The sequence below is a fragment of the Pseudomonas sp. NPDC087342 genome (assembly GCF_044744265.1).
GTDB lineage: Bacteria > Pseudomonadota > Gammaproteobacteria > Pseudomonadales > Pseudomonadaceae > Aquipseudomonas > Aquipseudomonas nunensis.
Window position 1 is genome coordinate 174,626 of sequence record NZ_JBIUXZ010000001.1, and the last position, 57,487, is coordinate 232,112.

51 protein-coding genes are annotated in these 57,487 nt (G+C 59.0%); 19 read left to right on the forward strand and 32 right to left on the reverse strand.

Going from position 1 to position 57,487, the window contains the following annotated elements; genetic code table 11:
- Positions 1–172: 172 nt before the first annotated feature.
- From ACIOYV_RS00835 to ACIOYV_RS00850, 4 genes are read right to left on the reverse strand one after another with little or no spacing between them, the layout of a single operon-like run.
- Positions 173–1,621, reverse strand: coding sequence for a curlin (locus ACIOYV_RS00835; protein WP_401319982.1), 1,449 nt, complete (start codon positions 1,619–1,621; stop codon positions 173–175).
- A gap of 28 nt (positions 1,622–1,649) precedes the next feature.
- The gene (locus ACIOYV_RS00840) at positions 1,650–2,111 is read right to left on the reverse strand and encodes a curlin (protein WP_265039325.1); all 462 of its coding nucleotides are present in this window, start codon (positions 2,109–2,111) and stop codon (positions 1,650–1,652) included.
- A gap of 60 nt (positions 2,112–2,171) precedes the next feature.
- Complete coding sequence (locus ACIOYV_RS00845) at positions 2,172–4,418, reverse strand: Ig-like domain-containing protein (RefSeq protein ID WP_401319985.1); 2,247 nt, start codon at positions 4,416–4,418, stop codon at positions 2,172–2,174.
- 35 nt (positions 4,419–4,453) lie between these two features.
- Complete coding sequence (locus ACIOYV_RS00850) at positions 4,454–5,800, reverse strand: hypothetical protein (protein WP_401319988.1); 1,347 nt, start codon at positions 5,798–5,800, stop codon at positions 4,454–4,456.
- A 722-nt stretch (positions 5,801–6,522) separates the two neighbouring features.
- On the opposite strand from ACIOYV_RS00850, the gene ACIOYV_RS00855 reads away from it, so the two are divergent.
- From ACIOYV_RS00855 to ACIOYV_RS00885, 7 genes are all read left to right on the forward strand, one after another.
- Complete coding sequence (locus tag ACIOYV_RS00855) at positions 6,523–6,891, forward strand: DUF6124 family protein (RefSeq protein ID WP_401319990.1); 369 nt, start codon at positions 6,523–6,525, stop codon at positions 6,889–6,891.
- 458 nt (positions 6,892–7,349) lie between these two features.
- Complete coding sequence (locus ACIOYV_RS00860; RefSeq protein ID WP_401319991.1) at positions 7,350–8,798, forward strand: sensor histidine kinase; 1,449 nt, start codon at positions 7,350–7,352, stop codon at positions 8,796–8,798.
- 184 nt (positions 8,799–8,982) lie between these two features.
- Positions 8,983–11,793: a multicopper oxidase domain-containing protein gene (locus ACIOYV_RS00865; RefSeq protein ID WP_401319994.1), complete on the forward strand. Its 2,811-nt coding sequence runs from the start codon at positions 8,983–8,985 to the stop codon at positions 11,791–11,793.
- A gap of 17 nt (positions 11,794–11,810) precedes the next feature.
- Positions 11,811–12,836 (forward strand): SCO family protein, encoded by a 1,026-nt coding sequence (locus tag ACIOYV_RS00870; RefSeq protein WP_401319996.1) that lies wholly within the window; start codon positions 11,811–11,813, stop codon positions 12,834–12,836.
- 99 nt (positions 12,837–12,935) lie between these two features.
- The gene (locus ACIOYV_RS00875) at positions 12,936–14,426 is read left to right on the forward strand and encodes a sensor histidine kinase (protein WP_401319998.1); all 1,491 of its coding nucleotides are present in this window, start codon (positions 12,936–12,938) and stop codon (positions 14,424–14,426) included.
- Positions 14,395–15,819 carry a sigma-54-dependent transcriptional regulator gene (locus ACIOYV_RS00880; RefSeq protein ID WP_401320000.1) on the forward strand — a complete coding sequence of 475 codons (1,425 nt, stop codon included), beginning with the start codon at positions 14,395–14,397 and terminating at the stop codon, positions 15,817–15,819. Before ACIOYV_RS00875 ends, ACIOYV_RS00880 begins: the two co-directional genes overlap by 32 nt.
- A gap of 119 nt (positions 15,820–15,938) precedes the next feature.
- Positions 15,939–16,481: a hypothetical protein gene (locus ACIOYV_RS00885; RefSeq protein WP_401320003.1), complete on the forward strand. Its 543-nt coding sequence runs from the start codon at positions 15,939–15,941 to the stop codon at positions 16,479–16,481.
- Between the two features lie 3 nt (positions 16,482–16,484).
- On the opposite strand, the gene ACIOYV_RS00890 is transcribed toward ACIOYV_RS00885, so the two are convergent.
- On the reverse strand, positions 16,485–16,871 hold the full coding sequence (locus ACIOYV_RS00890; protein WP_401320006.1) for a hypothetical protein: 387 nt from the start codon (positions 16,869–16,871) through the stop codon (positions 16,485–16,487).
- Positions 16,872–17,047: 176 nt separating this feature from the next.
- On the opposite strand from ACIOYV_RS00890, the gene ACIOYV_RS00895 reads away from it, so the two are divergent.
- A complete protein-coding gene (locus ACIOYV_RS00895; RefSeq protein ID WP_401320009.1) occupies positions 17,048–17,860 on the forward strand; it encodes a class I SAM-dependent methyltransferase in 813 nt (270 codons plus the stop codon).
- A gap of 14 nt (positions 17,861–17,874) precedes the next feature.
- On the opposite strand, the gene ACIOYV_RS00900 is transcribed toward ACIOYV_RS00895, so the two are convergent.
- The 19 genes from ACIOYV_RS00900 to ACIOYV_RS00990 form a co-directional block, all read right to left on the reverse strand.
- Complete coding sequence (locus tag ACIOYV_RS00900) at positions 17,875–18,183, reverse strand: addiction module antidote protein (RefSeq protein WP_163914020.1); 309 nt, start codon at positions 18,181–18,183, stop codon at positions 17,875–17,877.
- 2 nt (positions 18,184–18,185) lie between these two features.
- A complete protein-coding gene (locus ACIOYV_RS00905) occupies positions 18,186–18,479 on the reverse strand; it encodes a type II toxin-antitoxin system RelE/ParE family toxin (protein WP_163914022.1) in 294 nt (97 codons plus the stop codon).
- A gap of 708 nt (positions 18,480–19,187) precedes the next feature.
- Entirely contained in the window at positions 19,188–19,886 is a 699-nt protein-coding gene (locus ACIOYV_RS00910) for an N-acetyltransferase (protein WP_401320012.1), read from the reverse strand.
- A 114-nt stretch (positions 19,887–20,000) separates the two neighbouring features.
- On the reverse strand, positions 20,001–20,792 hold the full coding sequence (locus ACIOYV_RS00915) for a ChbG/HpnK family deacetylase (protein ID WP_163914026.1): 792 nt from the start codon (positions 20,790–20,792) through the stop codon (positions 20,001–20,003).
- Positions 20,764–21,969, reverse strand: coding sequence for a GNAT family N-acetyltransferase (locus tag ACIOYV_RS00920; protein ID WP_401320016.1), 1,206 nt, complete (start codon positions 21,967–21,969; stop codon positions 20,764–20,766). The genes ACIOYV_RS00915 and ACIOYV_RS00920 overlap by 29 nt, the downstream gene beginning before the upstream one ends.
- A gap of 4 nt (positions 21,970–21,973) precedes the next feature.
- Positions 21,974–22,663, reverse strand: coding sequence for an N-acetyltransferase (locus tag ACIOYV_RS00925; RefSeq protein WP_401320019.1), 690 nt, complete (start codon positions 22,661–22,663; stop codon positions 21,974–21,976).
- Between the two features lie 86 nt (positions 22,664–22,749).
- On the reverse strand, positions 22,750–24,669 hold the full coding sequence (locus tag ACIOYV_RS00930; RefSeq protein WP_401320022.1) for a hypothetical protein: 1,920 nt from the start codon (positions 24,667–24,669) through the stop codon (positions 22,750–22,752).
- Positions 24,666–25,970 carry a lipopolysaccharide biosynthesis protein gene (locus ACIOYV_RS00935; RefSeq protein WP_401320025.1) on the reverse strand — a complete coding sequence of 435 codons (1,305 nt, stop codon included), beginning with the start codon at positions 25,968–25,970 and terminating at the stop codon, positions 24,666–24,668. Before ACIOYV_RS00935 ends, ACIOYV_RS00930 begins: the two co-directional genes overlap by 4 nt.
- Positions 25,967–26,968 carry a polysaccharide deacetylase family protein gene (locus tag ACIOYV_RS00940; RefSeq protein WP_401320027.1) on the reverse strand — a complete coding sequence of 334 codons (1,002 nt, stop codon included), beginning with the start codon at positions 26,966–26,968 and terminating at the stop codon, positions 25,967–25,969. The genes ACIOYV_RS00935 and ACIOYV_RS00940 overlap by 4 nt, the downstream gene beginning before the upstream one ends.
- Positions 26,969–26,980: 12 nt before the next feature.
- Entirely contained in the window at positions 26,981–28,117 is a 1,137-nt protein-coding gene (locus tag ACIOYV_RS00945) for a glycosyltransferase (protein ID WP_401320029.1), read from the reverse strand.
- Positions 28,110–29,078: a glycosyltransferase family 2 protein gene (locus ACIOYV_RS00950; RefSeq protein ID WP_401320030.1), complete on the reverse strand. Its 969-nt coding sequence runs from the start codon at positions 29,076–29,078 to the stop codon at positions 28,110–28,112. Before ACIOYV_RS00950 ends, ACIOYV_RS00945 begins: the two co-directional genes overlap by 8 nt.
- Entirely contained in the window at positions 29,075–30,442 is a 1,368-nt protein-coding gene (locus ACIOYV_RS00955; RefSeq protein WP_401320032.1) for an O-antigen ligase family protein, read from the reverse strand. Before ACIOYV_RS00955 ends, ACIOYV_RS00950 begins: the two co-directional genes overlap by 4 nt.
- A complete protein-coding gene (locus ACIOYV_RS00960; protein WP_401320034.1) occupies positions 30,439–31,533 on the reverse strand; it encodes a glycosyltransferase family 4 protein in 1,095 nt (364 codons plus the stop codon). The genes ACIOYV_RS00955 and ACIOYV_RS00960 overlap by 4 nt, the downstream gene beginning before the upstream one ends.
- Positions 31,530–33,122 carry a Wzz/FepE/Etk N-terminal domain-containing protein gene (locus ACIOYV_RS00965; protein WP_163914047.1) on the reverse strand — a complete coding sequence of 531 codons (1,593 nt, stop codon included), beginning with the start codon at positions 33,120–33,122 and terminating at the stop codon, positions 31,530–31,532. The genes ACIOYV_RS00960 and ACIOYV_RS00965 overlap by 4 nt, the downstream gene beginning before the upstream one ends.
- A 17-nt stretch (positions 33,123–33,139) precedes the next feature.
- Positions 33,140–34,162: a polysaccharide biosynthesis/export family protein gene (locus ACIOYV_RS00970; protein WP_163914049.1), complete on the reverse strand. Its 1,023-nt coding sequence runs from the start codon at positions 34,160–34,162 to the stop codon at positions 33,140–33,142.
- A 22-nt stretch (positions 34,163–34,184) separates the two neighbouring features.
- Positions 34,185–34,832, reverse strand: a complete 648-nt coding sequence (locus ACIOYV_RS00975; RefSeq protein ID WP_054614238.1) for a CpsD/CapB family tyrosine-protein kinase — start codon at positions 34,830–34,832, stop codon at positions 34,185–34,187.
- A complete protein-coding gene (locus ACIOYV_RS00980; protein ID WP_054051004.1) occupies positions 34,833–35,579 on the reverse strand; it encodes a sugar transferase in 747 nt (248 codons plus the stop codon). It abuts the gene before it with no gap.
- A 20-nt stretch (positions 35,580–35,599) separates the two neighbouring features.
- On the reverse strand, positions 35,600–36,646 hold the full coding sequence (locus ACIOYV_RS00985) for an NAD-dependent epimerase (RefSeq protein WP_401320039.1): 1,047 nt from the start codon (positions 36,644–36,646) through the stop codon (positions 35,600–35,602).
- Entirely contained in the window at positions 36,643–37,995 is a 1,353-nt protein-coding gene (locus ACIOYV_RS00990) for a UDP-glucose dehydrogenase family protein (RefSeq protein ID WP_401320041.1), read from the reverse strand. The genes ACIOYV_RS00985 and ACIOYV_RS00990 overlap by 4 nt, the downstream gene beginning before the upstream one ends.
- 389 nt (positions 37,996–38,384) lie before the next feature.
- Between ACIOYV_RS00990 and ACIOYV_RS00995 the strand changes: the two genes are divergently transcribed.
- On the forward strand, positions 38,385–40,082 hold the full coding sequence (locus ACIOYV_RS00995; protein WP_401320043.1) for a sulfatase-like hydrolase/transferase: 1,698 nt from the start codon (positions 38,385–38,387) through the stop codon (positions 40,080–40,082).
- A gap of 119 nt (positions 40,083–40,201) precedes the next feature.
- Here ACIOYV_RS00995 and ACIOYV_RS01000 read toward each other — a convergent pair whose 3' ends face one another.
- Positions 40,202–41,107, reverse strand: a complete 906-nt coding sequence (locus ACIOYV_RS01000; protein ID WP_401320050.1) for a YncE family protein — start codon at positions 41,105–41,107, stop codon at positions 40,202–40,204.
- A gap of 173 nt (positions 41,108–41,280) precedes the next feature.
- Between ACIOYV_RS01000 and ACIOYV_RS01005 the strand changes: the two genes are divergently transcribed.
- The 7 genes from ACIOYV_RS01005 (at position 41,281) to ACIOYV_RS01035 (ending at position 47,776) form a co-directional block, all read left to right on the forward strand.
- Complete coding sequence (locus ACIOYV_RS01005) at positions 41,281–41,949, forward strand: ABC transporter ATP-binding protein (protein WP_401320053.1); 669 nt, start codon at positions 41,281–41,283, stop codon at positions 41,947–41,949.
- A gap of 1 nt (position 41,950) precedes the next feature.
- Positions 41,951–44,422, forward strand: coding sequence for an FtsX-like permease family protein (locus ACIOYV_RS01010; protein ID WP_401320055.1), 2,472 nt, complete (start codon positions 41,951–41,953; stop codon positions 44,420–44,422).
- Positions 44,412–45,464: a lipocalin-like domain-containing protein gene (locus ACIOYV_RS01015; protein ID WP_401320058.1), complete on the forward strand. Its 1,053-nt coding sequence runs from the start codon at positions 44,412–44,414 to the stop codon at positions 45,462–45,464. Before ACIOYV_RS01010 ends, ACIOYV_RS01015 begins: the two co-directional genes overlap by 11 nt.
- Before the next feature lie 62 nt (positions 45,465–45,526).
- Complete coding sequence (locus ACIOYV_RS01020) at positions 45,527–45,769, forward strand: hypothetical protein (RefSeq protein WP_054051018.1); 243 nt, start codon at positions 45,527–45,529, stop codon at positions 45,767–45,769.
- A gap of 10 nt (positions 45,770–45,779) precedes the next feature.
- The gene (locus tag ACIOYV_RS01025; protein WP_401320061.1) at positions 45,780–45,947 is read left to right on the forward strand and encodes a hypothetical protein; all 168 of its coding nucleotides are present in this window, start codon (positions 45,780–45,782) and stop codon (positions 45,945–45,947) included.
- Between the two features lie 86 nt (positions 45,948–46,033).
- Positions 46,034–46,618 (forward strand): hypothetical protein, encoded by a 585-nt coding sequence (locus tag ACIOYV_RS01030; protein ID WP_401320064.1) that lies wholly within the window; start codon positions 46,034–46,036, stop codon positions 46,616–46,618.
- Between the two features lie 330 nt (positions 46,619–46,948).
- Positions 46,949–47,776: a VanW family protein gene (locus tag ACIOYV_RS01035; protein WP_401322538.1), complete on the forward strand. Its 828-nt coding sequence runs from the start codon at positions 46,949–46,951 to the stop codon at positions 47,774–47,776.
- A gap of 52 nt (positions 47,777–47,828) precedes the next feature.
- Here ACIOYV_RS01035 and ACIOYV_RS01040 read toward each other — a convergent pair whose 3' ends face one another.
- A complete protein-coding gene (locus ACIOYV_RS01040) occupies positions 47,829–48,854 on the reverse strand; it encodes a hypothetical protein (protein WP_054051024.1) in 1,026 nt (341 codons plus the stop codon).
- A gap of 309 nt (positions 48,855–49,163) precedes the next feature.
- Positions 49,164–49,691, reverse strand: a complete 528-nt coding sequence (locus ACIOYV_RS01045; RefSeq protein WP_401320066.1) for a CPCC family cysteine-rich protein — start codon at positions 49,689–49,691, stop codon at positions 49,164–49,166.
- Between the two features lie 401 nt (positions 49,692–50,092).
- On the opposite strand from ACIOYV_RS01045, the gene ACIOYV_RS01050 reads away from it, so the two are divergent.
- Both ACIOYV_RS01050 and ACIOYV_RS01055 read left to right on the forward strand, forming a co-directional pair.
- The gene (locus tag ACIOYV_RS01050) at positions 50,093–50,521 is read left to right on the forward strand and encodes a hypothetical protein (protein ID WP_401320069.1); all 429 of its coding nucleotides are present in this window, start codon (positions 50,093–50,095) and stop codon (positions 50,519–50,521) included.
- A 117-nt stretch (positions 50,522–50,638) separates the two neighbouring features.
- Positions 50,639–51,043, forward strand: coding sequence for a hypothetical protein (locus ACIOYV_RS01055; protein WP_401320070.1), 405 nt, complete (start codon positions 50,639–50,641; stop codon positions 51,041–51,043).
- Between the two features lie 75 nt (positions 51,044–51,118).
- Here ACIOYV_RS01055 and ACIOYV_RS01060 read toward each other — a convergent pair whose 3' ends face one another.
- The gene (locus tag ACIOYV_RS01060; protein WP_401320073.1) at positions 51,119–52,981 is read right to left on the reverse strand and encodes a hypothetical protein; all 1,863 of its coding nucleotides are present in this window, start codon (positions 52,979–52,981) and stop codon (positions 51,119–51,121) included.
- A 120-nt stretch (positions 52,982–53,101) separates the two neighbouring features.
- Positions 53,102–53,788, reverse strand: a complete 687-nt coding sequence (locus ACIOYV_RS01065; protein ID WP_401320075.1) for a hypothetical protein — start codon at positions 53,786–53,788, stop codon at positions 53,102–53,104.
- A gap of 88 nt (positions 53,789–53,876) precedes the next feature.
- On the opposite strand from ACIOYV_RS01065, the gene ACIOYV_RS01070 reads away from it, so the two are divergent.
- Positions 53,877–54,104: a hypothetical protein gene (locus tag ACIOYV_RS01070; protein WP_401320077.1), complete on the forward strand. Its 228-nt coding sequence runs from the start codon at positions 53,877–53,879 to the stop codon at positions 54,102–54,104.
- A gap of 145 nt (positions 54,105–54,249) precedes the next feature.
- Here ACIOYV_RS01070 and ACIOYV_RS01075 read toward each other — a convergent pair whose 3' ends face one another.
- From ACIOYV_RS01075 to ACIOYV_RS01085, 3 genes are all read right to left on the reverse strand, one after another.
- Positions 54,250–54,990 carry a permease gene (locus tag ACIOYV_RS01075; protein WP_401320080.1) on the reverse strand — a complete coding sequence of 247 codons (741 nt, stop codon included), beginning with the start codon at positions 54,988–54,990 and terminating at the stop codon, positions 54,250–54,252.
- Between the two features lie 433 nt (positions 54,991–55,423).
- Entirely contained in the window at positions 55,424–55,882 is a 459-nt protein-coding gene (locus ACIOYV_RS01080; protein WP_401320081.1) for a hypothetical protein, read from the reverse strand.
- 272 nt (positions 55,883–56,154) lie between these two features.
- Complete coding sequence (locus ACIOYV_RS01085) at positions 56,155–57,408, reverse strand: hypothetical protein (protein WP_401320084.1); 1,254 nt, start codon at positions 57,406–57,408, stop codon at positions 56,155–56,157.
- Between the last annotated feature and the right edge of the window lie 79 nt (positions 57,409–57,487).

The following is a 57,487-nucleotide window of genomic DNA, read 5'->3' on the forward strand; positions in this document are numbered from 1 at the left end:
CGAGCCTGCTCGCGAAGGCGGAGTGTCAGGCAACCCATCTCTAACGAATACACTCAGACCCATTGTGGGAGCGAGCTTGCTCGCGATGGCGCCCGGACAGTCACCCCATCTCCCACAGGCACAAAAAAACCGCGACCCCACCAAGAGCCGCGGTTTTTTCATGCCCCCGCAATTACTGCTGCAAAACACTCGCCTGGTTAGCCGAGCCAAACTGCTGCACCGTCGCCATCTGCGTAACCCCACTCTGATCCACAGTGGCAATGTTCCCCGTGCCGCCCTGGGTCACGTACGCGACGTTCATGGTGTCAGCCTGTTTGACGGTGATTTGGTTGTCACTGCCATACAGCTGCGTGGTGAACGCCTGGTTGCCGGTGCCGGATTGGTCGAACTCGGTGCTGTTGCCCGAGCCGTTGGAGGAGCCCTGGGCCAGGTTGGTGGTGCCGCGCTGGTCGGCGATGAGGATGTTGTCGCTGCCGTTCTGGTCGAAGTACAGCTCGTTGTAGTTTTCAGCCTGGCTGACCGTGGTTTTGTTGCCGGTGCCGGTCTGGTTGGTGGTCATGATGTGGCCGACGCCGTCCTGCTTGAAGCTGGCGACGTTGTTGGTGCCGTTCTGGTTGATGGTCGCGCGTTGGTTGCTGCCGAACTGGCCGCCCAGTTGCGGGCCTTTCCAGTTGCTGGCGTAGACCTTGTTGCCGTTACCCACGGAGGTGGCGTTGAGCACGTGGCTGTCGCCGCTCTGGTAGGTGAAGTGCACGTTGCCGGTGCCTTGCTGATAGAGCGCCAGGACCGAGCCGACGGAGTCGAACTGGTCGGCATAGATGGCGTTGACGTCGCCGACTTGCAGCACCTGGGCGTTGTTGTTTTCGCCGAAGCTCTGGTCGACCACGGTTTCGTTGGTTTGCCCGTATTGGTTGACGGTGGCCTGGCTGGCGGTTTGTCCGCCTTGCCAGACTTCGGTGGCGTTGAAGTCGCCGAACTGGTTGACGGTCACGGTGCCGCCGATGCCATCGCGCTGGTCGCCGTAGGCGTAGTTGCCTTCGCCGGCCTGGTTGAGGTTGATCTGGCCACCCATGTGGGCGATTTGTTCGGCGGTGGCGTAGTTGGTGCTGCCGTACTGGATGATCAGCGCGTTGTTGGCGACGCCCAGTTGAATCTGCTCGATATTGGCTTCGTTGTTGTCACCGAACTGGAAGGTCTGGCCTTTGGTGGCTTCCTGGCTGTCCTGGTAGACGAACGAGAAGTTGCCGGTGCCTTGCTGTTGTTGCAGCACCTGGTTTTCGCCCATGCCGATCGACTGGCTGGCATGGCTGGTGTTGAAGCTGCCGACCTGCTGCTGATTGATGTTGCTGCCGTTCTCGAACAGTTGCTCGGCGTAACCGGCGTTGTAGTCGCCGACTTGATCCTGGGTGATGGTGCCGGTGGCAGTGTCTTGGACTGCGGCGGCATCGTTGCCCTGGCCGAGTTGTTGTTGCGTCGCGGTGCTGAAGGGCGCCGCGGTCTGTTTCACGTCGGCGATGTTGGCGGTGCCGAGCTGGTTCTGCGAGGAAACGCTGTCGTCGGCCAACGCCTGGGCACTGACAATGACCAGGATGGCAGCGGTGAGGGGCGTCAATTTAAACATGATGAAACCTCCAAGGTTATTGCAGTGCTTAGCGATATTGTTTGACCGAAACGCTCATGCCATTACCGGACTGGGTCACGGCGCTGGAGAGCCCCGTGCCGGCCTGGTCGATGCTGGCGTCGTTGTTATTGCCGTTCTGGGAAATCTGCGCACGGTTGTGGCTGCCGGTCTGAGTGATCGAGGCGTCGTTGCCACTACCTTGCTGGGTGATCTGTGCCATGAGGTCGCTGCCCTGTTGCAGGATGTAGGCTTCCTGATTGCTGCCCGACTGGACGATCCGTCCGAGCAACCCCTGACCGTTCTGTTGCAGCAACGCGACGTTGGCCTGGCCGAGCTGGTTGATCAGCGCTTGCTGGCCAATCGGCGGTGGCAGTTCACCGAGATCAGCGGTGGGCGCCAGGTCGTCGTTTTCCATCAAATCGTCGGCGCGCACGCCCGCACTGCTGCAAAGCAGAAGCAGGCAGAGCAGGGCGGCGGTCGGCGTTTTCATGCTGTTGTCCTGTGGGAAGAGGCCGGCCCCACCCACCGGATCGGCGGGTGGGGCGAGGGCTCAGTTGGCGATGACCGTCACGGTACGCACGGTGCCTTGGGACGAGCGGATGGTCGCTGTCGGGTTAGCCGACGGGGCCACCGTGGTGCTGTTGTTCACCGTCAACCGCCAGCGTCCGGTCACCGGCACGGTGGTGGTACCCAGGGTGACCAGCCCGGTCGGGGTGGTGACCTGCACGGTGATGGTGTTGCCGGTGATCACCGATGAGGTGCCCGCAAAGTCCCAGGTGAAACGGTTGTTGGAGCGAGCCGAGACCGTGGCCGTGGTCACCGCGAAGGTTTCCGCAGCAGGCCGTGGCGAGACTTGCACCGTGACCGTCGCTGGCGTCGACAGGGCGCCGAAGCTGTCCCGGGCGATGTAGGTGAAGGTCGTGGTGAACGCCGTGGTGACCGTGGCCGGTGGGTTGTAGGTGATCACGGTGCCGTCGGTGGTGACGGTGCCGCGACCGGCTGCCGGTTGGGTCAGGCTGGCGACGCCGAGCGGCACGTTGCCTTCCGGATCGGTGTCGTTGGCCAGCACGCTGATGGGTACCGAGACGCCCAGGGTCGCAACGCTGTCGGCAACCGCCACCGGAGACTGGTTAGGCGCCACGGTGATGGTCACGGTCGCCGCAGCGGTCGAGGCCAGGCCTTTGACGTCTTGAGCCTTGTACGTGAAGGTCGTTGTCAGCGGCGTATTGACCACGGCTGGCGGGGTGTAGACCACTGAAGTGGTGCCGCTCAAGGCCACGGTGCCTTGCCCGGCAGCCGGTTGGGTCAGCGCAGTGATGCTCAGCGGCGTGTTGCCGTCGGGGTCACTGTCGTTGGCCAGCAGGTTGAGGGTCAGTGGCACGCCGAAGCTGGTGCTGCCGGTGTCGGCGACCGAAAGCGGCGCCTGGTTCTCGCCGGTATCCGGTGCAGCACCCACCACCACGACAGGCTCGGTATCGCTGCCGCCGGAGGCGGATTTGACGGTGACAGTGGCGGGTGGCTGGGTCAGGTCGGCGACGGTGAGTTTTTGCAGGGTGCCGGTTTTCGACAGGCGTCCGTAACCCTGCGCGACCATATCCGGTACCGCCACTTCGTCAGTGGAAGTGGCCTCGATCACCAGGCTGTGATTGCTCCAGCTGTAGCGAGCGGTCTGGATTTTCACCAGGTCGGTAACCTTGCTCGATACCGCCGTCGGCCGGGTGGTGCCGGCCGGGTTGGTCGCGGTGAGCACCACCACTGCCGGCACGGTGGCCCCCGTCAGGCGTTGGCCGAAGAACAGACCAGTGTTGTCGCCGAGCATGTTGGTCAGGCAGGGCGTCTGCGGTGGTCCGGGCACCAGGGCCACGGTTTCGCGGAAGCACAGGCTCGAACCGTTGGTTGATTTGCCAAACACTTCTACCCGGGTAGTGCTGGTGCCCGGGCCTGAAGAGGTGCGGCGGTAAGTGGCGCGGCCAATTTCCACCGGGGTTTGCGCACGGTTGTCGAGGACCTTGCCGGACACGGTGAAGAGATTGGTCTGGATGGTCCCGGCCGGCCCTTGCACCCGCAGGAAGTTGTTATTGAATGGGCTGCCGGTGACCGCTTCAGACAGGTTCGGGTCGCCCACGAAAGACTCGGAGGAACCAGTGTCCGGGTTCACTTCGATATACGGCCCGTTGACGCTGCGCAGGAACGGCCCGACCTGACCATTCAGCGCGCCGCTGAAATTGCCCGGTGCGCCGATGCCGATGTCGCGGGTGATGTTGATCGCCCGACGGCCCGGCGCGGTGACGGTGACCGTTTCCACGCCGTACGGGTGGGTGATGGTGTAGGTCCCGGCGACAGGCACGTTCACCCGCAGACGAATCCGCGCGAAGCTGGCCTGATCGCCGTCGATAGGGTCTTCCGCCGTGAAGGCCGCTTCGACGCCGGCCACGTAGGCATCCACGCCATAGCCGCCGACATCGGCGATGTTGGTTTCGGCGAGGTACCAGAACGCTTCCGGTGGCCAGTTATCCGGGAACACCATCGGCTGGGTGTCGTCGAAAAATCCGGGTTCCGGATTCAGGATGCACATGTAGGTTGGTGCGCCAGGAGCGCTCGGTACCCGCGAGCTGGTCGCCCGCGACTGGCACAGTTCCAGCGACAGCAGATTGTTGTCCTGATACCACATCGGGAATTTGCCGGTGGCAAAGGTGTAGGGGCCGGGGTCGACGGCAGCGAGCTGCGCGAAAGCACTGCCGGACAGCGATAGAGTCAGTCCCAGGGCGTTGAGCGCCAGGCGTGGCAATTTGTTCATGATGCCTCCTGATGAGGATCTGGGCAGGTGCGCGTTCATTGCACGATGACCACTTCTTCGGTATCGCTGCCGCCATTGGATGACGTCACGCGAACCTTGGCCGGTGGAATCGGCGAGATGCCGGTCGACAGGGATTTCACCGCGCCGTCGCCGCTGAGGGCGCCGATGGCGACACCCGTGCCAGAGGTGGCAGTGAGGACCGGCGGCGATGTTTCATCGCTGGTCGATGCCACGATCGAGAGCTGCCCGCTGCTCAGGCTGTACTGGGCTTGCGAAATCACCACCAGGTCAGTCAACGCCGTGGGCACAGTGGTCGGCGTGCTGGTGGGGATGGCCAGGTGGTTGTCGGCGGTCACCTGCAAAGTGCTCGGCAACGTCGGGTTGGTGGCGGACTGCGCGTACCAATGGCCGGTGGTGTTGGCTTCCGTCAGGTTCAGCACCGGGCTGTTGCTGTCCAGGGTCACGGTGGCCGGTGGTGGCGGGGCCATGACGAACACGTCCTGCTGGGCCACCGGGGCACTGGAACCGGCCTTGCGCGAGTAAGTGCTGCGCTCGGCAATGATCGGAGTGGGTCGAACCACCGTCGACAACTTGCCGGAGATCGCCATCACGGTGGTGCGCAGGTCCAGCCCGTTAGGCCCTTCGATGCGGATGTAGTTGGTGTTGAAAGGGCTGCCGGTGAAGGCTTCTTCCAGGTTCGGGTCGCCAACGAATTTCTCGGCTTGACCGGTGGCCGGGTTGGTCTCGGTGTAGGGGCCGTTGATGCTGCGCAGGAACGGGCCGATGTCACTCTTGAGCGCGCCGTCGTAGGTTTTCGGCGTGCCGATGCCGATGTCGCGGGTCATGTTGATGGCGCGACGCCCACCGGCCGGAACGTCGAAGATGTCGACGCCGTAGGGGTGGGTGATGGTGTAGACACCGGCGGTGGGCACGTCCACCCGAATGCGGATGCGGCCAAAACTGACCTGGTCGCCTTCCACCGGTTCTTCAGCGGCGAAGGCGGCTTCCACGGCGCTGACGTAGGTCAAGTCGATGCCCCGGGCGGCGTCGACGATTGAGCCGTCGCCGGTGAACCAGAACGCCTCATCGGGAAAGTTGCTCGGGAAAACGATGGGCTGCGTGTCGTCGAAAACACCGGGGACCGCACCCAGCAGACACATGTAGGACGGTGCGCCGGGTGTACTGGGAACCCTGGAGCTGAGTGCCTTGGTCAGGCACAAGTCGAGGGTCCGACCATGGGTGTCCTGATACCAGGCGGCAAACGAACCGTTGGCTGGCACATAGGGGCCGGGGTCGACGGCAAACAGCGCTGCCTGGGCAACACCTTGGGCAAGAGCGGTAACGACCAGCGCGGCCGCGGTTTTGGACAGTAAAGGGTGCATGAGTTAAGCCCTCTATCGGAATGCCTGTCCCTTGGAGACGGGCCAGTTGAGAGGGCTAGCGCAAATTGCATACCAATCGCGAGGAATGGACGGGAAAGGGCCGGGGTACGGGCGTTGCGGGCGATGTGGAAGATTGAGAGATGGAAGTCTGGGCGGGCGAGTGTCCCCAGAGTTGGGGGTGAGTGGGGCAGGTGGGGGAAGGGGTAAATCACGGTTGCGGAACCACCGAACCAGTGGCGAGAAAGCTTCCTTTAGAGAAGGAGATTCCCTGTGGTGAGGGGACTTGCCTGTGGTGAGGGGGCAAGCCCCCTCGCCACAGGTCGGGTGTGTACCGCAAAGCGAGGTCTTTATTTTGATGGCACTAAACACGTTTTTGCGCGCGTGTTTAAAGACACCCGGTGTTACGTCATAAACGGCTACAACGCCTTGCGCCGTTGCCTACGCGTACGCCAGAATCGGCCGGCTTGTGCGTCTAGGGCTTGGGTTTTATCGTGTATCCGTCGCTGAAATACTGCGATGGGTTTGGTAGACCCTCAGCATCGACGCATAGCGTCACCTTCAGCGGTTCTTTTTCAGGACTGCGTTTTTATGGTGGCCATGCGTAGGGCTCCTTCGGGGGCGCCGGTTCCGATGCCCGGTCTACCAACCTCCGTATGGCCGCCACCCTCCGTTTGGTAGCGAGATGGTGATGGCTCCATTTAAGCAGCATCGGAGTTCTATCTATGTTCAAAGTAACGCCCAATCCCCCGAATACTGATCCAGTACCCTACGACGCCTCTTTTGATCTTGACCCCAATAAAATGAAAGTGGCGGCCGACCGCGCGCTCAAGATCTACCTCAACCCCGGGGCGACGAAAGCGCAGATACCGCCCCGCAGATCCGGCACCATCTTCACCATCGACGCAGCGGTGGATGACGAAGCGTTGCTGGTTGAGATCTATGAGTCGCTTTCAACCGCCTGCAAGATCGTCAACGATCTCGTCGAGCTGGAGGAAGGCCCGCGACGCCATACATTGCTGGTGTTGCATCGCTCGCTGCTGATGGGAGAGGCGGCGGCCAATCGCGTACTGGATAACCACAAGCCTTTGTAGGAGCGAAGCTTGCTCGCGAAGGCGTCATGCCTGACACACCGCCTTCGCGGGCAAGCCTCGCTCCTACATTTGATGGGTGTCGCTCGCAAAATTTGTGGCCGACACAGATCCCCTGTGGGAGCGAGCCTGCTCGCGAAAGCGGTCTATCAGCTGCTTTGATGTTGGCTGACACACCGTCTTCGCGGGCAAGCCTCGCTCCTACATTTGATGGGTGTCATTCGCAAAATTTGTAGCCAACACAAATCCCCTGTGGGAGCGAGCTTGCTCGCGAAAGCGGTGTATCAGTTGCATAGATATTGACTGACACACCGTCTTCGCGGGCAAGCCTCGCTCCTACATTTGAGGGGTGTCGTTCGCAAAATTTGTGGCCGACACCGATTTGCTTAGCTTGCTGGCATTGGGGCAAACACCAAACAGTGGGCTATAACCTTATAGGTGAATCGTCGGGATCCAACCCCATGACTATGTCCGAAAAAATGCTCCGGCCCGAGGAAGGCGACATTCGCTTGAGCACGCGCAAACAGCCGTTCAACCTGCTGCGCTGGTTTTCGCTGATCAGCATGGCGGTGATTGCGACTGTGGCGGTGGCGTTGGGGGCGGTGTCCACGCAGTTTGTGATTACCGAAAGCGTGCAGCGCGATGCCCTGTTGACCGCGCAATTCATTCAGGCCATCGCCTCCGCCGAAGTGCGGCATGTGTCGATCCCCAACGTGCGGACCATGGGCGAGCTGGTCGACCCTCGCCAGGACAAGCTCTTTTCCGATGTCGATCCCGCCGCACGGGCCAATGCCCGAGCTGAATTCCTCGACCATATCGCCAACCTGCCGGACGTGATCCTGGCCAACATCTATGCCCCCGACCGCATGGTGATCTGGTCCACCAACCCGGCACTCATGGGCACCACCATCCACGCCGACGAAGATCTGGATCACGCCTTCGAGTACAAGATCCCGGTCTCCGCCAGTTATCACGACGTCGACAAGGAGCGGATGGAGCAAAAGTTCATCACGCCACCGGACTACATCTTTATCGAAAACTACATTCCGCTGTTCGACGCCGACGGCAAGAACGTCACGGCGATGGTCGAGATCTACAAGGAACCCAAGGACCTGATCAGCCGCATCGAGCGCGGTCTGGCGCTGATCTGGCTGGCCACCGCACTGGGCGGTGGGCTGATTTACCTGGGCTTGTACTGGATCGTGCGCCGAGCCGCGATCCTGCTGGCGGAGCAACAAAAACAACTGATCACCAACGAAACCTTCGTCGCCCTGGGCGAGATGTCCTCGGCGGTCGCCCACAGCCTGCGCAATCCGTTGGCGACCATTCGTTCCAGCGCCGAGCTGGCCCTGGAGTTCGACAACGGCCCGGCACACAAGAACATCAACGACATCATCGGCCAGGTCGATCGCATGTCGAAGTGGGTCCGCGAACTCCTGCAATCCTTGCGTCCGCTTAACGATGACCCGGAACCGGTGAACCTGGTGGCGGCGATCCACGACAGCCTGATGGCGTTCGAGCAACAAATCGCCAAGGCCGGCGTCCACGTGGTGTTCAATCCGCAGCAGACGCCGATGGTCCTGAGCCAGCAAGTGCAACTGACGCAGATCCTCAACAGCCTGATGGCCAACGCTCTGGAAGCCATGGACAAGGGCGGCACCCTGACCATCAGCCTGGAATCGACCGATACCCGTGGCGTCAGCGTGGTGCTGAGCGACACCGGCAAAGGCATGAACGAAGAACAGCGCAGCATGGCGTTCCGGCCGTTCTTCACCACCAAGGCCGGCGGGCTCGGCGTCGGGCTGGTGCTGGTCAAACGGATCATGGAACGTTTTGGCGGTGCGGTGACCCTCGGCAGCCGCGAAGGCGAGGGCACTTGCGTCCGTCTGTCGTTTAAATTAATCCCCTGAAAACGGGGATGAACTTTCCCCGTTAGCGGGTGTCATTCCCCAGTCGTTTGGCCATGGGTGGCCAAATGATGTTGATAAGCCATTGATTCAACAGGTGTTAACACTTTGGTATAGGGCCGCGAAAAGTATGGCGAGGTAATTGCAAAACACCATTACCCCCTTCATGACTTCGAGGCGGCTGGTGATGGACAGAAAAGCGCGGCACCCCTGCAAGTGGTTCGGCCTGTTGACCCCACTGAGTATCCTCCTGACGATGACCCTGGGCGCAATGCCCTCGTTGCGCGCCAGTCCGATTGACGATGAGCGTCAGCCCGAACCTTCCGACCCTTCGGCTTACTACGACGAACCGGCTGACGAACCAGCCGCCCTGAACGCCATTTTGACCATGCCCGAGGCCAACGAAGATTCCTTCGATTTGCCGGATGGCGTCAAAGGCAGCCGCAACGACACGCGTAAGGAAAACGTGCTGCCGCCGACCGTGCAGACCAGTTTCAACTACCCCACCAATGGCAAGCCGAGCCCGTTGTTCGGTGCCCAGCCGTTCACTCAGCAATTGGTGTTGTTCGAAGAGTTCGGCCCGGAAAAACTCGACCCCACTACACCGGCAGCGCCCTTGGGCTTTCCGCCGGCAGCGGTGGGCCCGTTGCCCCAGCAGGACCCGACCAACGCAGCGCGCAGTGCGCCACCCAGCGTGGCCCTCGACGCCTTCCTGCGCCAACCGGGGCTGACGCCGTTCCCCAGCCAGTTCTCCAACGTGGTGGACCGCAACCCTTGGCAGTCGCAGATCGAGGTGTTCCTCAACCGCCATATCGGTTCATCCGCTGAAGGGCGTCCGCCAGGAAAGGGTTGGTCGCATCAGCGCTGGAACGAGTTCTACCCGCAAGTGGCCTATAAAACCGTGCAAACCGGGGCGAGGCTCAACAGCGGTTGGCGTGACAGCCATCAGATGCACGGTTATGCCATGGGCGAATTCGGCCCCGGCGGCCTGTATCACAACGTCGCGGGCGTGCCGGCCACTGATGGCACCGCCAAAGGCGTCGATGCGCGCTTTCACCCGAACATGCCGGTGCAGAACCACAACTCGGTCTGGACCTTCGACGGCACCTTGCCGCCCAAATTGCTCATGGTGCGCTACGGTCAGCCAGTGCTGATGCGCCATTACAACGGCTTGCCGATCGATCCTTCGGCCAACATGGGCTTTGGCCTGCACACGATCAGTACCCACGAACACAACGGTCACGCGCCGGCGGAAAGCGACGGCTATGCCAACGCGTTTTTCTTCCCGGGGCAGTATTACGACTATCGCTGGCCGATCCAGCTGGCCGGTTACGACAGCATCAACACCAAGGCGGAAGACCCGCGCGCCGCGTTCCCGTGCTCACCGGGCGAAACCCTGTGGACCAACGACCTGAGCCCAAGCCGCAAGACCTGCGAAAACGGCACGATCAAAATCCGTGGCGACTGGCGCGAAACCATGAGCACCCACTGGTTCCACGACCACATGCTCGATTTCACCGCGCAGAACGTCTACAAGGGCAACGCGGCGATGATGAACTACTACAGCGCGCTCGACCGTGGCAACGAATCGGTGAACGACGGCGTCAACCTGCGTTTCCCCAGCGGCAGCGCCTTGCCATGGGGTAACCGCGACTACGACGTCAACCTGGTGTTCGCCGACAAGGCGTGGGATCAGGCCGGTCAGCTGTGGTTCAACCCGTTCAACACCGACGGCTTCCTCGGTGACCAGGTGCTGGTCAACTGGCAGTGGAAACCGACCCTCGATGTGCGGGCCCGCAGCTATCGCTTCCGCATCCTCAATGGCTCGGTGTCGCGCTACTTCAAGTTCGCCATCGTGCGTGAGGTCAAGGGCAGCAGCGGCGAGTTCCAGGGGCCGAAAAACTCCGGTGTTTCCTATGCCCGCGTGCCGTTCCACATGATTGCCAACGACGGCAACATCATGGAACACAGCGTGCCATTCGACGGCACCATGGACCTCGACGCCGACGGTGACAAACAGAACCACAACGCGATCCTGCCAACCCAGGGCATCGCCGAACGCTTCGACATCATCGTCAACTTCGCGAAAAACGGCATCAAGCCCGGTGACAAGCTATTCGTGGTCAACCTGATGGCCCACGACGACGGCAAAGGGCCGAAAGAGCCGATTGCCCTGGGCGATGTGCTCTCGGAAAAATACCTGGCGGTGATCAAGCAATCGAGCAAAGGACCGCAGTGGGACAAGGGTGATCCGGGCGTGGGCAAAGTCATGCAGCTCAACGTCAAGGCCTACACCGGCCAGGACCTGGCCATGGACCCTGCAGCGTATGAACCAGCCAAACCGGGCAAAGCCGAAGGCATGGTGATGATTCCGCTGAAGATCCACCGCGACAACGCCGCCGACAAAGTGCTGCTGGCCAACGCCCGTCACCGCACCTTCACCTTCGGCCGTTCCGACGGCACCGATGAAGCCCCGTGGACGGTCAAGACTGACGGCGGTTTCGGTTTCCACATGGACCCTCGTCGCTTGAACACCGCGACCAAACTGGCCACCGGTCCTACCGATGCCGGCGTGACGGGTTTCGGCACCCTGGAAGTGTGGAACATCAAGGCCGGCGGCAAGGGCTGGAGCCACCCGGTGCATGTGCACTTCGAGGAAGGGATCATCCTCAGTCGCGGCGGCAAGGCGCCACCGGAATGGGAAAAATGGGCGCGCAAGGATGTGTACCGCATCGGTTCGGAAAACGATGGCCTGGACAGCGTCGAGATGGCGATCAACTTCCGCGAATTCGCCGGGACCTACATGGAGCACTGTCACAACACCCAGCATGAGGACAACTCGATGCTGCTGCGTTGGGACATTGAGAAACCCGGGCAATTCCAGTTGATGCCGACCCCGCTGCCGAGCTGGGACGGGGTGCGCTACGTCAACTCCGCCGCGCTGCCAACCTTCCGTACCGGCGACGGCTACGGTCCACAAGTGGCGGTGAAAAAATGAACCGCCGGGGAGCCGACATGGCACCGCACACGCCGCGCTCCCGCGCCCTGGGCATGCACCTGATTCTGGTCCTGGTCACCTGTTTGCTGGCCAGTCAGGTGCTCCTGGCCCACGAAGGGGCACTGTCGCCGAGCGAGTCGGCGACACCCTGGGGCGGCGACTATTTCCCCAACACCTTGCTGACCGACCAGGACGGTCAGCAGGTGCGTTTTTTCGATGACCTGATCAAAGGCAAAGTGGTGGTGATCAATTTCATCTTCACTTCCTGTAGTGATTCCTGCCCGCTGGAAACCGCACGCCTGCGCCAGGTGCAGAAGTTGCTCGGGGATCGGGTCGGCAAGGACGTTTTTTTCTATTCCATCAGCATCGACCCGCTCAGCGACACGCCCGAGGTGCTGAAGGCCTATGCGCAACGCTTCAAGGTCGGGCCGGGCTGGAAGTTTCTGACCGGCGAGTTTGCCAACGTCACCGACCTGCGCAAAAAACTCGGGTTGTTTATCGAGGGCGTCGACAACGGCCGCAGCAAGGACCACAACCTGAGCCTGATCGTCGGTAACCAGGCCAGCGGTCGCTGGATGAAGGCTTCACCGTTCGAGAACCCGTGGATTCTGGCCGATCAACTGGCCAACACCTTGCAGAACTGGAAGCAACCCAGCATTGAGGAAAGTTATGCCAACGCACCGGAAATTCGCCCGCCGAGCAACGGCGAGGAGCTGTTTCGCACCCGTTGCGCCTCGTGCCATAGCCTCGGGCCGCAAGACGGGCAGGGCATCGGCATGCGCAGCATCGGTCCGGACTTGATCGGCGTGACCCGTCTGCGCGAACCGGCCTGGCTCAACCGCTGGATTCGCGAGCCGGACCGCATGCTGGCGGAGAAAGACCCGGTTGCAGTGGAGCTGTACCAGCGTTTCGACAATATTCCGATGCCCAATTTGCGCCTGGATGAGCATTCCGCGCAGACGATCATCGACTTCTTGCAGGAAGAAACCGATCGCCAGCAACCCTTGGCGAACCCGGTGCCAGCGGTGACGCAAATGAACTAGCGGCTAAATAACATCATTGGCCGTCGGCCCCGGACATTGCGACCTACACTGTCCGTGACACCGCTAAAAAGGCTAGACGCAAGAACCCAGGACATTCCCATGCAGACAGAACAACAAAAAGTACCTGCGCCGGCCCTGCCGGCAGCAGCGCGCAAGAGCTGGGGTGGTCAGTTCAACCTGTTGCGCTGGTTTTCCCTGGCCAGTTTTTTCATCATCGCCGCCGTGGCATTGGGCCTGGGCTACATTTCCACGCGTTTCGTGGTCACCGAAAGCATCGAGCGCGATGCCTTGCTCACCGCGCAGTTTATCCAGGCCATCGGTGACGCCGAACTGCGCCACGCCGGGATCACCCCGACACGCACCATGGGCGAGCTGCTGGACCCGCGCCAGGAGCGGGCCTATCCCGACGTCGATCCGCTGTCCCGGGCCGCAGCGCGCAATGAGTTTCTCGATCACGTGGAACACCTGCCTGACGTCCTGTTGGCCACCGTCTACGCCCTGGACCGCACGATCACTTGGTCAACCAACCCGGAGCTGGTCGGGATGCGTATCGAGGATGACGAGGAACTGGATGAATCCTTCGAAATGAAGCAGCCGGTGTCCTCCAGCTACCACCAGATCGACGAGGAACGCCCGGAACAAAGGCTATTGCGCGAGCCGCAGCTGCTGTTCATCGAGAACTACATTCCGATGTTCAACGCCGACAAGAGCAAAGTCATCGCCATGGTCGAGATCTACAAGGAACCGGCCGATCTGGTGGAGCGTATCCGGCGCGGCTTCAAATCGATCTGGATCGCGACGCTGCTCGGCGGCGCAGCGATTTACCTGGCGTTGTTCTGGATCGTACGGCGCGCCGCGACGCTGTTGCAGAGCCAGCAGAAACAACTGATCAGCAACGAGACCTTCGTCGCCCTCGGGGAAATGTCCTCGGCGGTCGCCCACAGTTTGCGCAACCCGCTGGCCACCATCCGTTCCAGCGCCGAACTGGCCCAGGAGGTCGCGAGCCAGGGCGCCCAGAAGAACATTGGCGACATCATCAGCCAGGTCGACCGCATGTCGCGCTGGGTGCGCGAGTTGCTGGTGTCGTTGCGGCCGATGAGTGACGACTCCGAATCCGTGGACCTGGTGCTGGCCATCGACGACACCTTGAGCGCCTTCGAACCGCTGATCAAACGCTCGAACGTCGAGGTGCATTTCACCCCGAAAAGCGTTCCGCCGGTGGTCAGCCAACCCGTGCTGCTCACGCAAATTCTTAATAGCCTGTTCGCCAATGCCCTGGAAGCCATGCCCAAGGGCGGGGTGCTGAGTGTCGATATCGAGACGCCAGCGTCGGGGCAGGTGTCCATGACCCTCAGCGATACCGGCAAGGGCATGAGCAAACAACAGCAACAGATGGTTTTCAAGCCGTTTTTCACCACCAAGCAGGGCGGGTTGGGCGTCGGCCTGGCATTGGTCAAACGAATAATGGAACGCTTCCAGGGCTCGGTCGTGCTGACCAGTCAGGAGCAGGAAGGAACCCGCGTTTGTCTCAACTTTAAAGTGGCAACGGGAGGGGAATATGGAGCACAGCATACTGCTGGTCGAGGATGATGAACTGCTCGCCGAGAACATCCAGACCTACCTCGAGCGCAAAGACTTCGAGGTCACAGTCTGTCACTCGGCCGAGGACGCATTGGAGCAACTGGGCACCTTCGTCCCTGACGTGGTGCTGACCGACAACTCGCTGCCGGGCATGAGCGGTCACGACCTGATCCAGAAGCTGCGCATCAGCGCGCCGGATCTGAAGGTGATCATGATGACCGGCTACGGCAACGTCGAAGACGCAGTGATCGCGATGAAAGAGGGCGCTTTCCATTACGTCACCAAACCGGTGGCCTTGCCGGAGCTCAAGTTGTTGCTGGACAAGGCCCTGGCCACCGACCGCATGGAGCGCACGTTGTCGTTCTATCAGGAACGCGAGGCGCAGAAGTCCGGCGTGCAGGCGTTGATCGGCGAGTCGGCACCGATGCACTACCTGAAAAACACCATCGGCCAGTTGCTCGATGCCGAGCGCCGCATGGCCAATACCGATCTGCCGCCAGTGTTGGTGGAAGGCGAAACCGGCACCGGCAAGGAACTGGTGGCCCGCGCGCTGCACTTCGACGGGCCACGGGCCAAAGGTCCGTTTATCGAATTCAACTGCGCGTCGATCCCGTCCAACCTGGTGGAATCGGAACTGTTCGGCCACGAGAAGGGCGCCTTCACCGATGCCAAGGATCGCCGGGTCGGGCTGGTGGAAGCCGCCGACGGCGGGACGCTGTTTCTCGATGAAGTCGGCGAAATGGACCTGCTGCTGCAAGCCAAACTGCTGAAGCTGCTGGAAGACCGGACTATTCGCCGGGTCGGCTCGGTGAAGGAGCGCAAAGTCGACTTGCGGGTGATCAGCGCCACCAATTGCAACCTGGAGCAGATGGTCCAGCAGGGCAAGTTCCGGCGTGATTTGTTCTTCCGCCTGCGGATCATTTCGATCAAGGTCCCGCGCCTGCATGCTCGCGGTGAAGACGTGCTGTTGCTGGCCCGTCACTTCCTGTCGATTCACGGCAAACGCTATGGCAAACCGCACTTGTATTTCAGCGACCAGGCCGAAGAGTTGCTGCTCAGTTACACCTGGCCGGGCAACGTGCGCGAGTTGCGCAACATGCTGGAGCAAACCGTGTTGCTGGCCCAGAGCGACACCGTGGCCGCGCACCAATTGAACGTCTGCCAAAGCCTGGTCGATGAACCGTTGGTCATGCCCGAGACGCAATACTTCGAACCGCGGCCGAGCAGTCACGTCGAATCGATGAACCTGCCGGAAGTGGAGCGGGACATGGTGCGCAAGATGCTCGACAAGACTGACTGGAACGTCACCAAGTCTGCGCGCCTGCTGGGCCTGAGCCGCGACATGCTGCGTTACCGGATCGAAAAACTCGGCCTGGCACGGCCGGACAAGCGTCAGTGGTAGCGGCATCGATTGACTGATAGTCGGCAATTTGTCAGAGGACGACGAGGTGTAGGCGGGCTCGGTGGAAAATCCACAAAGCCTGTGCCTTACTGATTTTTCCCTTTGATGGAGTAATGGGCATGCGGCGTAGAGGCGCACAGTTCTGGCTCTGGAGTAACAGCCAATTACACGGTCGCAGTCACGATGAAGTGCTGCCCGACGGTACGCAGGTCGAGGTGCAGGCGCGGTTCAATCGTGAGCAGGTGACTCAGGTGTTCATCGGCGTGTACACCTGCGATGGCACGCCGCTGGCGGAAGAATTTTATGACCGTGAGGGCCATCCCACGTTGGCGAAAGCCCTGGCATGGGGCTGCACACGCGCCCAGGCGATCCTCACCACCGTGTCCGAATTCCGCGCGCCCCACCGGATTCAACTGACGGTGGGGGTGGTGGTGGACGATCCTTGTGAATTGGCCTTGCGCCATATGGAAATGTCCGCAGACGAAAGCCTTCGGCTCAAGCGTCGGGACGCCTGGGACGAGTACCTGGACGCCAAGCAAGCCGTGCTGGACATGATGCGTTCCAGCAAGGTGGACAGCGAGGTCTGGGAAACCCAGAAACGCAGGCTGCGCAACGCCATCGATCGCCGGGCGGCGCTGCGGCATACCTGGCCCTGCGACTGACACTCAAGGCATCGCTTGTTCCTGCCGAGTGAGGCAGGCCAACAGGCACGAGGGGTCGAGCACCTCGTCGTTGACGTAGATCCCGCGTTCCGGGTCGTAGGATCGGATAAACACCCGCACGTTGGCATCCGCCACGGTGGGCAGTTGCGAATCGTAGAACACATGCTCAGTAGCGATCGGGATGAAATCCTGAGGCGCGCTCGGGATGTATGAGCGCGGTGGCACGGAGTTCAAGGTCGGCGGCGCCGGGTGCGCGAAGGGCTGGTTGGGTCCGTAGTAGATCAGTGCACTGCTGGAGCTTTCAGTCTGCATGGGACTTTCGTCCGCATGCACCGCGCTGGCGGCAGTCAGAAGGGCGATGAAGCACAGCGTCAGATCGGTTTGTTTCATGGCGACACCTGCGTACTCGGTTTTCCCGCATTTCCCCAAGGCCTTTAACTATAGCTGCCTTGCGCTGATGCGTTCGCGCGGCCCGGATTACAAGTTCGCAACAAAGCGCCGATGGGCTTTTCCAGCGGCTGATCTAGACTCGTGCCGGTCAATAAAAACGAGATCTGGAGTGCGCAATGGACATGCCAACCAAACAACAAGCCGTCGCCAGCAACCGTGAGGCGTGGAATGACTCTGCAAGGCATCACAAAGACAATCCCGAATGGCTGGCCGTGCTCGACGCCGTCAGCCAGGCCGATTTTTGCTGCATCGATGACACCCTGCGCAGTGTGCTGGAACAAGTGGGCGTCGAGGGCAAGGACGTGGTGCAACTGGGCTGCAACAACGGCCGTGAAAGCCTTTCGCTATTTGCCCTGGGCGCGCGGCGGGTGGTGGGGGTCGATCAGTCTGCAGCGTTTCTCGAACAGGCACGGGAACTGACGGCGCGTTCGCCGCATGATGCTGAATTCATTGAAGCGGATATCCATCATCTGCCGACGACGTTGCACAACCGTTTCGACATGGCACTAATCACCATCGGTGTCTTGAACTGGATGCCGGACATTGCCGAGTTCTTCCGCCATGTCGCAAAAACCCTCAAGCCGGGCGGCGCAGTGGTGATCTACGAAACCCACCCGTTCCTGGAAATGCTCGACCCCGAAGCCACCGACCCTTATCGGCTGGACAGCTCGTACTTCCGCAGCGAACCGTTCGTGCAGCATCAGCCAATCGTCTACGAAGGCAAAGTCGAACAACCGGCCAGTCCGTCCTACTGGTTCGTCCACACCCTCGGCGCGATCTTCACCGGCGCCATCGACGCCGGATTGCAGATCAGCCACTTCAAGGAATACCCGCATTCCAACCGCGAAGAACTGTATGACCGGTATGAAAAACAAGTGGCGCAGTTGCCGTTGTGTTTCACGTGGGTGGCGGTGAGGCGAGGAATCTAGCGCAGGAGCACTTTTCAGAGATTCGAATGATTGAGGTTGTGACCTGGCTGCGCATAGAGATCAATTCCGAGGGCGTGAATGACCTTTAGCACCGTATCAAAACGTGGTTTTGCACCCGGAGCGAAGGCCTTGTAGAGGCTTTCGCGCCCCATCCCGGAATCTTTGGCGATTTGTGTCATGCCACGGGCTTTTACCACGTAGCCGATAGCGCGGAGAAACTCTTCGTTGTCGCCCTCTGCCAGTACCTGGGAGAGATATTCGCTGATGGCCTCATCACTGTCGAGCAGCGCTGCCATGTCGAATGTCGTCAAAGTTTGGCTCATGGTTAAACCTCCTTTGCCATTTTTTTTGCACGCCGGATATCAGAGCTTTGCGAGGATTTGTCGCCGCCGGCCAATAATACGATGACCACGCCGTTTCGCATGGTGAAGTAGATTCGATAGCCTGCACCAATGTCCACGCGCATTTCGGAAACACCATCACCCAGCGACTTGATGTCGCCTAGATTACCCGCAGAGGCACGATCAATGCGACGAGCGATGGCGAACTTTGCCCGTAAGTCACGAACTGAGACGTGCCATGCCGAGAAAGTATGTGTTTGTTGAATAAGATAGTTCATTGCTGGACTGTATCTATATGGATACGGTCCAGCAGTCAGGCTTTTCTTGGGTTAAGGGTGTTTTCTTCCCACAAGGGTGTGGGAAAACGGCGCCTTCGCGAGCAAGCTCGCTCTCACAGTTGTTTTGCGTCGTTCAGACAACCAGTCTCCAACCCCAATCCCTGTGGGAGCGAGCTTGCTCGCGAAGGCAATCCCGAGGACGCCTTCGCGGGCAAGCCTCGCTCCTACAAGGGATTGGGGCCAGGCACGGATTTTGTGGACTACACCAAACCAATGTAGGAGCAAAGCTTGCTCGCGAAGGCAATTTCAAGTACGCCTTCGCGGGCAAGCCTCGCTCCTACAGGGGATTGGGTCCAGGCACAGATTTTGTGAACAACACAAAACCACTGTGGGAGCGAGCCTGCTCGCGAAGGCAATCCCGAGGACGCCTTCGCGGGCAAGCCTTGCTCCTACAGGGGACTGGGGCCAGGCACGGATTTAGTGGACGACACCAAACCAATGTAGGAGCAAAGCTTGCTAGCGATGGCAATTTTGAAGACGCCTTCGCGGGCAAGCCTCGCTCCTACAGGAGATTGGGTCCCGGCACAGATTTTGTTAACAACACAAAACCAATGTAGGAGCAAAGCTTGCTCGCGAAGGCCATTTCGAGGACGCCATCGCGGGCAAGCCTTGCTCCTACAGAGGGTTCAGCGTTGCGCCTGACTTATCTCAAGCCCCCGCCGTTGCCCCAGCCACCACTGGCCGCCCTGGTTTGCGCAGTGGGTCGAGGCGCGAGCCTTGGTAGCGGGTTTCGCGGAAGAAGCGCCAGCGGCCGCCGAACAGGCCATAGACGTGGGTCACGCGGCCCTGTTCGTGGTAGCCCATGCGGATGTGCAGTTTCAGCGCCGGGATGTTGTGGGTTTCGCAAACGTCCACCACTTTGTCACAGCCTTGGGCGGCCATGGCCTCCCAGAGGGCGACCTGCACGTCCACCGACAGGCTGGTACCGAAATAGGCGCGGATCATTTCGCCGCCAAATTCGAAGAACTCCCCTGGCTTCACCGGAAACCAGCAGCCGTAATAGTGGCGGTCGTGGTAGTCCCGGGTGCTGCCCCAGATGAAGCCGACCGCGTGTCCTTCCTCGTCCAGGTACATGTGCCCGGTGTGGCCTTCGGCGGCGAGCTCGGCCATGGTTCCCACGCGATCACCGAAGTGCTTGGTGAACGCCACTGCGTTGTCCGCGGTAATGGTCACCTGACGCAAGCCAGAGTAGGGGCGCAACTTGTGCGGCGGCACCGGGCTGACCAGGTCGCGCTCCATCCACAGCAGCTCCCAATGGAAGAATACGTAGCGCTTCCAGAATGCCCGGAAGAGGTTGCCCAGACCTTTTTGCCTGATGCGTTCGCGTAGCTTTTCGATGACATTCATGACGCTCTCCTTAGCCGAGGCCAGGGTGTTGTGGGGAGGCTTTTGATGGGTATAGATGAAGCTTGCAAGTTCATGTCAAAGCGCCAGCTTTGAATATGTTGCAATGTGTGTAACTCATTCGAGTGCGGCTGTTCCGGCCTGAAAATCCCTGCTGACAACCGCATAAGAAACCCGCTCGATACCGGCAAGGCGCCGCTCTAGCACCTGCGTTAGCGACTCGCCGGGGTTCAGGTACGCATCGCCAAAATCCGCCCCGAGCTGGTTCGGATGAGCGACGATTTCCAGCAGACCGTCGGTCGGCACGGGAGCGTTGCGCAGGTCGACTGGCGTGCAGACATAGTCCGCCGTCGCCCCGGCCAAATTGTGCAGACGCCGGTTGAGCAAACCCTTGAACACGCGCTTGGGCAGGCTCAGGTTTTGCCCCAGATTCCGCGCCAGGCGCACGGCGACTCCTTGGCGTGCGGCGAAGCGCGCGACGATCTCGCCGATGGGCCAAATGTTGTGCACATGCTGGTGGGAATCGAGGTGGCTGGGGCGCACGCCGTTGTCCAGGCAGCGTTGCCATTGGGCCTCCAACTCGTCCATCACCGCTTCACGGTCCAGGCGGTTGAGCCAGAGGCTGTGGCGGGGCAGATTGAGGTCGAATTCACCCTGGCTGTCGCAGAACGTCGAGCGCTTGAGAATGCGCTGGCTCAATGGTCGACCGTAGGTGAGGTTGAAATGCAGGCCGATCCTTCCTGCCAGCAACGGATGCTGGGCCATGACGCACGCCGCTTCGAAGGCCGGCATGTTGGCCATGGCCGTGGCGGAGCTGATGACCCCGGCCTGGAAGGCGCCAAGGATCACCGCGTTTTCGCAAGGGCTGAGGCCAAAATCGTCAGCGTTGACTATGACTTGGTGAGGCATGTTTGCCCTCCATGGTTTTTTCAATAGGCGCCTGAGGCTGAATCGCTGGCGTGGAGACCGTGGCCACCGCTGCCGCGCGTTTCGCCCGCCGTTTTTGCAAGACCGGTTTGAGTCGCTGCCAGACGCGCAATGCCAGCCCCAGGACCAGCCCGCTCGGCCGCCAGGAATAGAAACTCCAGCGCCAGTGTTCGAGTTGCCCGGTCATGCGCTCGTGGAGTTGATGGCTGGAGTTTTCCAGGCTGACCCGCGAGGCATCGATCCAGTGCCAGTTGTCGTCCAGGCCCCAGCGAATCCACTCTTCGAGCAATACCCGGCCGCTGCCCAGATCGGCGTATTGCGGCAGGAACGCCAGGTTGTAATCGTACAGCCGACCCTGCTCCAGCAAGCCGAGGCGATAGCTGATGCAGCGGCCGTCCAGTTCGAGCACTACGACACGTACCAGTCCGCGAGCGGCGAGGGCGGTGAAAGCACGGTCCATCCATTGTCGATGGCGTTCGTCGGCGAAGATGCCGACGCCTTCATCGCCTTTCCAGCTCACCGCCTCGACTTCGCTGATGGCCTGCAACAGCGGGCCCATGCTCGTGGCGTCGGGAGTAATGCGCCGCACTTCGGCGCCACACGCCGCAATGCGTTTGCGCGCGCGACGCAGTTTGTAGCGCGGATCGCCCGAGACTTCCTGGCGATCCGCTTCGCTGATCAGGTGCACCGGCACCTTGCAACTGAGGCGCCGTTCACCGGTGGAACTGTGCGCCATCCACACCGTCAGGGCACTTTCTTCGCCCGTGGGTTCGGACAGCTCGTTGAGTTGCAACAAGGCATGAGGCATGCGGCGGCGAATCACGATCAGCGCCTTGCGGATGCTCTCGGCATCCAGGCAGGCGAGCAGCGCCAGGCGATCGGTCAGCGGATAGCCGAGGTGATGCACCACCCGGAACGGCCACCCGCCAAAGCGTTCGCGCGACGTCACCAGCGGCAGGCAGAGCGCCAGTTCATCACCCTGCCAGCCGAGCAGCACGTGCAGGCGCTCGCCGTCCTTGAGCGCCTGTTCCGCAGCGCCCAGCCAGGCCAGGGTGTTGAACGGTGTGTGGTCCGTCACTCGCAGGCGCAGTGCTTCATAAGCCGCTGCCGGAAAGTCCGGAGCGCACAGCGAAGTGCGCCATTCGAATCGCGTCGGCATCGGGTCAGGTCGCCTCTGCTGCAACAGCGGAGGGTGCCGGTTTGCGCAAGGCATCCAGACGCGATCCGCTGTAGCGGGTTTCACGGTAGAAGCGCCAGCGGCCAAACAGCTCGTAGACGTTCATGATCCGTCCTTGCTCCTTGTAGCCCATGCGAATGTGCAACTTGAGCGCTGGAATGTTGTGGAACTCACAGACATCCACCACTTTGTTGCAGCCCTGATCGGCCATGGCTTTCCACAGGTTCAGCTGGAAATCCACCGAGAGCGTGGTGCCCCAGTAGGCGCGTATCTGCTCACCGCCGAATTCGAAGAACTCGCCCGGTTTGACCGGGAACCAGCAGCCGTAATAGTGCCGGTCGTGGTAATTGCCTTTGCTGCCCCAAATAAAGGCCACGGCATCGCCGTCTTCATTCAGGTACATGTGCCCGGTATGCCCTTCGTTCGCCAGTTCGGCCATGGTGCCAATGCGATCACCGAAGTGTTTGCCAAAGGCCACGGCGTTCTGCGCAGTGATGGTTTCCAGGCGCAGCGGCTTGTAGGGCCGCAGCTTGTGCGGTGGGATCGGGGTGACCAGGTCGCGCTCCATCCAGATCAATTCCTGATGGGAAAACACGTAGTGCTTCCAGATCTTCTGGAGCGTGGCGCGCAGGCCTTTTTGTTTAATGTGATCGCTGAGTTTTTTCAGAATACTCATGTTATGTACTCCTGACGGGATCGGCCGTGGTGGGAGTGGTGCAACGCGCGGCAACATGCCTGCGCGACTAACATATTCGATGGCGGTCATGAGGCGATCCAGCTCAGGGCGAACAGGGTTTCCCCTGGCAAATCGAAGCTGACGCGACCGTCCTTGCAGTGGAACGGCGCGTCACGGCTGCGGTTGTCGGCGCCGAAGTAGCGCAAGGAGCCTTTGACCATCGGGCAGGTCGCCCCGGCCAGGTCGACACGTTGCAAGCGCGTGCCTTTGTTGACCCCCAACAGGCTGCGTTGCGCGTCGGTGGCCATGGCCAGCACGTCGACTTCGAAGGCGTCGTTCTCCAGGCGCATCACATCGTGCAGCCAATGCTGCTGAATGAACTGCTGGGCCAGGCCCACCGGCTTCAACTCGAAATGTTCGTCATCCAGGACCTTGAACATGCCCTTGGGGTAGTTCGGTTCATCGTTGGCCTGGAACCAGTTGAGCATTTCCAGCAAACCGTCCTGGGACGAGTTGATCACCACCGAGGCCCACCACAGCGAGGCGAAATGGGTTTCCTGGTCGTAAGGGCTCAGGCTCGAACCGCTGGACATGTTGGTCTGGTCGAGCAGCAGCGCTTTACGCGGCCGACCCTGAGCGTCCAGCCCGACAAGGTCGGCGGCGCGCCGCACGCTGTCGCGGTAGACCCGAGTCGCCAGCAGGTCGCGAATCATCCATTCGTGCCACGCCAGTGCATCGATCTGATCGCCGGATTCGGCCAGCAGACGCCGTGCCCAATCGATGCCGCGCTTGTCCGCCGCGTTGTCGGCGAAGGGGCCGTTGACCAGTCGTGAACTGGCGGGCATGGCGATGCGGATACCGGCCTTGGCGTTGTCCGGATTGCTGCGAACTTGCCGGGCCATGCTGTTGAAGATGCTTTGGTAATTGGCGTAATCGGGGTAGTTGAGGTTCGGCTCGTCGGCGAACCCGATGTAGTGCGTGCCTTTGCCGCCAAGGGCGCGGGTGCTGGCGAGCCAGGCGTCGAGGCCGCCATTGCTCGTGGTGTCGGCGCGCAGATCGGCCTGACGTTGGCTGCCGGCCAGCAAGGTGATGTCCTGGGTGATGCCGAAACGGTCCTGATACAGCTGACGGAACGCGTCTTCGTAGTGCGGCTTTTTCGCCAGGATGTCGACGAAACTGTAGTAACTGGCCGCCTGCGGCTTGAGCGCATCGAGCACCGCAAAACTCGACGGCGGCGGCAGCACATAAGGCAGGGCGATGCCCAGGTTCGGGGTCGGGCCGAGCACTTCTTTGTGCAGCGTCAGGCGCGTCTGGCCATCGTCTTCACGTAGCGGTTTGAGTTGCTGCGGCGTCTGCGCGAACAGGTTGGCGGTGCCGTCGAGCCAGAATGCCGCTTTGCCGCTGCCGTTCAGGCGCAGGCGCCAGACTTGTTCGCGGTCGCTGACCGGCAGTGCGACTTGATCGAATTGCCAATAGGCGCGATAGGGTTTGAGGGCCAATACCCGTTGTTGGTTGTCGCCCACCCGTGTGGCTTGCAGCGCACTGACGCCGCCCTGGAACTTGCCGGCCAGCACCGCGTGTTCGCCCGCTGCCACCTTGAAAAACAGTTCGTCGTCGTCACGGGTTTCGGCACTGAAATGCACCTTGGCCGGGGAGAACAGTGCCACGGTGCGTTCGTCGTGTTCGATCTTGTAGCGGCGGAAGCTGTAGCCCGGAATCTCCAGTCGATAACTGGCGGCGCCCGGCGCCAATGGCCAGCTCTGGGTGCCCCGGGTTTCACTGGCGGCAATCAGGCGTTCGCCCGACAGTTTGCCTTGGCCGTCCACCAGATAGATCTGTTCTTCATTGGCATCCGCCTGCCACGCCGGGGTCCAGCGCACGGTCACGGTGTCGGGACGATCCGTTTGCAGGTACAGGCTGCCGTCGCGAATGTCGGCCCAACGCATCGACGCCGCCTGAGCATCGAGCACCAGGCCCAATCCCAACAGCAGCGCCAGGCGTTTCATGCCGACTTCCTCTGCAGCATCAGCAGCATCGGCGCGACGTCGCTGGGCAGGATGATCAGGGTTTGCCAGACCGGCACGCCACTCAACCGGCAATACAACACCAGCAGCGCGATGGTCACTGCGAGGTAGGCAATGGACGACGCGGCGGCGGCGCCGACGATGCCGTAAGTCGGGATCAGCAGCACATTCAGCGCCAGATTGAGCAGGGCGCTCACGCCCATCATCAGCGAGATCGTGCCGGGGCGATTCTTGCCCAGCAGGTCCAGGCGCAGGATGCTCGCGTAACACAGGCCGAACAGCCCCGGCAGCAGTGCGAGCAAGGCCGGATACGCCGGTTGATACGCGGCACCGAACAGCGTGACGATCAGCCATTCGCCGATCACCGCCATGGTCAGGCACGCGCCGAGCATCACCGTGGCGGTCAGGCGCAGGGCCAGCGGCGTGACTTTGTCGATGCCTTCTTCCTGTTGCAACAGGCGTTTCATCAGCGGGGTGGTCACCGCTTCCGGGACGATCAGCAGCAACTCGGCGGCGGCGCTGGCCATCGCGTAATGACCAAGCGCGGTGCTGCCGAGCAGGGCGCCGATAAACAAGTAATCGGAACGCAGGATCACTTGCTGGAACAACAAATCAGGATGGCTGCGAGCGCTGTAGCGCAGCAGTTCATTTTGGCTGGCGCGGTCCCATTGCAGGGTCAGCGGTTGATTGCGCTTGAGCCAGACCCAACCGGCCAGCACCACCAGGCTGATGCCTGCCAGCCAACTGATCAGCGCGGCTTCGAGGGCGGCGGTTTTCCACATCCAGAACAGGGCGAGGAACAACAGCAGCGGCGTCAGGGATTCGATCAGGCGCAAGGCATTGAACGCGACCACGCCACCCGACGCGTTGTGCAAGGTCAGCAAACCACTTTTCAACACCGTCAGCGGCACCGCCAGCAGCAACAGCCAGGCCAGCAGACCCAGCTGCGTGGTGATGTCGAGTTGGCTGCCGAATTCCCGGGTCAACGCCACCACCAGCAAGGTCAGCAGCAGCGCCAGAAAACAGCCGAACACCAGCACCTGACTCAGCAACAAACCCATCGGCCGTTGCTTGGCGGCCTGATAACCCACCGCCGAATTCAAGCCACCGCTGGTGGCGGCGCTGATCAAGTCGGGCAGGGTGCTGAGCAGTGCAAATAAGCCGCGCTCGCTTGGCCCGAGAATCCGCGCGAGCAACACGTTGCGCAGCAACCGCAGGCCGATCATCGCCAGTTTGGTGCCCATGCTCAGGGCCAGGTGCTTGAGGTAATGGCTGCGGCTCATGGGCGTGCCCCGCGGTAGATGCGCCAGGACAGCAATTCCGGATTACGCGCGGTGCGTTGGCTGACGCCGAAGCGTGGCAAGGCCAATGGTTCGCCAGCGCCGCGATAAATGCCGGTGCCGGTGCCCAGGGCGAACGGAAAATCATGCGCGGCAACTTGTTGCCGAACTCGCGCATCGTGGTCGCCGTTGGGGTAGCAGTAGACTGGCAGCGGCCGGTTGCAACCGTTCAACAGCGCATCGCGGCTGCGGCTCAGTTCTTCTTGCAAGCGTTGATCATCGAGGCCGGTGAGGATCGCGTGACTGGCGCCGTGGGGGCCGAAGCGCACCAGCCCGCCGGCTTCCAGCGCGCGCACTTGCTGCCAGTCGAGGGCCTGGGGCTGCGACTCTTCAGGGCATTCATCAGTCAAGCGGCTCAAGTCGTCCGGTGCCAGGGTTTTCAGGCTTTGCAGAAAGTGCAGCAAGGTCAGGCTGCGGCGCTGCACGTCCAGGTCATCCATCAGCACCGGCAATGGGCGACCGACCTGTTGCAGGCATTCGATCAGGTGCATCCGGGGTTTTTCGCCATGGCTGCACCAGAGGGTTTCGCCGATACTTTCCCACCAGAAACGCTGGCGGCTGCCAATGAAATCGGTGGAGAGAAAAATGCTCGCCGGCACCTGATATTGCTTGAGTAACGGGAAGGCATTTACCGCGTTGTCGCGCCAGCCGTCATCGAACGTCAGGGTGACTTTCGGCCGTTCCGAGCGCTGGGTGCCGGGGTGCAGGATGTCCATCAACGGCACGCAGTCGAAGTGCTTTTTTAGCCAGACCAGCAAGTGCTCGAAAGCCTTGGGCCCGACGCACAGTTCATTGCGATGGGGCAGGTCGGCGGCGCGGTCGTTGGCCAGCACCCGGTGCAACATCAGAATCACCCCGGCGCCGTGCAGCTGATTGCGCCCCACCGGGGAGTTGAGGTAGAGCCAGCCACTGGTGCGTTTTAATAATTGTTTGATCGCCATGGCACGCGCCTCTCATCGATTTTGCTCGGGGTTCCACTGGCTGTAACGCTGGCCACGCAGGAACTGCCACAGACCAATACTCATCCCGGCAAGGGTCACCAGGAGGAACGCGGCGAGGCGAAAGGGTTTGGGCAAACGGTGTTGCACATCCAGCAGACCGGCAATGGCCACCGCGTAACCGAGCAGTTGCGCCACCAGAAACAATTGATAGAAACCGTGCTCGTTCCACAGCCAGAAGTTGCTCAGCAGCAACGGCAGCAACAGGATTGGCGCCAGACGCCGGATCAGCTTGTGGCTGATCAGCGCAATCGAATACAGACCATGCTTCAGCGGATTGAGCAGCTCGCTGCGCTGGGCCAGGCTTTGCAGGCCACCAACGGTGACGCGCTGGCGGCGACGGAATTGCTTGTCGGCTTCATCGACGCCGTGGTCGATCACCTGGGCCTCGGGCACATAGACGATGCGTTTGAACGCCACCGGCGCGCAGGTGCTGATAAAGAAATCGTCGTTGACCTCCGCCGGCACGTTCTGGAACAGCTCGCGGCGCAAAGCGAGCAGCGCGCCGTCGGCGGAGACCATGCAACCGGTGCGATTTTCCACCCGGCGCAACCAGCCTTCGTAATGCCGATACAGGCTGTCGCCGATGCTCAGGCCACCGCCGGTGACCGGGATCACCATGTGCCCGGCGCAGGCCCCGACTTTCGGATCGGCCAGCGGCGCGAGCAAGTGGCCGAGGGTGTCACGGGACCATTGGTTGTCGGCGTCGGTGAACACCAGAATATCGCCGGTGCTCAGCGCCACGCCGGCATTCAGGGTCGCGGCCTTGCCCTGACGGGGCAGGTCGAGCACGCTGATGCGCGGGTCGATGACCTTGTGCGCGCAGGCCACCGTGTCATCGGTCGAACCGTCGCTGACCAGAATGATTTCCATCTTCGCAGGCTGGTAATCCTGGGCGAGCAGGGTGCGCAACTTGTGTTCGATGTGCCGCGCTTCGTTGTGTGCAGCGATCACGATGCTCACGTTCAGCGGCGCCGCCAGCCCGTGCTGGCGCGCCGGAAACAAGGGCGCCAGCAGCGTCAGCAACAGCGGATAGCCGAGGTAGGCATAGACCGGCAATAACAGGCACATCCAGAAAATGAATTCAGCCACGGGCGGGCCTCCTGGCATTCCAATGACACAGACTGAGGATGAACGCGGCGCCGGCCAGGTGCAGGCGCACCCAGTGCAGGCCCCAGAGTTGCAGGGTCAAACGGATATCGCGGTGTTTCAGGCTTTGGCGCAGGCTCAGGATCAGCGCCGGTAACGAAGTAATCATCACCATGATTGCCGCATGGTGCGGGAAGCCATTGAACAGGGCCGAGATCGCCATGAAGTCCAGCAGCCACACCACCAGCGACAGCAACGGAAATCGCAGCAGACGCAGGCTGAATCCATGGGTGCGCAGCAGTTGCAGATGACTGCCCTGGCGCCACATTTCCTTGCCCATCCATTCGCGCCAACTGCTCTCGTAACCCCAATGCAGGGCGACGCTTTGATTGACCGCGAGCAAGCGCGCGCCGGCCTGGTTCACGCGCATGGTGAAGTCTTTGTCTTCGCCGGTGCGCAGGGTTTCGTCAAAGCCGCCGACCTGGTCGAACCAGGTGTGGCGCATCAGCAAATTAGCGGTGGGCAGCCACTGCACCGCGTGCAGGGTTTGGGTCGGAGGGCGCAGGGTGCGGCGTTGCCAGGCATCGGCATACCACGGCGCTTCGGCCGGGGTGTGCAGGTCCAGGCCGAACACATCGGCCTGGGCGCCGGCGTCGAGTTCGAACAACAGGCTCAGCCAGTTTTCGGGCATCTCGATGTCGGCATCAATAAAGGCCAGCCATTCCCCGGTGGCCACTGCCGCCCCGCGATTGCGCAAGGCACCGATCAGCAAACCGGGAAGCACCAGCACTTGCGCGCCGAACTGCCGGGCAATCTGCGGGCCGTGATCGTCGGAACCGTTGTCGACCACAATCAGTTCGCACTCCACGCCCGCCGCATCGGCAGCCTTTTGCGCGGCGAGCAAGGTGCGGCCGATGTGCCTGGCTTCGTTGAACATCGGGATCACTATGCTGACTCGGCTCATGCCTTGGCCTCCTGCACTGGGGCTTCTTCAGCTTTGAGGCGCAGCACGCTGGTCAGGGCGAGCATGATCCACACGTACTTTTGGTTGGGCGCACTGAGGAACATCAAAAACAGCGTCAGCGACAGGAAACTCATGCCCAGGTGGGTCATCAGGTCGGCCTGTTGCCAATCACGTCGCTGCAGACAGGCGCGGCGTGCACGAATCAGGTTGTACAGGCCGAGGCCGAGCATGCCGACGAACAACAGGCCGGCGGGAACCCCCAGTTCGCTGAAGATTTCCAGGTAGGTGTTGTGGGCGCGGCGATACAGGTCGCCGACTTTGCGATTGGCCGAAAACGCCTTGGCATAACCGGTGGTGGCGTAGTGCAGCGGGAAGGTCCCGGGGCCGGAGCCGAGCAACGGGTTCTCGCGGATCATCTGGCTGCCGACCACGATGTACGAGGCGCGACGGCCGAGGGATTCGTCCTGGCTCTTGGCGCCGGCGCTCAAGATGCTCAAGGACTGAATGCGCGCGATATACCCGGCCGGCATCGCATAGATCGCCAGCGGAATCGCGATCACCAGGCCGAGCATGGCGAACCCCAGGTGGCGTGGCCGAATGCGCGTCAACTCTACGCGATAGTGCCAGACACCGATCATCAGGCTGAGGAACAGCACCACCAGCCCGGAACGCGATTCGGTCTTGGTCATGCCGCCCAGCAGCACCAGGCAGCAGACACCCCAGAACAGCCGGTGCAACAGGTTCGGGCTGCGAATCACCAGCAGCAGGCCCATGGGCACGGCGAAGGCGATCAGCATGGCAAAGGCGTTGGCATCTTCCAGCAGGCCGGAAGCGCGCCCCTGGTCCTGATACTTGACGGAAAGCATCGTCATGGCGCAGGTGGTCGCCACGCTGAGGGTGACCAGTTTGGCGAACAGGTCCAGGTTCAACTCGCGACCGACCAGCAGCGTGATGACAAACAGGATCAGGCCGACACTCAGCTCCCGCAGGTGCCCCATCGAGATGCCCATGTCATCGGTATTGAGCGTGCTCAGCAGGTACAACACCATGAACCAGATCAGGTAGCGCCAGATGTTGCTGCGCAGGCGTTCGGACGGAATCTGGTGGATGGCCAGTTGCAGCATCAGGATCAGCGCCAGCGAGGCACCGAGGAATTTGGTCCCCGACAGCGCACTGTCCTTGAAGAAGCCCTCGAACGGCACCAGGGCGGCGATCCCCAGCAAGCCCCAACCGGGCTTGCGATAGAGCACCGCGACACCCACCAGGCCGATGACCGCGCCCGGTGCCAGAAACGGATAAGGGCTGGCCAGCAAACCGAGGCAGACCAGGCCGAGCAGACTGATGATCGAGAGCGGAAAGATCACGCGCGTGCCTCCCGTGCAGTACGGATATAAAGCTGCGACCAGCGTTCGGCCAAGGCCTTGAGGTCGTAGCGATCCAGTTGCGTACGTCTTGCGTTGTCGCTCAGTTCGCGGGCCAGGGCCGGTTCGCTGAGCAAGGTGCCGATCTGCTGCGCGAGGGCAGCGCTGTCGGTCGGTTCGGCAAGCAAACCGTTGTGCCGTTCTTCCAGCACATCGGGAATCCCGCCGACACCGAACGCCACCACCGGCACGCCGGCCTGCATGGCTTCAAGCAAAATCATCGGTGTGCCTTCGGTGCGCGAGCTGATCACCAGCGCATCGAGTCGGCGCCACCACGGCCCCATGGCGGTCTGGTAGCCGGGCAGGGTGATGCGTTTCTGCAAACCCGCGTCGTTGATTCGTGCCAACAGGCTGTCGCGTTCCGGGCCGTCGCCGAGCATCACGGCGTCCAGTTGCGGGTACTGCCGACACAAAGGAATCAGCGCATCGAGAAACAGGTCCGGACCTTTTTCACTGCTCAGCCGCCCGACGTAACCGGCCAGCCAACGCTGGCGTTTGACGTTGTGCGGCAGCAGGCCCTTGGCCGCTGGCAATCCATTGGGGATCACCTGCAGCTTCTCCGCCCGCACGCTGGCCTTGCGGCACAACGTGGCGATACTTTCGGCAACGCAGACCACGCGATTCACCGAGGCGGTACGGCACAGTTGCAAACTCAGCCAGGTGTAGAACTTTTGCTTGCGGCTGCGCGGCGTGAAACCGTGCTGGGTAATCACCAGCGGCAAGCGCAACAGCGTCGCGCCGACCCAGCCAAACAACAGGCCTTTGAAGTTGTGCGTATTGATCAGCGGCTGTTCCGACCGCCGCTGACGCAGATGCCCCAGCAACGCCCCCAGCCCCGCGCAACCCTGGCAATCCACCCCGGCCTCGCGGAACCGTTCGATCAGGGCTGGCGGCGCATCGAGAAACAGCACCTGGTGCTGCCCCGGCGTCGCCAGGCAATGGTCCAACAGCATCCGCTCAGCCCCATAGAAGCCGCCGCTGCTGAGCAAATGAATGATCGGCAGGGCGCTGGAAGGGTTGAGCGGCGCGTTCAATTGCGCACCCAATGCACGAAGCTCGGCACGGTCCAGTTGCGGTGCGGATTGCTCGGCAACATGTTCTGCTCGTTGATCACCAACAGCACCGGCAGGTCCAGTTCATGGGTGATTTGCGCAGGATGTTTGAAGCGGTGATCGAAGAACTCACGCACATAGACCAGGGCAATCGCCAGCAACAGACCGGTGAACAAACCGAACGGAATGATCAGGAACGGCTTTGGAAACGCTGGGGCGGTCGGTTCAAACGGCGGGCTGAGCACCCGGGCGTTCGACAGGTCGTTGTCCAGCGTACGAGCCGAGCTGCTTTCGGCGAAACGTTGAGCGTAAGTGCCGAACGCTGCGTGCAAGGCGTTGATCTCGGTGTCCATCTGCCGCAGCTTGCTCTGGGTTTCCTGCAACTGGTGAATACGGTTCTTGAAGTCAGCGATACGCGCAGTCTTCTGGGCGATCACCGAGCCGATAATCGCCAGGTCGCTGGTACGTTCCTGAATCCGGTTGCTCACCACTTTCAAGAACTGCTGACGGGTGCGAGAAATTTGCTCGCGGGTCAGCAGCATCGGTTCACTGCTTGGCTGGAACACCGCCAGGTCGTTCATGTAGCGGCTGACCTGGGTGGTCAGTGCTTCGCCCATTTGTTTGATCTCGCGATCTTCAAAGGCGACGTTGTCCACGGTGGTGGTGAAGGTGTAGGGGAAGGTGTAGTCGTTGAGTTTGGAGTTATTGGCAGCGGCCAGGCTGGACTTCAGGTATTCGAGCCAGCGTTGGCTTTGCAGCAGGCGATCCTGATACAGGTTGAGCGCTTGCTCCTCGGTGTTGATGGCGTTCAGGCGGAAGGTGATTTCCTCCTTGGGATCGGACGAGCCGATGGCCTCCAGCAACGCCAGCCGATTGCCTTCCAGGCCATCGAGACGCACCTCGTATTGTTGTTTCTTGGTTTCGTAGAAGCTTTGCGGCAGGTCGATGGACTGCAGTTCCTGACGGCTGACCAAATAGTTTTGCAGCAGTGCCGCGACGAATTTGGTGCCCTGCGCCGGATCGCCAAAGCTGTAGACAATCGAGATCACGTTCGAGCCCGGCAGGGTTTCGATCTTGAGTTTGTCTATGGCTTCCTGGGTCAACCCATCCAGCACCGTGTCGCGCACCGGATCGGTTTCCATTCCCAGCGCGGCTTTCGCCGGGTTGATCACGTACTCGCGCAGCGGCGTGGTGACAAAGCGTTTAAGCGGATCAGCCACCAGTTTGCTCAACATGCCGGGGCTGGGCGTGTACTCGCCTTTATCCCGCAACTCGCTGATGGTCTGACGAATCAGCGCCGGCGAACGCAGGATATTGCTCTCGGTTTCCATGTCCGCCAGTGACGGCGGAATGAAACTGGCATTCTCCTGATTCAGCGACGTGGTGGCGTCGCCCTGGGAGAGTTTTTTCGATTGGACGATGACTTGCGCGGTGATGTCGAAGCTCTGTTTGAGCACCAGCGGCAAGAGCAGGGCGATCACTGCAAAGACCAGGAAGACTCGTTTCACCAACTGCTTGTTGGCGAAGAAGATCCTGAAGAACTCGTGCAGGTAGTTTTCCTTCGGATTCATGTCAGATCACCTGAGAGTTAGTTGCTGTTGTCGTCTTTGTTGTCGAGGCGGTAGCCGAAACTCAGGCCCACACCCTGGAACAACACCACGTCCGCCAATTGCCGTGCGAGCTCACCGGCGCTGGCCAGTTTGGTCTTGGGCACGTAGAGCATGTCGTCCGGTTGCAGGTAGGCAATCTGGCTGGCATCCCCGGACAAGGCTTTTTCGACGTCATACCGCACGGCCTTAACCTGGTTGCCGTTGCGCCGCATGATCACCACCGAATCGAGCCGTGCCTTGATGTTGGCGCCCCGGGCGAGGGTCAACGCTTCCAGCACCGAGACCGGCCGGCGAATCGGGTAGGAACCCGGTTGACCGACTTCACCCAGCACGTAGATCTCGTTGCCCGCCGTGGACTTCAGCAACACGTCGACAGTCATCCGCCCCGGCAAGTCCGCATAACGTTTGTTGAGGAAGGTTTCCAGTTGGTTGACGGTCATGCCTTGCAGCGGCACCGAACCGATTTCCGGGAAACTCGCATAGCCGTCGGTGCCCACGGTGATCTCCCGGCTCATGCCGGTGCCAGGGTGGTTCAGCGAGCTCTTGAGGTTGGACTCGTTGCTCAGCGGGCTGATGATTTGCACCGTCAACTGATTGCGGTTGGGCTGGAACAGTTGTTTGCGCTGGTAGGCACGCTGGATTTCGGTCTTCGCTTCCTCGGCGGTCAGCCCTTCGATTCTCACCGACTGATTCGCGCCCGGCAGTTCGATGGTGCCGTCAGGCAGCACCAGTTGATTGCCGTTGAGCTGGCTGGCCGCCGTGAAGTTCAGGCCGATGGTGTCACCGGACTGCACGCGGTAGGCACTCGAACCGCTGGTGCTGATGTGGAAGATCACGTCCAGCACATCCTGCGGCCGCAAGGTCTGTTCGACCTTGGGCATGTCGGTGGCCTGGGCGTTGGCCGGTGAGGCCGTGAGGATCTGCACCGGTATGTTGGTTTCGGCAGTGCTGGAGCAACCCGCAAGCGGCAGCAACAGCAGGAGAAGCATTTTGGCGTTCATGGCGTCATCCTTTTCTGATTGCTTACAGGTTTTTGTAGAGCCATTTCGGCATGTAGTACTTGCGTCGGTTGAACACGCTGCCGACCAGTTTCGCGCCGGCCTGGGTCAGGCGCTGGACGGCGGCCTGGGCCACTTCCCAACGGGTGTCCTCGGCGCGCACGACCATGATCACGCCGTCCACCTGGGTGCTGATGACCAGGGTGTCGGCGGCGGAATACACCGCGTCGCCGTCGATCACCACAAAGCGGTAGCGGCTGCCCAACTGATCGAGTAGCGGGCTCAGGCGTTCGGCGGTCAGGTGCTCGTTGCCACGGATGTGCCGGCCGTTGGGCAGCACATCGAACGGCAGGCTGGAGACCTGCACCACGCAATCCTGCAGCAGCGGCGGGGTGCCGGTGCTGAACAGCAGATCGCGAAAGCCGCGCTCTTTTTGCAAGTTGAGCTGGGCCGTGAGGTTGGTCGCCGACTGGCTGGCGTCGACCAGCAGCACTTGGCCGCTGCTCATCTGCGCCAGTTGGCTGGCCATCGCCAGGGCACTGGTGGTGGTGCCTGCGCCGGGGTTGGCGGCGGTCAGGAATAGGATCCGCAGATCTTGATCGAGCACGGTCGAAGTCAGGTTGGACTCGCTCGGGTTGGCGATGCTTAGGGCTTTATTGGTTGAACCGTCCATTTAACTCGCTCCGTGGCCGCTGAATACTTTGAAGGGGGTTTTCAACAAGATCTTCAGATCAAGCAAAAGGCTCTGCTCGGCGATATAGCTGAGGTCCAACTCAACGCGCTGGTCGAAGTCAATATTGCTGCGTCCGGAGATCTGCCACAGGCCAGTCATGCCGGGGTAGATGCTCAGGCGTGCAAGGTGGTTATCCTTGTAGCGGTAGGCGTTGAACGAGGTGGGCCGAGGGCCGACCAGGCGCATGTCGCCGGTAAATACGTTGATCAGGTTGGGCAGCTCGTCGAGGCTGCTGCGCCGCAGGAACCCACCGATGCGGGTGATGCGCGGGTCTTTGTCGATCTTGAAATCGATCGCGTCGGCACCGTGCTTGTTGAGGTGGCGCAAGGACTCCTTGAGCTCCTCGGCGTTGGCCACCATGGTGCGGAACTTGTACATGCCGAACGAGCGACCGCGATAACCGGTGCGTTTTTGCACGAACATGACCGGGCCCGGGCTGCTGAATTTGATCGCCAGGGCCACGCCCAGCAACAGCGGCGAAATCAGCACCAGGATGACCAGGGCTCCGAAGCACGCCACCACCCGATTGGTGCGCGACAACGTCCAGGGCCGACCACCATCGCGACCGGTAATCCAGCCGCGACCCTGCATGTGGATCGCGGTGTCCAGGCGCATTCGGTGCTCGGGGTCCAGGCGTTTGTCACGACGCATATTCTGGAGTGGCACACCTTTTTCATGTCCAGTCATAGACTCCTCCGCTGTAGCTCTCAGCCCTGTAGCTCAGCCGCAAGCGGCGCGTGGGCGTGCAATGGGTAGTAATCGCGGAACCAGGCGACGAAGCGGCGAAGGCCCTCGTCGAGCTCGATGCGCGGGTGGAAACCGGTGTCACGTTCCAGTTCGTGGACATCGGCGCAGGTGTTGAGCACATCGCCCGGTTGCAGGGGAAGCAGCTCAACATTGGCTTTGCGGCCCAGGTGTTTTTCCATCAGGGCCAGGTAATCCTTGAGTTCCACCGGGTGCTCGCCACCGATGTTGTAGATCCGCCACGGCGCCATGCTGCTGGCGGCGTCCGGATGTTCGCGGTCCCATTCCGGCGTGGTGACCGGTGGCCGATCAACCAGGCGGGCGATGCTTTCAACGATGTCGTCGATGTAGGTGAAGTCGCGCTGGTGCTGGCCGTAGTTGAACAACTTCAACGGGCTGCCCTCGACAATCGCCTGGGCGAACCGGATCGGCGACATGTCCGGCCGGCCCCAAGGCCCGTAGACCGTGAAGAAGCGCAGCCCGGTGCTGGGAATGCCGAACAGGTGGCTGTAGCTGTGGGCCATCAGCTCATTGGCTTTCTTGGTGGCCGCGTACAACGACAGCGGGTGATTGACGCCATCGTGGGTCGAGTAGGGCGTGTGCTGGTTGGCGCCATACACCGAACTGGACGAGGCGTAGATCAGGTGCTTGACCGGATGGTGGCGGCAGCCTTCGAGAATGTTCAGGAAGCCGCTGAGGTTGCTGTCCAGATACGCCTTCGGGTTATCCAGCGAATAACGCACTCCGGCCTGGGCGGCGAGGTGAATCACCGCGTCCGGTTGCTCACGGGCAAACAAGGCTTCGATGGCCGGGGCGTCGGCCAGGTCGATTTTGGCGAGCGGGAAACTGCCGACCTGATCCTGCACCCAGCGCACTCGATCGTGCTTGAGTTGCGGGTCGTAGTAGTCGTTGAAGTTATCCAGCCCGCAGACCCGATGCCCGTCGCGCAGCAGCCGCAACACACAATGGGCACCAATGAATCCCGCCGCTCCCGTCACCAGAATCTTCATGGGCGCAGTACCTCCGGAACGATGTGCCGAAGGCCGATGCCGCTGTAATGCAAACCGGCGGCGGCAACCTGTTCCGGGTTGTAGAGGTTGCGTCCGTCGATGATCACTTTGGAGCGCAATTTGCTCGCCAGCAGATCGAAATCCACCACCCGGAAATTCTTCCACTCGGTGCAGATCACCAGCGCATCCGCATCTTCCAGGGTGTCGTCGCGGGTGGCGCACAGGTGCAGGTCATTGCGGTAGCCGTAGATGCGCCGGCATTCGGACATGGCTTCCGGGTCATAAGCCTGCACACTCGCGCCTTCGGCCCACAGCGCATCCATCAGGTAACGGCTCGGCGCTTCGCGCATGTCATCGGTGTTGGGCTTGAAGGCCAGGCCCCAGACCGCGATGGACTTGCCGGCCAGGCCTTGAGGGAACTGGGCTTTGAGTTTGCTGAACAGGATGTGCCGCTGCGTGTCGTTGACGTCAGTCACGCTGCGCAGCAGACGCAATGGCATGCCGTTGTGTTCGGCGGTGTGCAGCAGGGCGCGCAGGTCCTTGGGGAAGCACGAACCGCCGAAGCCGCAACCGGGGTAGATAAAGTGATAACCGATGCGCGGGTCCGAGCCGATGCCTTTGCGCACCGCTTCGATGTCGGCGCCCAGCAGTTCGGTGAGGTTCGCCAGTTCGTTCATGAAGCTGATGCGGGTGGCGAGCATCGCGTTGGCCGCGTACTTGGTCAGCTCGGCGCTGCGGTTGTCCATGAACATGAGCTTTTCATGGTTGCGGCAGAAGGGCGCGTAGAGTTCGCTCAACTGGTTGCGCGCGGTTTCGTCGTTGGTGCCGACGATGATCCGGTCCGGGCGCATGCAGTCGGCGAGGGCGCTGCCTTCCTTGAGAAATTCGGGGTTGGACACCACCCGCACGGCCAACGCGTCTTTGCCCCGGCGGTGCAGTTCTTCGCTGGCGGCTTCGGCGACCTTGTCCGCGGTGCCGACCGGCACGGTGGACTTGATGATCAGGGTGCGATCCGCTTCCATGAATCTGGCGATCTGCCGGGCCACGTTCAGCACGTGGCTGAGGTCGGCGGAACCGTCTTCATCGGCTGGCGTACCGACCGCAATGAAGATCAATTCGGCATGTTCCACCGCATCACTGGCCTGGGTCGTGAATAACAAACGGCCGGCCTTGATGTTCTCTTCCAGCGTTCCGGAAAGTCCCGGTTCACTAATTGGTGGAACTGCTTGTTGCAACTGCTTGATCTTGTTCGGATCGATATCAACACACAGCACGCGATGTCCGACATCGGCCAGTGCGGCTGCTTGTATCAGGCCAACGTAGCCCGTACCAAATACGCTCACGTCCATATTGGCGTGCCTCGTAAGACGGTGGAAAGATCAGGAATTAGACTGTCAAAAGGGGTATAGCCCAGCCGTGGCAAACCGTGTCAGCAAAATGACATGTTGCAATGCTAGAACACCCCCGTTTTTGGGGGCTAATGGCCATCAAAGGCTTGCTGCTGCTGGTTTCGCCGCGGTTTTGACGGGTTTTTCACATTTCGAAGAAAGCGATAAACGGTCGAGAGGCCTGTATTACAAGGGCTGTAGCGCCTTGAGTGTGTCAGATTTGAGTCAACGTTTTTTTGACGCTTTTCGGAAAAGTCGGGCATTTCTTGCGATTTGATGGCCCGGTGCTAGTGTCAAAAAATGGCCGACAATCTATTGGCCAGATGCCTACCACGAGCAGCGTAAATACTATGATTCGATACTTAAAAGAACTGCTGTTAGTTCTCTATTTGTTCAAGAGTTATGACTATTACCTTGAACGCCTGAATGCGATGGGTATCGGTATTCCGTTGTTGTTATTTGGCGGGATGTTTGTGGTGCTGACGGTGGCACTGTTCATGAGCGCGTACATCCGCCAGACGCTGATTAGACATCTATTCGCTATAACGCTGTTTGTGTCGGCCGTGTTCTTTGACGTTTATACGAAAGTGACCGCCGATTACCTGACTTACAGCAGCTTCGTGTCGTTGGTGTATTCCGGCGGTTTCATCCAGGAAGCGGCGTACCAGTACCGTGACCCGCTGATCAGTGGTGTGCTCAGCGGCTTGTTGCTGCTGTTCGGCATCGGGCTCAAACCCCGTCGGCGGATGCCGTTGCCAGGCGCATTGCTGGTATCGGCGCCGGTGCTCGGGGTGTTGCTGCTCAGTGCGGTGCTGTTCGTGCGGGCCGGTGAGGGCGCCCGGGGTTTGCCGATCATGTACACGCCGCTGGCCTACCTGAACCTGTTTACCTATGAAGCGCTGCACAACACCGTCGGCCCTCGGGAGCCGGTGAAACTGGCGCGCAATGATCAGCCGGTCGGCCATGACATCGTGCTGATCATCGACGAGAGCATTTCCGGCAATTACCTGGACATCAATGCGCCGTTCGGTGTGCACAGCAACCTCAAGGAAGCGCGCCCCGGCGTGGATATCTTCAACTATGGCTACGCGGCATCCATCGCCAATTGCAGCGCCGACACCAACATTACCCTGCGCTACGGCGGCACCCGCGCCGACTACATGCGCATCAACACCACGCTGCCGTCGATCTGGCAGTACGCGAAACAGGCCGGGCTGCGCACCGTCTACATCGACGCCCAGCGCACCGGCGGCAACCTGCAGAACCTGATGACCGATACCGAGAAAAAGGACATCGACGAGTTTGTGCAGTTCGACCAGACCAGCGTGCGCGACCGTGACATGGCGGCGGCGACCAAGTTGATCGAACTGCTGAATGACGGCAAACCGGAACTGGTGGTGATCAACAAAGTGGGCGCGCATTTTCCGGTGCATGACAAATACCCGGACGCCTTCATGGCCTACCGCCCAACGTTGCCACGCGGGCAGTTTGTCGAAGTGGCCGACACCGGCAAGCGTGACGGCTTCAATGGCCAGCCGGACGATTGGGTGCTGTACCGCAACGCCTACAAGAACACGCTGCTGTGGAATGTCGGGGAGTTTTTCGCCCGGGTGTTCGCCCAGGCTGACCTGAGCAATGCGCTGCTGATCTACACCTCGGATCACGGGCAGGATCTGCATGAACGCGGCAACCCCGGACTGAATACCCACTGCGGCGGCGATCCGGTGGAGGAGGAAGGTTTGGTGCCGTTGGTGGTGATTCAGGGCAGTGCCTTGAAGACCCTGGACTGGTCGGCTCAGTTGGCCGCTAACAAGGATCGCTCCAGTCACTACAACATCTTCCCGACGTTGCTGCAGTTGATGGGCTATGACCTGGCGGGGGTTGAGGCGGTGTATGGCAAACCGTTGAACGTGGCGACGGCAGATGAATTCACTTTCAACTACCGCTTCAATGCGCGGCTGGGGGCCAAGCCGGAGTGGAAGCATATTGATCTGAAGAACATCGTTACGCCGGGGCAGGCGGCGACGAGTGTGGCGGCGGGGCAGTGAGGTTTTTATTGGCTTGAGGGCCTCTTCGCGAGCAAGCCCGCTCCCACAGTTGAAATGCATTTCCCTGTGGGAGCGGGCTTGCTCGCGAAGAACGATAACGCGGTGACATGACCATCCATTCAACCCAACGCAATCACCCAAACCGCATTTCCGGCTGAATCACACAAATACACACGCCTCCCATCAGCGCTGAACACCGGACTCTGCAAATACTGCCCCGCCTTGAACCGGCTGACGACCTGCCACGTCCCGGTGTCGATAAACGAGACACTTCGTTCAGCCGCACTGCAACAACACGCCAGGCGGCCGTCCGGGCTGAGGATGAAACCGTGGGGCAGCGCCGGAACGGGCAACAGGTCCACCACGTCATAGCTCGACAGGTCGATCTTCGCGACGACACCTGCGGGCGTGCGATAGGGCACATAGCCAAAATCCCCCGCGGGGTCGAGGGCGAGTTCTTCAAAGGGCTCGGGCAGCGACAGAACCGTGGTGATCTCGCCGCTCGCCGTATCCATGACTTTCAGTTCATGGTGCAGGTAGTCACAGAAAAACAGGCGACCGTCTCGACCGAGGACGGCAGCACTGGTCAATGAACCGGTGTCGAAGCACCCAAGCTGTTTTCCGGCCAGTGGGTCGACGACGCATACCTGCCGATTGGTGTTGATATAAACCCGGTCACCTTCGGCATTGAGCGCAAGCGCATAACCCTCGCTGGCGGCAATTTCGCCAATGATGTTGTGCGTCGCAATATCCACGACCACGACCAGCGGTTTGCCCATTCCGCTCACATAGGCCCGGGTGCCCGAGGGATCAATGACAACGGCCAGCGGTTGGATGGGCAACCGGATGACGGCGCTCACGCGCAGGGCAATCGTGTCGATCAGCGACAGCGTGCTGTCTTCGGTGTTGCACACGTAGGCCACTGAACTCTGGACGGCCAGTGCCAGGCAGTTCGGCTCACGACCGACTTCGATATTCCCGATGACTATCGGCTTGCGCAGGTATCTATCAACAGAGGTATTCATGGCCCTGGCACCTACCCTGTTTAACGTGGTTGCCGCCTTGGCATCAAACACTTCTTGTGTGACGTTATTAGATACCCGCCCCTGATCGACCGCTACTGTAAGAATTAACAGGTAGTCTATGGGCTCAGGCGAGTCCGCTATCCTTGCACCACGCTCATCAATCAGGTTTTCCCATGCTTCAGGTCCAGGGCGTTTTCAAAAGCTACGCCACCCCCCAAGGTCCGCTGCCGGTACTGCAAGGCATCGACCTCACGTTGAAACCCGGCAGCAGCCTCGCGTTGATGGGCGAGTCGGGCAGTGGCAAAAGTACCTTGCTGCACCTGATCGCCGGGCTGGACAAGGTCGATCGCGGCAGCATCAGCAGCGGCGAGCATCGGCTGGAACAGATGAGCGAAGGGCAACTGGCGAACTGGCGGCGCACGGAAATCGGCCTGGTGTTCCAGCAATTCAACCTGATCGGCAGTTTGCGGGTGGAGGACAACCTGGCGTTCCAGGCACGCCTGGCCGGGCGCCACGATGCCCGTTGGCAAGCGCACCTGGTGCGGCGTCTGGGCCTGGGCGATTTGCTGCGGCGTTATCCGGAGCAATTATCCGGCGGCCAACAACAGCGGGTTGCACTCGGCCGCGCCCTGGCTTCGCAACCGAAACTGCTGTTGGCGGACGAGCCCACCGGCAGCCTCGATGAAGCCACCAGCGACGACGTATTGAAGTTGTTGCTGGAACTGCTCGACGACACGCCGACGACCTTGTTGATGGTCACGCACAGCCCGCGAGTTGCTGCGCGCCTGGCGGAAAAAGTGGTGTTGCATCATGGCCGTCTGATCGACGCGGACGCACGCTGAAGTGCGGGTTTTTCGCGAAACCTTGCGCGCGCTGCTGAGCCATTGGCGCCAGCACCCGGTGCAGTTTTTCAGTGTGCTGACCGGGCTGTGGCTGGCGACCAGTCTGCTGACCGGCGTGCAGGCGCTGAACAGTCAGGCGCGGGAAAGCTACGCGCGGGCCAGTCAATTGATCGGCGGCGAACCCCAGGCCAGCCTGAGTGCGCCCGGCGGCGGAGTGTTTTCCCAGCAATTGTTTGTCGAGCTGCGGCAGGCAGGCTGGCCGGTGTCGCCAGTGTTGCAAGGCCGGGTGACGCTCAAGGGCCATGTTGATCAGCGCTTGCAGTTGATGGGCATTGAGCCGGTGTCGCTGCCAGCCGGTTCGGCGGTGGCGGGGCAGGCGCTGGACATAGAACGCATCGTCGAATTTTTCAGCCCGCCGGGCAGTACCTGGATTTCGCCGCAGACCTTGCAAACCTTGGGGTTGCGCGAGGGCGACACACCCGTTTCGGAGAGCGGGCAGACCTTGCCTGCGCTGCACGCCCAGCCCGATATGGCCCCCGGTGTGTTGTTGGTGGACATCGGTTTTGCCCAGCAGATCCTCGGTCTGCCGGATCAGCTTTCGCGTTTACTTCTGCCCAAGGATTTCTCCGCAACCCTGCCCGAACAATTCAAAGGCCAACTCCAACTCAAGACCAGCGGCGAAGAAAACAACCTCGCGCGCCTGACTGAAAGCTTCCACCTGAACCTCGATGCTTTGGGCTTTCTGTCATTCGTGGTCGGCCTGTTTATCGTGCACGCGGCGATTGGCCTGGCGCTGGAACAACGTCGCGGTTTGCTGCGAACCCTGCGCGCCTGCGGGGTCAGTGCGCGGATGCTGATCGCTTGTCTCACCGTCGAACTGGGTGGCCTCGCGTTGATCGGCGGCTTGGCAGGCGTCGCCAGCGGTTATCTGCTGGCCAGCGTATTGCTGCCAGATGTCGCCGCCAGTCTGCGTGGGTTGTACGGCGCCGAAGTGGCGGGGCAGTTGAGTTTGAGTCCGTTGTGGTGGCTCAGCGGGGTCGGCCTGAGCCTGCTCGGTGCGTTACTGGCCGGCGCCAGCAGCTTGTTGCGCGCGGCACGATTGCCATTGTTGGCCCTGGCTAATCCGCAAGCCTGGCATCAGGCCCATGCGCGGTGGTTGCAACGCCAGGGTTGGGTCGCCGCGACGGCTGCGCTGATCGCGCTGCTGGCGTTGATCTGGGGCGACAGCCTGGCCAGCGGTTTTGTGCTGATGGCCGCGCTGCTGCTCGGCGCCGCGCTGGCGCTGCCGGTGTTACTCAACACCGTGCTGAATCTGGTGTTGCACCGCAGTCGCACGGTGCTCGGTCAATGGTTTCTCGCCGATTTCCGCCAGCAACTGCCAGCCCTGAGCCTCGCGCTGATGGCGTTGCTGCTGGCGCTGGCGGCGAACATCGGTGCCGGCAGCATGACCGCCGGTTTCCGCCAGACCTTCAGCGACTGGCTCGAACAACGCCTGACTGCCGAGCTCTACCTCAACCCGCAAAACCCGGCCCAGGCTCGCGAGCTGCACACCTGGCTCAAACAGCAGCCGCAGGTCTCGGCGGTGCTGCCCAGTTGGCAAGTGTCGATCCAACTGCAAGGCTGGCCAGCGGACGTCTACGGCGTGATCGATCACCCGAGTTATCGCCAACACTGGCCGCTGCTGGAAGCGCTGGGCGATAACCCATGGGAGCGTCTGGCCAAGGACGACACCTTGATGCTCAGCGAACAACTGGCGCGGCGTCTGAAAGTGCAACTGGGCGATCACCTGAGCATCCCGACACCCAACGGCTCGTGGTCGCCGCGGGTCGTCGGCATCTACGCCGATTACGGCAATCCCAAGGGCCACGTGCTGGTCAACGTCAACCACCTGCTGCGCGGCTGGCCGCAACTCACGCCGAATCGTTTCAACCTGCGCATCGACCCGGCAGCGATCCCGCCGTTCCTTACCGCACTGCAAAATCGCTTCGCCCTCGACGACAACCGCATTGTCGATCAAGCGCGGCTCAAAGGCTGGTCCACTCAAGTGTTCGAGCGCACCTTTGCCGCCACCGCCGCCCTCAACAGCCTGACCCTCGGCGTCGCCGGTGTGGCGCTGTTCATCAGCCTGTTGACCCAGAGCCAAAGCCGCCTCGGCCAACTCGCGCCGCTGTGGGCGCTGGGCGTGACGCGGCGGCAACTGATGCTGCTCAACCTCGGGCAAACCTGGCTGCTGGCCGTGCTGACGCTGATTCTGGCATTGCCCTTGGGCATCGCGCTGGCGTGGTGCCTGGACACGGTGATCAACGTCCAGGCCTTCGGTTGGCGCCTGCCGTTGCGGGTGTTTCCACTGCAACTGTTGCAGTTGATGGGGCTGGCGCTGCTCGCCACATTACTGGCTTCGGCGTGGCCGCTGTACACGTTGTACCGCACGCAACCGGCGGACCTGCTGAGGACATTTGCCCATGAGGATTAAGGTCGGGCTGCTGATTCTGGCGTTGCTGAGCGGCTGCGATAACCCGGCGCAGGAGCAAAAGGGCTTTGCCGGCCTCGGCGGTCAGGCTGCGGCGTTTACCCCGGTGGTGCCTGGTCGCGCGTTCAGCTTTCCGGCAGATCATGGACCGCACGATGGATTTCGCATCGAGTGGTGGTACGTCACCGCCAATCTCAAGGACGAACAAGGGCAAGAGTTTGGCGTGCAATGGACGTTGTTTCGCAGTGCGTTGAAAGCCACGCCCGAGGTGGCCGGTTGGGGCAATCAGACGATCTGGCTCGGGCACGCGGCGGTCACCTCTGCCACCACGCATCACGCCGCTGAACGCTACGCCCGGGGTGGCGTGGGTCAGGCCGGGGTGAGCGTGGCGCCGTTCAAGGCGTGGATCGATGATTGGCGCTTCAGCGGTCCGTTGATGGACATGCAACTCAGCGCGCGGGACAAGGGTTTCAGCTATCAACTGCGGCTGGTGTCGTCGCGCCCATTGGTGCTGCAAGGCGATAAAGGCTTCAGTCAGAAATCTGAACAGGGCCAGGCGTCGTACTACTACAGTCAGCCGTTTTTCCAGGCTAACGGCTCTTTGGAAATCGATGGCAAAACCTACACGGTCAGCGGTCCCGCATGGCTAGATCGCGAGTGGAGCAGCCAACCCCTGACCGCCAACCAGAGCGGCTGGGACTGGTTTTCCCTGCACCTGGACGGCGGCGAACAGGTGATGCTCTACCGCATGCGGCAAAAGGACGGCGCGCCTTACCTCACCGGCACCTGGATCGACGCACAGGGTCAGACGCAGCTTTTACATGGCGATGACATCAGCCTCACGCCTGGGGATACCGCCAAAGTCGCCGGACGTTCGATGCCGGTGCGCTGGTCGATTAAAATCCCCGGCAAACACCTCGACATCACCACCACCGCGTTGAATCCCAATGCGTGGATGAATTTGCGCATTCCCTATTGGGAAGGGCCGGTGCGGTTGAGCGGTAGTCATGCGGGGCAGGGGTATCTGGAAATGACCGGGTATTGAGTCGGAACTCTCGACGGAACGGCGTCCTCATACGTTATGAAGCCCGTTCAATGGAGCCCGTCATGAGCGACGACCTCAAACCCCCAGACCTCGCCACCTGGCAACGTTTGTTCGACGACAAAGCCTACTGGCAGCAGTCCCCCGACGCCCATTACAGCGAACTGCTGCGGGTGGCCGACGACTTGCTGGGGCAGGGCGCCATCGACCTCGAACAATGGCAAACCCTGAAAGCCAAGGCTGAGCAATCCCACCGGGATTCGCCCGCCGTCAATGTCGCTCGCGAAGTCGACGACCCCGAAGCCTGAGGACACTGCGATGAAACCGATCACCGAATCCGAACACCCCGACGAACCCCGGCCACCCGGTGAAACAGAGCGCGACAACGACGCCCTGCGCCCCACCGATCCGAACACACGCAAGGAAAACAGCAAGGGCACCGACAGCGGCGAATCCACCGCGCAAGAAACCGCCAACACTCCCTGAACAGCGTCTATGCTCATTGGCACGCACGGAGCGGACCCTTGATCCAGAGCCGTGCGCTGCCATCAATCACAGGGAATGTACTGCTTATGAAATTCAACGCACTGGCCCAAGCCATCACCCTCGCTACCCTCCTGTCCGCCGCCAGCCTCAGCGCCATCGCTGCCGACATTCCACTGTCCGCCGCCGTAGAAGCCGATCAAGTCACCACCAAAGTCCTGGCCGTCGACGCCGCCAAGCACCAGGTGGTCCTGGAAGGCGCCGAAGGTCGTCAAGTTCATGTACAACTTAGCGACAAGGCCAAAGACCTCGGCAACCTGAAAGTCGGCGATAAAGTTAACGTCGAAGTGACACATTCAGTGGCCGCCTACCTCGACACTGATGTCGACAAAGGCCTGCCAGGCTCCACCGAACGCACCGGCGACATCCGCGCCACCAAAGACAACCCCAACCCTGGCGGCGAAGCCTTCCGCCAGGTGCAAGTGCAGCTGAAAATCACCAAAATCGACACCAAGAAAAACCAGGTCACCTTCGAAAACCCGGCAGGCCAATCGAAAACCGTCGACGTGTTGAGACCTGAAGTTCAAGAAAAACTGAAGGATCTGAAAGTCGGGCAGAGTGTTGTCGTGACTTACACCGATATCTTGAAAGTGACAACTCAACACGAAAGCTGAGTATTGGCTCTATCTAGAGTGATTATTCTTGTACAGATTTTTGTATAGGAATAATCGCTTTATGTTCGAGTTGGTGAGTTTGATGTATGTAAGTTTGATCTCGATAAATATCCAATGAAGTTGTGTGCGTAAATTTCATGTTCATGTATGCGGACATATTCATCGACTTCTATTAAAATACTTTTCGTTCGCCCAGTGTCAGGGCTCTTTACCGGTGCATGGATTGCCAGGCCATTACACTGGGCGAACACCTTCTTTCAAGTGAATACGTTAAGATACGCGGCATTTTTCAACTCAAGGAAGAAAACGGCTGCCGCCGTTCTGATACGGATGAAACCACTTTCCCTCTACCACCCGGTCCTCTACTGGCTGCGCGTGTGGCAAAAACGACTGTTCCGCCAACTGTCCTGGCGCTTCTCCCGCAAGCCTTACGCCTTGTTGTTGAACACCGACTCCCGGTTGCCGTTCCGTTACCTCAAACACACTTCAAAACTGATTCGCAAACTCGGCGATTCCGATATTGCACTGCAACACAACAAAGTCATTAACCTGAAACTGGCCGTGGCCTCTGTGGATGGCGTGGTCATTCACCCTGGCGAGTACTTCTCCTTCTGCCGACTGGTGCGTCGACCGACGCGTAAACGCGGGTATGTCGAAGGCATGGAACTGTCCTTCGGTGAAGCTCGCACGGGCGTCGGTGGCGGAATCTGCCAACTGAGCAACCTGATTCACTGGATGGCCATTCACTCGCCGTTGGTGGTGGTTGAGCGCTCCAACCACAGCTTCGATCCGTTTCCTGATGAGGGGCGAGTACTGCCATTCGGCTCCGGGGCAGCGATTTTTTATAACTATGTTGATCTGGTTTTGCATAACCCGACGGATCGTTGTTTTCAGTTGAAATTGAAGGTGGGTGAGCAACAGTTGGAAGGCGAGTTGTTGTGTGAGCGAGTAAGGGAGTTTCGGTATCACGTTTATCAACGTGAACATCGATTTTTGCGGGAGGGCGGGCGAGTATTTCGGGAGAATGAGATATGGCGGGATGTAAGGACCAAGGGGCAGGAGAGTCAGTTGGTGCGCAGTGAACGGCTTTACAAAAATCGGGTAGTGGTGAAGTACGCAGTGGATGATGCGTTAGTTGAAATGCCGGTCGAAATATAAAGAACGGGCGATCATAATATCGCCCGTTTTTGTACTTTGGATTTAGAGGGACTTAGACCTCTTTTCTCCAACCGGAAAAGGTGATGGCTGTTCCTTCATCCTCTTTGTCCCTGATGTCGATTTTGTAGGTGCCGCCGCCAGCAACGCCGTCAATCCGTGCCTTTTCATCATTCGCTTGTAACACGGCGCCTTTTGCTTGCTGCTGGTAAAACTTCAAAACATCGGCGAACGGCATATAGGTCTGCAACATGACCTCGAAATCATGTTGGGGCCGGCCGTCAATCTGGTCGAACATACCCTCCATCGGTGCACCTTTGATGCCCGGTGAAATGTAAGCCCCATCGACACCGGCGCCCGACAGAAAGGAATTCACCGGAAGCAGTGGGAGCATCGCTTTCGGAAAGTCAGAAGGCAATTGCGAGGTATTCCAGGACGGTTTTTTCGGGTCAGTGGTGATGTATTCGACCGAGCCGATCTTCTGCGCCTTGGCGCGTGTTTCGGGATCTTCACTTTCAGCCCAATACGCTACCAATGGCGGCAACTGCTTGCTCCAGACAATGATCGGATCTGCGTCGCTCTTTTTCGCGCCTTTGGCCTGGAAAATCGTCAACACGGTTTCGGGACCCGGGTTGCAGGACAACGTCTCTGTAGGTGATTTGACGGTGCAATGCCCATTGACCAGTCCAACGGCGATCAACTGACCCTTCTCGTCCAACAACAGAGCGCCGCGCTCGTCGCCGTGATTGCCGTCATCCATGGCGGTCAGCATCTTGCGTCCGGCAGGCACACCTTCCTCAAACGTCGAGAACTCCGAATCCAGGGCATCGAGTATCTGCGACACGATCAAACTGCCATCGAGGGTGTAACTGCCGGTGGCGTAACCGATGAAATCAACCAGCGCCGCACGTATCGCCGGATCTTCATTGAGCTGAGGTGGCCGCGCATCAGCGGGCGCATTGGAGAGCAGCAGCACGGTGGTGCCGTCGGCGCGTTTTTCTGAGTGAAGGGATAATGCGGCGGCATCAAGGGAAACGGACAACGCCAAAAGCAGGGCGAGGGGGCGTGCGATGGTAAACAAGGGACATTCCTTTGCTGGGTGGTGATCCGGTTTTACTCGCCGACGGCAATGCGTCTAGCGTAAAGGAGGGTATTCAACCTGTGTGGCCGTCAAAAAGCCAGATTAAACATTGGGTAGCCTTATCGGGCTCGCCCATGTCGGTACAAAAGGATCGGTTGCCAGTCATCGGAGAATAGGCTGAAGCCGGCATCCCATTTTGGGGTTAGATGTTTATTCCTGAGTTCCAGATTAAACAGGTTATGGATGCGCGGAGGAGGGCTGATTGATTGGGTATTATGTTCACTAGCCCATCCTTCGCCATAGCTGTCCCTATTTTGCCCATTTGTTTAGCGGTAATGCATTCATGTTGGTCAGGAATTGCTCCTTTGCTTCTCCAAGCTTCATGCGGTTTGGGCCACTGTACCTATTGATATCGTTGACACCATTATCCTCCCAAGAGCAAAGACCGCAAATATCATAGTTTGATCTTGACGGTAGTGTGCGAAAACCACAGCAGGGGCAGGCTTCCAGTCGTTCAACATCCCCATCGACCTCATACCCACTCATGCCCATTTTGTGCAACAGCCCTGTTATATATGCATTCGTCACGCCTTTGTATTCGCAGGAAAGGGCAACGATAACCAGCTCGTCATACAATTTATTCTGAGTGTCAGTCGGCAGTTCTTCGTTTGCTAGCAGTTGATGTTGTAATTCTTTTGATAATAGAGAAAATTCAAGATCATTTTCGTTGATTCCCCACCAGTTTAATATGCAGGACTCACGTGCGTCATGAGTTAGGGTGCTAAATGCTTCCTTAATTAATATTTTTATTGCCGTGTTTCTATGTATATTTGTCATGCCAATGGCCTCGGCTACCAGTAATGAAACGCGCTAAGTAGCTAGAGACGCGACTAGGTGTTTGTCGGGTATAACGATGTTTTTTGCGCAATGAAATCGGACCCAATGCAATCACTGTCTTCGGAGTACTGCGGACACGCTACATCTCGAAGCGTAGATAATTCCCATCCGGTGTTTGCGGTCCAGATAGCGGCGATGTTTGTTGAGTCCATTGTTTGAATCTCATTAGTCCGGCACGTCAAAAAAGGGAACAGATGTAGTTCTCGCGATTAAGGCGGGCAACTCTGGCATTGAGGAGGCTCGCTGTGCAACTCATATAAGGTAAACTGCGCGGCCTTTTTTGCCGATGCCACGCTACGTTGAAAAGACGCGGCTCGGCAGATTGATATGGATATCAGAAGATGAAAAGACTGAGTCGACGCCAACGTTTTTGGCTCTGTATGCCCCTGTTCTGCGCCGGGCTGTGGGCCGCGTCGCAGTGGTGGGAAAAGGGATTGGCGAAACCAGTCGGCGCCCCTGACATCAGCCCCAACGGGTGTTATCGGGTTCAGCAGTTTCAACCTTTCTGGCTCTTGCCCTGGTTTTTGCACCCAATGGCCTTCCCGGACCCGGAGGCAGAAGTCTATTGGTTCGCACGCTGGGAAATTCCGGCTTTTTTTCGCCTGTACGATCATCGCAACGGCCAACTGATTGGCGAAAGCGAAATCTACGACCTGGTCAATGCTGGCGGGCCTCTGGATTGGGGTGGCCGAACCTACCCCACGGTGTCGGCGGCCATGATCGAGATCGGCCCCAATCTGCCTGATTGCATAGGTGATCAACCGGACTAATCGCCGAGAAACGGACGACAGGTAAGCCTGTTGGCCTTGCTCAAACATGCAACAATCCGCCGCCGCGCACCTGTGAGGTGCCGGCGGCAATGTTTTCCCCCAATCTTAAGGATCAAGATGAGCTCCTCCCGCGCAAATATCATTGGCATGAAAGTCCACTGCAACGCCTGTGAAAAGGAATTTCCCATCGGCAAGAAACAGCAGACGCTGTTGCGCGAAGACCACCCCATTGCGTGCAAGGGCTGCAAGGCCGAACTGGTGATATCGGCCGTGGAAAAGCAGCGCTTCCTGGGTTTCGACAACCCTGCCAAACCCATGATGCTGGCCATGATGCTCAGTGGCTTGCTATCGGTGTGTGTGTTCGGCGGTACTTTTCTCGGTTTCCTGAAGTCCGACACCCTGGTGCTGGTGGCCGTGGTGGTGCTGATCGGCAGTAACCTGATATTGGGGCCGATGATCAGAAGTGCGACCAAGCCCCTGATGGTCAATCTTGATCCCAAAGGCACGCCAGTTGCCGTTTGATTTTTGGCTTGCCAGCCTGCCGAGGCGGGCTGGCAATAAGAGCAAAAGGTTTTTGCAATAAGTTGTCGTCTGGCGCTACCAGGACAGCGCTTGTGCGATCTGATTTGCCTCATTCCTGGTTTGCTCACCGCCCATGATTGGCGCCCGTAGCAACGACCGTTCACCCTCGCGGTCGACGATCCAGAACGCCATCTTTATGGGCGTTTTGCGCTGGACGCCAGCAACGAAGTCGTCGGATATGGCACCTTCATCGCCAGGCAGCTTCGTAACATCGAACTCCCATTTCTGGCCGGTGGCTTGCGACTTAGCGGGCTCGGCGGACTTGGGCGAAAACTTCGTTCTGCGCACATCTCCGGCTTGCAGTCCGAGCGTTTCCGACATGAACGAACGCAGTATTGATTCAAGCTTTTCGTCCGATGTCTGGGCCGAGCCCACGGTGAGGCCAAGTTGTGCGCCTGTTTGCAGATTTTCGTAATAGAAACGATATTCCGTACCCAATCTCAGGCGGTAGTCGCCCACGCGCAGGGGTAGATGTATGCCTATCGAGCTGTTAACCAGCGCATTTTCATCCTTCGGCACTATCCAGCCGAGCGTAGCATCGCTTTTCTGCCATTCGACGAGCGTCCGGTTCAGGGCCACGGCCTCCTGAGTTCTGCCTTGGCGGTAGGCGATATCAGCGGCGTAATCCAGCGCAGTGCTATAGAGAAGTTGATTGGTAAAACCGTACTCCCAGGCAGACACGGCCAAACCCAATGAGCGGCGCGCAGCATCCAGCGCGCCGTGACGGTACTGCGACACGCCGATAAGTGTCTGCACGCGCGCCACTTCCTCCGGGAAAATGGCGTCGGGCAACGCCTGTTCCGCCAGTTCCGCAGCCTTGGACTCGCCGCCCGGAAGCTCCCAGGTTGAATCCATGTCTTGGGTCTGCTCGGCCATAGTGCGTTCGCGGAACAGCGGTGGTGCGCTTTGCCATTTCAGCGCAGCGAACAACTTTTGCATCTGCTCAACGGCCAGGGCCTTGTCCCGCGATTTGAACACCACATCGATGTCCATGCGCCAGTCGCCGCGAAGCGCCGTCCAACGAATATTGGTGCATTGCTCGCCGTCACACTCCTCTTGCCTCCCCAGTTTGACGGAAGCCAGGTCGGCGAAGGGGAGGTCAGGCATCGCCGATGCAACCGCCCGAACTTCACGCTGTTCCTGATAGGGTTTGAACCAATCCTGGCGTTGCGTTGCCGTGTATTTGCGTTGAGCTTCGTCATAAGCCAGCGAAATCTCGGCGCTCAGGCGGCCGTTTGCCAACTCCTGCGTATAGAGTAGGAGGGTGGTGGCATCGCGTTTTTCTGCGGGCTCAAACTTCGCCAGTTTCCACTGCCCCAGCAGGAGTGGCATCGAGAAGTCAGCCAATTCGTAACGCAAGCGCGGCTCGTCCGGCGACAAGCGCCACAGACCGGGATAGGGACTGACGGCCGCAAAAAGCTTTTCCTCCAGGCGTACGACCTCGGCTCTTTCACCCGCCATCATGCTTGCCTCGATGGCCAGGCCCAGCATGTTCGTGATGCGCGGGTCGCGCCTGTTAGTCGACCTGACAGAGACTGCTTGCCGCTCCCAATACGCTATCTGCTCTTCGGCGGCGATCCGGGCCTCTTCGTATCTCTTCTGCTGGTGCAGCAGATTGACGAGCAACACGCCCGCCTCGAGGTCCGTGAAATCCATGGCGCCGCCCTTGCGCCCCGCCTCCATGGCCGCCCGGGCGGCAACCGTGGCCTCTGCCAGTGAATTTTCACTGCTCAGGCGTTGTGCCTCGTGCATCAGTTGCGCGGAACTGGGTGCCTGCGCTTTTGCCTGATTCGCCGGCACTGCCCAGGCGGTGGGGCAGGTCGATAGCAGGATGGCGGCAAAGAGGGCGCAGTTTCGGCGTCGTATCGGGTTCTTCATGGTTGACTCTCTGGCACATGTCTAATGGGCGTACCGCACAGACACGTAAAAATGCGCTGCTGGCGTGAGGGCGCCTCGCAATCGGAATGGACCCTAAGGTCTCAGAGGGGCGAGCTGTATTCACTGAGGCCGCTTGACCACCCAGTTTTTTATCGCGGGGTCGATTGGCTGCTCCGCTTCAACCTCTGCCGGGGTTTGACTGAGCTCCATGCCGTTTCCACAGAACGCAGTGAACACATTCCCGTTGAAACGGTAGAGCTCGACACTCGTTACGGTCTCACAGGCATCGCTGGCCACTACTTTTCGTGCGAGTTTTACCCGAGACGACTGATAGGTGTCGTACCAGTCCTTGAAATATGCTTTGGATCGGGCAGCTGATGCGCCAGGGCTCAGGATATTGCTGGCAATCCTGGCATCCAGGGGACTCGCTAGGAGACTCGAATAAGGCTGGATATCCTGGGGGCTGACAGCATAAATACGCGCGTCCCCTCTTTTAATGTTGAGTTTAACCACCTGCAACTGAGCGTTTTCTGGATAAACTTTATAAACCACATCCAAAAGCCTCAGAAATGGACCGTGTGATTCGTTGCCCGCGTAAATGAACTTCTCGCCAAGCTTCAGATTGAAGCGCGCGACTATCGAGTCGATTCGATCGAGCCGCTTCTGTTCCTCCAAGCCACTTTCCGTGATGGCGACAGGATTCAGGTTCTTCAGGTTCTCGGGTAATGGGGAGATCTGGACCTGGATGTCTGCATGTGCGCTAAAGATGGCCGCTGCTATGACCAAGGGAATAATGGGTTTCAACATGCTTACTGCTCCTTGTAGGGGAATCGTCCGAGTTGCGCTGTGTAGCCGTCTAGAGAAAATAAATCTGTCTGCTTAACGTTTCACCGCGATGAACTTCATCAAAGTCATCGGCCTTCGGCGTCGCCTGAATGTCTTTGTCTTCGAGCGCGATAGTAAACCTCAGTACTCTGTGTGGGAACGATCCTCGCCATTAAAACGCACGCTTTGCGTTGCCAAGGGTATCTGTAATGGGCGCATAGAAATGTTGAGCGTTATTTTAGCGGCAGATTTAGACAGAATATTTCATATGTTCCATTTAGAAATGCAGTTAGCCTAATGAACGCTAGTGCAATCATGCCTTGTATTCATGAATGGAGTATTATGGGTCAAAGCTTTGATTGTCCAAGACATTTGGACTGCTCCTGCAACTGGTGTGTATTCGATGACGTTTTTGCCGGGTATTGAATTACTCATTTTGTTTTCTACCACTCCCAACTGTTTTCTGTGTATATAGCGGTACTGGGGAGTAGTTTTTTAATCGTGATCAAGTATTGGTCAAGTGAGTTTTTGTTTGGGAGCCGAGCCTCAAATCCGAGAGTGGGATCAGTTCGGTGCACGATGACCATAAGCCGTTTATGGTCTATTGTCACAAAGTTATATTCATTCCATGGAGTACTTTTTCTAGTATGTACTTCATTTTTCCAGCCCAGTAGGAAGCAGGCGGAGCCGAGTGCTATAGCCACAGGTCCAACAAGGAACAGAAGTGAGCCTGTACAAAGGGCTACTCCAATGAAAAATAATATAATTAGTATAGGGGTGATCTTAAAGAACAAATTGGTGAAATCTGGATAATATAAAAAGTATTCTAGAAATCCTGCGTCTTTGTTTATAATATATTTAAAGACGGTTTTTTGTCGTGCTCCTAATAATATTGAGTATGCCGCAAATATAGCAAGAGTTGCCCCGGCTGCAATGATAGTGCTGATGTTTTCTTTAAGGTTTCCCCACGTTAGCCATAGCACATATAAAAAAATAAAAAAGAAAGCGGCGACAATATAAATTTGTGCCTGAGTCGTTTTTTTGGGTGAGGCCGCGATCGTAGTGGTTGAACATTCCATAATCGTGGTACTTGTAGGAGGTGATGTTGGGGTACTATCAGCCATTTGATACTCGGTTTTTTCAGAAGGATGTGGCTGGCTTTCATGGTTTTTCTGAAGCATCATGTATTCCTCACTTCGCCATTGCAAGAATCAACGCATCGTTACGGTTGGTTTTTTACCTCTAGTTGAAAGGTACTCAGATCGTCAGTTTTGGTATTGCATTTCTTGTCGAGTTCTAACTGGTACAGATAATCCCTGTCATCAGCACCTGGCTTTAAAGCTTTTGATGGATACCAAATCTACAGTTCAACGAAATCTGCATTCTCATTTATAGACACCCATGTTTGCCAAATAATATCTTCTCCGGTCAGTGGCAATGATGTAAACCAAAAGAGGGTAGATAGAATAGATGTATAAATCATCAGTGATCGTTGATGTGTCCACCCTTTGGCATGCATGGAATATATCATAGATTGTGAATGTACGGCCGAGCTTAGATATTTTTTTGTATCCATGTTTTTTCTGGAGAAGAGGGGCTGTGCATGCCGTTACCGCTTCAGTTGTTTATCGGCCAAGTTATAACCGCTTGATCTGGCCGCTGCAAAGGAAGGCAGACTTTTACGCCGCTTGTTGATACTGCTTGTATGTGATGGTCTATAAGTTCGATCAGGCTAAAGGGATTTGTTTCTGTGAAAGTAATAAACCATAGTAGCGTGTTTGATTGTTTATCGAATGCCGAAATAAATCCATCCCCACCATATGCGTCACATTCCCCACCACAGATTTTAATATTTTCGTCTTCAAAAGTGACCAGTGTTCCCAAACCCTCGGAAATTTCACATTGCGACTCAAGGTCTAATGCAGGTAGCCATACTTTATTTTCAAGATTTGGAGAATCTGTGAATACGTCGAACAAGCAATAAAACCCATTGCTGATGCTTATGGAATTGAATCTAGGGTATTGTTCGTTTGTAAAGCTGCTTTGAATGTGTTTTGAGTCTTCGCTATACGGCATTTATTTTACCTTTTTGGTATTGGGCCTTTCTCTATGATTTTACGAAAAAAGATGTGGGTTTATTTTAGAGTCTAGGAGATAAGTTTGTCCATTTTGTTTGATCGGAAGGGGGAAGATTTATTTTTATTGCGAAAAACAAATTTATCGCCTCCTTTTCGACTACATTGTACCGGGCGTTTGTATTACAAAATCAGGTGGCGGACTCGGGCTCTCGAGTACGCGATCTCCGGTAAAGAAAATAAAATAAATTTGTCTCATTTTTTATATTTGATTTAACCGCGATGAATATTGTCGTAATCGTCTGCCTTCGGCGTTGAGTGAATGCTTTTTGCCTCTTGATCGCGATAGTAAGATTCTATGCTCAGTACGGGATCGATTCTAGCCTTTAAAATACACGTTTGGTTTTGCCAAGGATACTGCAAGTTTCTCTCCATCATGGCCGGCCGCTCAGTGCGATCCCAAACTTTATATTTAGTATCACGCCAACGGCGTGGGGGGCGTTTGGACAGCTTATCTTGAGCCTCAGTGGTCGGATCAAGATGACGGAATTGTTCAAGGATTGGTAATTCTGGCAATGGCTGACTTACATCCATATACCGCTGTAATGTATCCCAGAACGCCAAGCATTCTTCACGACTCATTCCCAGCGATTGAATCTTGCCTCCAAGAAATATCTCAAAGTCGCTATAGCGATGGTGCAACCAGATGGTCATGCCGCTATTGCCGTGAGAACCTGGTCGCATTTCCATGGTCGCATCGAACTCATAAAACGGTGCCGTGAAGGCAGGGCGAAAGCGGCGAGCTACGTTGATCATACCTGTTTGCCTATTGAATTCGCTTCCGTCATGTTGGAATACACGCAGATAATAACTGCTTAAGCAATCCCAGCCGACTAGCCCCATGAACACAGCAGCGCTCATCGAAATGCTCAACCATAGTATGGAAGTGCCATTTTGAGCAGTTTTAAAGTTTAGAATGCATGATGTGAGAGCTGTTAAGAAACCAATGGTCACTAAACATAAATATGCTTTATATCGAGGTTGATCTCTCCACATCAACCATGCGCTGAGTCCAAACGAAATTAATATCGTTGCTGCTATTAATAGTCCGAAAATCATAGAGACACCCACACCCTTAGATGCGGATATCTGGTCAAATAATTTGGAAAATGCTCCAGTTATTGAAAGACCCCACAGTATCCATGGGGAAAATACGATGGACCACCATTTAAGGAACGGCAGGAGCGTTGAAAATATATTGGAGGTTTCGAAGCTCCAGCGCTGATGATTAACGTAGCAATCGGAGTTGTTATCTCGGTTCGATGCATTATGCATTCCTATTTGCATTTGGGCGCCGACATCTTGCCAAGGTTGAAGATTGGCATAGTTCCCCCAGAGCAACGTCGTCCGGAAAACGCCTGAGCGGGTAGAGTTCTCGCGTTTTAGGTGCGCAGGTTGAAGCGGAATTTTGCCGCTGTTGAATGCGGCCGGGCCATAGTTAAGTGGTTCAGAATTTAAAGCATTCATATTTTCGCAAAATCTCTCTGCTCTATCATCCAGTAGTGTACGTTTCCGGCACCATCATTGTTTGCTGGCTCAGGGCTGG

What these genes read in the sequence shown, in the direction of transcription:
- ACIOYV_RS00870 (WP_401319996.1), top strand. Translation starts at nt 11,811, where the DNA reads ATGGCACCGCACACGCCGCGCTCCCGCGCCCTGGGCATGCACCTGATT.
- ACIOYV_RS00865 (WP_401319994.1), top strand. Translation starts at nt 8,983, where the DNA reads ATGGACAGAAAAGCGCGGCACCCCTGCAAGTGGTTCGGCCTGTTGACC.
- ACIOYV_RS01015 (WP_401320058.1), top strand. Translation starts at nt 44,412, where the DNA reads ATGAGGATTAAGGTCGGGCTGCTGATTCTGGCGTTGCTGAGCGGCTGC.
- ACIOYV_RS00895 (WP_401320009.1), top strand. Translation starts at nt 17,048, where the DNA reads ATGGACATGCCAACCAAACAACAAGCCGTCGCCAGCAACCGTGAGGCG.
- ACIOYV_RS00935 (WP_401320025.1), bottom strand. Translation starts at nt 25,970, where the DNA reads ATGAGCCGCAGCCATTACCTCAAGCACCTGGCCCTGAGCATGGGCACC.
- ACIOYV_RS00950 (WP_401320030.1), bottom strand. Translation starts at nt 29,078, where the DNA reads ATGAGCCGAGTCAGCATAGTGATCCCGATGTTCAACGAAGCCAGGCAC.
- ACIOYV_RS01055 (WP_401320070.1), top strand. Translation starts at nt 50,639, where the DNA reads ATGAGCTCCTCCCGCGCAAATATCATTGGCATGAAAGTCCACTGCAAC.
- ACIOYV_RS01070 (WP_401320077.1), top strand. Translation starts at nt 53,877, where the DNA reads ATGAACTTCATCAAAGTCATCGGCCTTCGGCGTCGCCTGAATGTCTTT.
- ACIOYV_RS00980 (WP_054051004.1), bottom strand. Translation starts at nt 35,579, where the DNA reads ATGACTGGACATGAAAAAGGTGTGCCACTCCAGAATATGCGTCGTGAC.
- ACIOYV_RS01060 (WP_401320073.1), bottom strand. Translation starts at nt 52,981, where the DNA reads ATGAAGAACCCGATACGACGCCGAAACTGCGCCCTCTTTGCCGCCATC.
- ACIOYV_RS00875 (WP_401319998.1), top strand. Translation starts at nt 12,936, where the DNA reads ATGCAGACAGAACAACAAAAAGTACCTGCGCCGGCCCTGCCGGCAGCA.
- ACIOYV_RS00885 (WP_401320003.1), top strand. Translation starts at nt 15,939, where the DNA reads ATGCGGCGTAGAGGCGCACAGTTCTGGCTCTGGAGTAACAGCCAATTA.
- ACIOYV_RS00890 (WP_401320006.1), bottom strand. Translation starts at nt 16,871, where the DNA reads ATGAAACAAACCGATCTGACGCTGTGCTTCATCGCCCTTCTGACTGCC.
- ACIOYV_RS01030 (WP_401320064.1), top strand. Translation starts at nt 46,034, where the DNA reads ATGAAATTCAACGCACTGGCCCAAGCCATCACCCTCGCTACCCTCCTG.
- ACIOYV_RS01000 (WP_401320050.1), bottom strand. Translation starts at nt 41,107, where the DNA reads ATGAATACCTCTGTTGATAGATACCTGCGCAAGCCGATAGTCATCGGG.
- ACIOYV_RS01005 (WP_401320053.1), top strand. Translation starts at nt 41,281, where the DNA reads ATGCTTCAGGTCCAGGGCGTTTTCAAAAGCTACGCCACCCCCCAAGGT.
- ACIOYV_RS00930 (WP_401320022.1), bottom strand. Translation starts at nt 24,669, where the DNA reads ATGAAACGCCTGGCGCTGCTGTTGGGATTGGGCCTGGTGCTCGATGCT.
- ACIOYV_RS00965 (WP_163914047.1), bottom strand. Translation starts at nt 33,122, where the DNA reads ATGAATCCGAAGGAAAACTACCTGCACGAGTTCTTCAGGATCTTCTTC.
- ACIOYV_RS00905 (WP_163914022.1), bottom strand. Translation starts at nt 18,479, where the DNA reads ATGAACTATCTTATTCAACAAACACATACTTTCTCGGCATGGCACGTC.
- ACIOYV_RS01065 (WP_401320075.1), bottom strand. Translation starts at nt 53,788, where the DNA reads ATGTTGAAACCCATTATTCCCTTGGTCATAGCAGCGGCCATCTTTAGC.
- ACIOYV_RS00990 (WP_401320041.1), bottom strand. Translation starts at nt 37,995, where the DNA reads ATGGACGTGAGCGTATTTGGTACGGGCTACGTTGGCCTGATACAAGCA.
- ACIOYV_RS00925 (WP_401320019.1), bottom strand. Translation starts at nt 22,663, where the DNA reads ATGAGTATTCTGAAAAAACTCAGCGATCACATTAAACAAAAAGGCCTG.
- ACIOYV_RS00835 (WP_401319982.1), bottom strand. Translation starts at nt 1,621, where the DNA reads ATGTTTAAATTGACGCCCCTCACCGCTGCCATCCTGGTCATTGTCAGT.
- ACIOYV_RS01045 (WP_401320066.1), bottom strand. Translation starts at nt 49,691, where the DNA reads ATGACAAATATACATAGAAACACGGCAATAAAAATATTAATTAAGGAA.
- ACIOYV_RS00880 (WP_401320000.1), top strand. Translation starts at nt 14,395, where the DNA reads ATGGAGCACAGCATACTGCTGGTCGAGGATGATGAACTGCTCGCCGAG.
- ACIOYV_RS00855 (WP_401319990.1), top strand. Translation starts at nt 6,523, where the DNA reads ATGTTCAAAGTAACGCCCAATCCCCCGAATACTGATCCAGTACCCTAC.
- ACIOYV_RS00910 (WP_401320012.1), bottom strand. Translation starts at nt 19,886, where the DNA reads ATGAATGTCATCGAAAAGCTACGCGAACGCATCAGGCAAAAAGGTCTG.
- ACIOYV_RS01075 (WP_401320080.1), bottom strand. Translation starts at nt 54,990, where the DNA reads ATGATGCTTCAGAAAAACCATGAAAGCCAGCCACATCCTTCTGAAAAA.
- ACIOYV_RS00860 (WP_401319991.1), top strand. Translation starts at nt 7,350, where the DNA reads ATGACTATGTCCGAAAAAATGCTCCGGCCCGAGGAAGGCGACATTCGC.
- ACIOYV_RS00840 (WP_265039325.1), bottom strand. Translation starts at nt 2,111, where the DNA reads ATGAAAACGCCGACCGCCGCCCTGCTCTGCCTGCTTCTGCTTTGCAGC.
- ACIOYV_RS00985 (WP_401320039.1), bottom strand. Translation starts at nt 36,646, where the DNA reads ATGAAGATTCTGGTGACGGGAGCGGCGGGATTCATTGGTGCCCATTGT.
- ACIOYV_RS01080 (WP_401320081.1), bottom strand. Translation starts at nt 55,882, where the DNA reads ATGCCGTATAGCGAAGACTCAAAACACATTCAAAGCAGCTTTACAAAC.
- ACIOYV_RS01025 (WP_401320061.1), top strand. Translation starts at nt 45,780, where the DNA reads ATGAAACCGATCACCGAATCCGAACACCCCGACGAACCCCGGCCACCC.
- ACIOYV_RS00900 (WP_163914020.1), bottom strand. Translation starts at nt 18,183, where the DNA reads ATGAGCCAAACTTTGACGACATTCGACATGGCAGCGCTGCTCGACAGT.
- ACIOYV_RS00995 (WP_401320043.1), top strand. Translation starts at nt 38,385, where the DNA reads ATGATTCGATACTTAAAAGAACTGCTGTTAGTTCTCTATTTGTTCAAG.
- ACIOYV_RS00920 (WP_401320016.1), bottom strand. Translation starts at nt 21,969, where the DNA reads ATGCCGACGCGATTCGAATGGCGCACTTCGCTGTGCGCTCCGGACTTT.
- ACIOYV_RS01050 (WP_401320069.1), top strand. Translation starts at nt 50,093, where the DNA reads ATGAAAAGACTGAGTCGACGCCAACGTTTTTGGCTCTGTATGCCCCTG.
- ACIOYV_RS01020 (WP_054051018.1), top strand. Translation starts at nt 45,527, where the DNA reads ATGAGCGACGACCTCAAACCCCCAGACCTCGCCACCTGGCAACGTTTG.
- ACIOYV_RS00850 (WP_401319988.1), bottom strand. Translation starts at nt 5,800, where the DNA reads ATGCACCCTTTACTGTCCAAAACCGCGGCCGCGCTGGTCGTTACCGCT.
- ACIOYV_RS00845 (WP_401319985.1), bottom strand. Translation starts at nt 4,418, where the DNA reads ATGAACAAATTGCCACGCCTGGCGCTCAACGCCCTGGGACTGACTCTA.
- ACIOYV_RS00915 (WP_163914026.1), bottom strand. Translation starts at nt 20,792, where the DNA reads ATGCCTCACCAAGTCATAGTCAACGCTGACGATTTTGGCCTCAGCCCT.
- ACIOYV_RS00975 (WP_054614238.1), bottom strand. Translation starts at nt 34,832, where the DNA reads ATGGACGGTTCAACCAATAAAGCCCTAAGCATCGCCAACCCGAGCGAG.
- ACIOYV_RS00970 (WP_163914049.1), bottom strand. Translation starts at nt 34,162, where the DNA reads ATGAACGCCAAAATGCTTCTCCTGCTGTTGCTGCCGCTTGCGGGTTGC.
- ACIOYV_RS01085 (WP_401320084.1), bottom strand. Translation starts at nt 57,408, where the DNA reads ATGAATGCTTTAAATTCTGAACCACTTAACTATGGCCCGGCCGCATTC.
- ACIOYV_RS00940 (WP_401320027.1), bottom strand. Translation starts at nt 26,968, where the DNA reads ATGGCGATCAAACAATTATTAAAACGCACCAGTGGCTGGCTCTACCTC.
- ACIOYV_RS01035 (WP_401322538.1), top strand. Translation starts at nt 46,949, where the DNA reads ATGAAACCACTTTCCCTCTACCACCCGGTCCTCTACTGGCTGCGCGTG.